The following is a 56,272-nucleotide window of genomic DNA, read 5'->3' on the forward strand; positions in this document are numbered from 1 at the left end:
ACCTTCCTGCACGACACGAACGGCCTGCTCATCGGCCCCGCCGAACCCCGCCCGAACCTGACCATCGTGGTCGTCAACGACCAAGGCGGCGGCATCTTCGGGCTCCTCGAGCCTGGCCGGGCGGCCCTGACCGAACCCTACGAACGGCTCTTCGGCACCCCGACGACAACCGATCTCGGCGCACTCGCCGGAGCCCACGGCATACTGCATGACCTCGCCACCACCTCGGAAGCGCTCGCCGCCAGCGTGAGCCAGACCCCGAACGGCCTACGCGTCATCGAGGTGCCCATCGATCGCGCCGGTCACGAGGACGCCCACGCCCACCTGCGCGCCACCGCCGCCCGCGCTAACGCCTGACCTACCGACTGGTATCGGCCGTGATCGCGACCAGTACCAGGCGGTAGCCCGGGCGTTAGGTCGCGCACGCCCGCCCGCCGCGCCGCCACGGCCCGAGCAGGCGTCAGGCCTTGACCGCGTGGTGCAGGGCCACGATGCCGCCGGACAGATTGCGCCAGCGCACCGAACTCCACCCGGCGTCGGCGATGATCTGCGCCATCTCGCGCTGCGCGGGCCAGGCCCGGATCGACTCGGCCAGATAGACATACGAGTCCGGGTTCGAGCTGACCCGACGGGCCACGGGCGGCAACGACCGCATGAGGTACTCGTTGTAGATCGTCCGGAAGGCCTTGTTCGTCGGCGCCGAAAACTCGCACAGCACGAAGCGCCCACCCGGCTTCGTCACCCGGGCAAACTCCCGCAGCGCCAGCGAAGAGTCCGACACATTCCGCAACCCAAAAGACATCGTCACCGCGTCAAAAGAGTTGTCCGCGAACGGCAATCGCAGTGCATCGGCCGCCGTGAACCCCAAGTCCGCACGCCGGCGCTTCCCGACCTTGAGCATCCCCAGCGAGAAGTCCGCCGGAATCACGCGCACCCCACGTCGGCATAGGGCTCCGAACTCGTCCCCGTCCCTGCCGCGATGTCCAGCACCGTCTCCCCAGCAACCGCCGCCACCGCCGCGACCACCTGCTTGCGCCACCGCCGGTCCTGTCCAAGGCTGAGCACGTCATTGGTCACGTCATAGCGAGCGGCGACGTCATCGAACATCGCCGCGACCTCGGTCGGGTCCTTCTCCAGGCTGGCGCGACTCATGCGCCCATCATCCCTCACGCCCCGACCGGACCCGTGTCACACCCATCGGCTGCCGTTCTCGGCGCGCGGGAGTCGTAGGCTTGCCGCCGATGTCCACCCTGCCCGCCGCCGGACCCGCGCGCCTGATCGCTCGCACGGTCGAGATCCCCGAAGCCGTCGCCGCGGACCTGCTGACCCTCATCCCCGCCGCGACCCCGGCTTCGCAGGTCTGCTCGTGGGTGCGTCATGGCGAGGGTCTCGTCGGCTGGGGCAGCGCCCTCGACTTCGCCACGCGCGGGTCCGATCGCTTCGCCCAAGCGGCCGACTGGTGGCGGGAGGTATGCAGTGCGGCCGTCGTCCGCGACGACCTCGCCCGCCCCGGCACCGGCCCGATCGCCTTCGGCTCCATGGCGTATGCCGCAGCCTCCCAAGACGATTCGCGCCTGGTCGTGCCCTCCGTTGTCGTCGGTCGTCGCTCCGGCCGGGCCTGGCTGACGACCGCCACGGTCGGCGAAGCCGTCCCCGCCACCCCCGAACTCATCCCCGCGAGCGACCCTTCCAGCCCCGGCGAGATCGCCTTCGCCGACGGCCCCAAGACTGCGGCCGAGTGGGAGATCGCGGTCGCCGAAGCCGTCACCCGCATCACCCGCGGCGACCTCGACAAGGTCGTCCTCGCCCGCGCACTCGTCGCCCAGGGGGAGCAACCCATCGAACCGCAATGGCTGCTGCGGCGGCTCGCGGCGGCATACGCCAACACGTGGGTCTTCGCCGTCGCCGGCCTGGTCGGCGCGACCCCCGAGATGCTCGTTCGCCTTGATCGCGGGCTCGCGACCTCCCGCGTGCTCGCCGGCACCATCCGGCGCACCGGCGACGACGACCACGACCTCGCCCTCGCCGCGTCGCTCGCCCGCTCCTCCAAGGACCTGGAGGAGCATGAGTATGCCGTGCGTTCCGTCGCCGATTCCCTTGCGCGACACTGTGGTTCGATGAATGTTCCGGAGACACCATTCGTCCTGCACCTGCCCAATGTCATGCACCTCGCGACCGACGTCGCGGGCGCCGTCGATGACGGCTCGACCTCCCTGGAACTCGCCGCCTCGCTGCACCCGAGTGCGGCGGTCTGCGGCACCCCTACCCCCGCCGCGGACGCCCTCATCACCGAGTTGGAGGGCATGGATCGCGGGCGCTACGCCGGCCCGGTCGGTTGGATGGATGCCGCGGGCGATGGCGAGTGGGGCATCGGCCTGCGTTCCGGTCGCCTCGACGAGGCCGATCCGCGCACGATCACGCTCTATGCCGGCTGCGGAATCGTCGCCGGTTCGGATCCCGACGACGAGGTCGCCGAATCGGACGCCAAGTTCCTCCCGATGCGCGACGCACTCACGGCGCGTATTTGACGCCGCCGCCTGGCGGCTAAGGCCCCGTGACGCGCCTCCTCCTGCCTAGCCTGAGGAACGGGCCCGGGCCGCCGGGCGCCGGATGCGAGAGGAGCGCCAGATGACGCAACCGAACCAGTTCTCCTCGGGCGAGGCCGTGGACAAGGCCAAGGAGTATGCCCGCGAGCACCCCGAACAGGCCGATGCCGCCTTCGACAAGGTCGAGCAGGTCATTAGCGAGCGCACCGGCGGCCGCTTCGATTCGATGATCGAGCAGGGCCGCGAAGCCTTGGAGGATGCGCTCGGTATGCCGGACGAGACAGTTCCCGCCCCGCCGACGACCCCCGAGCAGCCGGCACCGCCGTCGCAGCCTGCCCCGCCCGCACAGCCCACCGAGCCTGCCGAACCCGCCGAGACGGCGCCTCCGACCCAGCCAGCCCCGCCCACCGAACCCACGCCGCCGGCCGAGCCGACGCCCCCGGCCGAACCCACACCGCCGGCCGAACCCACCCGGCCTGCGGACCCGAGCGCCCCACCGGCGACACCGACGGATCCCGTGCCGCCCCAGCCCAGCGAGCCGACGATCCCCAGCGCCCCGCCCGCGGAACCGGGAAGCACGCCGACCACGCCCGTTCTCCCAGTGGATGGAGCCGCGACTTAGGCAAGCCTTACTTCCCCCGCCGTGCGCAGGCTCGCCTAGACTCGCTCAGTTCGTGAAACCGTTCACAAGCGCGCGAGGGACCATCACATGACACAGCCTGTCGATCAGGCCGATGTCGTCGTCGTCGGCGCCGGCCCGGGCGGGAGCGCCACGGCTGCCTACCTCGCCCAACACGGACTCGATGTCGTCCTGCTGGAGAAGGCCACCTTCCCCCGCGACAAGATCTGCGGTGACGGCCTGACGCCGCGCGCGGTCAAGGAACTCGTCAGCCTCGGCGTCGACACCACCGGCTGGCAGCGCACGCAGGGCCTGCGCATCAAGGGCGGCGGCCACACGCTCACGCTCGACTGGCCCACGACCCGCACTTTCCCGGGCTATGGCATGGTCCGCACCCGCGGCCAGTTCGACGAGGCGTTGGCCCGCCACGCCCAGCAGCGCGGGGCCAAACTCCTCGAAGCCACCTCGGTCACCGAGCCGATGCGCGACGAGCGCACCGGCCGGGTCGTCGGCGTCAGCGCCAAACGCCTCGACGCCAAGGGGCGGGCCACGGGGGAGACGTATGCCGTGCGCGCCCCCGTCGTCGTCGCCTCCGATGGCGTCTCCTCCCGCCTCGCGACCGCCGTTGGCCGGGAGAAGCGCGAGGACCGGGTCATGGGCGTCGCCGTGCGCGCCTATTACAAGACGCCCCGCCAAGACGACTATCTCGAGTCCCACCTCGAACTGTGGACCCGCGATGACGCCGGCAACCGGCAGCTGATGCCCGGTTATGGCTGGCTCTTCCCCCTCGAGGACGGCCGCACCAATGTCGGGCTCGGCATCCTCGACACCTCCAGCGCCTTCGGCAAGACCGACTACAAGGACGTCATGCGCCGCTGGGTCGAAGACATCGACGCCGACTGGCACCTGACCCACGATGAGTCCGCCGGCCCGATCCGCGGCGCCGCCCTCCCCATGGGCTTCAACCGCAGCCCGTTGTATGCGGACGGCCTCCTCCTCGTCGGCGATGCCGGCGGCATGGTCAATCCGTTCAACGGCGAGGGCATCGACTACGCCCTCGAGGCGGCCCGCGTGGGCAGCGAGATCATCGCCCAGGCTCTCACCCGCGGCAGCGACGCGGACCGCGAGCGGGTGCTCGCGGCATACCCCGAGCTCATGAAGTCCGCCCTCGGCGGCTATTTCACCCTGGGCCGGTGGTTTGCCCACGCGATCGGCCACCCCGAGGTCATGCGGCTGGCGACGAAGTACGGCCTGCCGCGCACCACCTTGATGAAGTTCCTGCTCAAGGTCATGGCCAACCTTCCCGAGGAGCGCGGCGGCGCAGCCTCCGACCGGATCATCAATGCGATGGCGAGGATGGCACCGGATGCATAACAGCCAGGCGACGTACGGAGTGTCGGCCTTGCGCCATAGGATTGCCCGTGGCTGGATCGTGACGCGCACCACATCGACGGAAAGGGGAGTTGAGCAGCGATGACCAACCCCTATGTCCCGCTGTTGTTCTTCTTAGCGATCGGTGGTGGCTTCGCGATCTTCTCGGTCGCGATCGCGCCCCTGACCGGGCCGAAGCGATACAACCGCGCCAAGATGGACGCCTATGAATGCGGCATCCAGCCCAGCCCCCAGGCTGAGGGCGGTGGCCGCGTGCCGATCAAGTACTTCCTGACGGCGATGCTGTTCATCATCTTCGACGTCGAGTCGGTCTTCCTCTATCCATTTGCCGTCGCGTTCGGAGGCCTTGGCCTGTTCGCGCTCGTCGAGATGGTGCTGTTCATCCTCACGGTCTTCGTCGCCTACGCCTATGTCTGGCGCCGCGGCGGCCTGGACTGGGACTGAAGGGACCCTAAGGACCAGTTATGGGTATCGAAGAGAAACTGCCTGCCGGATTCCTGCTCACGACCGTTGAGCAGGTCGCGGGCTATATGCGCAAGAGTTCGATCTGGCCGGCCACCTTCGGTCTGGCGTGTTGCGCCATCGAGATGATGGCCGTCGGCACGCCGGATTACGACATCGCCCGCTTCGGCATGGAGCGCTTCAGCGCCACCCCGCGCCAGGCGGACCTGATGATCGTCGCCGGCCGGGTCAGCCAGAAGATGGCCCCGGTCGTGCGCCAGGTCTATGACCAAATGCCCGAGCCCAAGTGGGTCATTTCGATGGGCGTCTGTGCCAGCTCCGGCGGCATGTTCAACAACTACGCCATCGTCCAGGGCGTCGACCACATCATCCCGGTTGATGTCTATCTCCCGGGCTGCCCGCCGCGCCCGCAGATGCTGCTGAACGCGATCCTGACGCTGCACGACCAGATCCAGCACTCCAAGCTGGGCGTGAACCGGGTGGCCGCCGCCCGCGCCGCCGAGGCGGCCGCGCTCGAGGCAACGCCGACCGCGCTGATGGCGCCCACGCACGACCACGGCGAGCGACGGAGCCTGCTGGCATGAGCGAGACCCCTAAGACGGAGACGCCCGCGGTCAACGAGTCCGCGATCGACCAGGCAGCCAAAACGGATGTTCAACCGCCAGTCGCCGAGAACCTGCCGGCCGAGCCCGGCACCATCCCCGAGCCGGTTCAGCGCGGCGAGCGCCGCGGCATGTTCGGCGCGCACGACACCGGCGACACCTCCGGATATGGCGGGCTGCGCAGCCCAATCCTGTTCCCCGCCGCCGCTGTTCGCCCCTATGGCGGCGACTTCGACGCAATCGCCGATGCCCTGGAGGCCGCCACCGGCCGCGGCATCGACCGGGTGGTCATCGACCGCGGCGAGATCACCTTCTTCGTCGCTCGTGAGCACCTCGCCGCGGTCGCGCGCGCCTTGCGTGACGACCCGAGCCTGCGCTTCGAGCTATGCCTGAGCGTCTCCGGCGTGCACTATCCCGCCGAGACCGGCGCCGAACTCCACGTCGTCTACCACCTGATGTCGATCACCAATGGCGGGCGTCGCATCCGCCTCGAAGTGACCGCCCCCGACGCCGACCCGCACATCCCCAGCGTCGTCCCGACCTATCCCGCCGCCGACTGGCACGAGCGTGAGACCTGGGACATGTTCGGCGTGATCTTTGACGGGCACCCGGCGCTGACCCGCATCCTGATGCCCGACGATTGGCCGGGCCACCCCCAGCGCAAGGATTACCCGCTCGGCGGGATTCCTGTGGAATACAAGGGCGGGACCGTTCCGCCGCCCGACCAGCGGAGGTCGTACAGCTGATATGAGCGAGTCAACCGTTTTCAGCGAGGCCGAGGTCGATGAGACCGACGAGCGCGTGGATGTGTATGCCGCCTCCGGCGAGGAGGAGTCCGGCCGCGTCTTCAATGCCGTCGGCGGCGACTGGGACGACATCGTCGGCGAGGTGGGGTCGCGCCCCGAAGAACGCATCGTCGTCAACATGGGCCCGCAGCACCCGTCCACCCACGGCGTGCTGCGCCTGATTCTCGAACTCGAAGGTGAGACGGTCACCGAGGCTCGCGCGGGCATCGGCTACCTCCACACCGGCATCGAGAAAAATATGGAGTTCCGCACCTGGGTTCAGGGCGTGACCTTCTGCACGCGCATGGACTACGTCATGCCGCTGTTCACCGAGACCGCCTACTGCCTGGCCGTCGAGAAGCTGCTCGGCATCACCGACCAGATCCCCGAGCGCGCCAGCGCCATCCGGGTGCTGATGATGGAGCTCAACCGCATCACCAGCCACCTGGTTTGCATGGGCACCGGCGGTATGGAGATGGGCGCGACCACGGTCATGACCGTCGGGTTCCGCGAGCGCGAGCGCATCCTGTCGGTCTTCGAGATGATCTCCGGCCTGCGGATGAACCACGCCTACATCCGCCCGGGCGGCGTCGCGCAAGACCTGCCCGCCGGCGCCATCCAGGCAATCCGCGAGATGATCCCGCTGCTGCGCCAGGGCTTTCACGAGCTCGAACTGTTGATGCTCGAGAACCCGATCCTCAAGGGCCGCATGGTCGGCGTCGGGCACCTCGATCTCACCGGCTGTATGGCGCTCGGCGTCACCGGCCCCATGCTCCGCAGCGCCGGGTACCCGCTCGACCTGCGCAAGGACCAGCCCTACTGCGGTTACGAGAAGTACGACTTTGAGGTCCTCACCCGCACCGGCGCCGACGCCTACGACCGGCTCTGGCTGCGCGTGAAGGAGATGTTCGAGTCCTTGAAGATCGTTGAGCAGGTCATCGACGAACTGCAGAACAACCCCGGCCCGGTCATGGTCGAGGACAAGAAGATCGCCTGGCCGGCGCAGCTGGCCGTCGGCCCCGACGGCATGGGCAACAGCCTGGCCCACATCAAGGAGATCATGGGCACCTCCATGGAGTCCTTGATCCACCACTTCAAGCTGGTCACCGAGGGCTTCCGCGTGCCGGCCGGACAGGCCTATGTCGCGGTCGAGTCCCCCAAGGGCGAGCTGGGCTGCCATGCCGTCTCCGACGGTGGCACCCGCCCGCATCGCGTGCACTTCCGCGAGCCGAGCTTCAACAACCTGCAGGCCGTGGCCGCGATGTGCGAGGGCGCCCAGGTCGCCGATGTCATCGTCGCCGTCGCCTCTATCGATCCTGTGATGGGAGGAGTCGACCGCTGATGGAGCATTACGGCGAACAAACGGCCTCCGGCTTCTTGCATGTCTCGGCGGAGAGCAAGGAGCCCTATGCCGATGACATCCGAGATTCGCTGCACCGCGACGCCCAGGCGATCATCGCGCGTTATCCCGTCAAGCGCTCCGCGCTGCTGCCGATGCTGCACCTCGTGCAGTCGGTCGACGGCTATATCGCCGGCCGCGGCGTGAGCTTCTGCGCCGAAGAGCTCGACCTCACCGAGGCCGAGGTCAGCGGGGTGGCGACCTTCTACACCCAGTACAAACGCCACCCCAATGGCGAGTACACCGTCGGCGTCTGCACCAACACGCTCTGCGCGATCATGGGCGGCGACCGCATCTGGGAGGCGGTCAGCGAGCACCTCGACCTTGAGCACGACGAGACCAGCCGCGATGGCAAAATCACGCTCGAGCGCGTCGAGTGCAATGCGGCCTGCGATTTCGCACCGGTCGTGATGGTCAACTGGGAGTTCTACGACAACCAGACCCCCGAGTCCACAATCGCCCTCGTCGACGACCTACGCTCCGGCGTCGCCGTCAAGCCGAGCCGCGGCCCGGACCGTCAGGTCAGCTTCAAGGAGATGTCGCGCGTGCTCGCCGGCTTCCCCGACGGCCTCGCCGACCAGGGCGTCGGCGCTGGTCCCGCGAGCATCGAGGGCCTCAAGGTCGCCCACCAGCACGGGTGGACAGCACCAGGCGACTCCGCATCGGGGGCGCCCGCTGACGCGGCCGAGCAGGCCGGTCAGGTCAAGGATGAGCGGGCCGTGGTCCGCGATGCCGCCGGCGAGTCGCTCCAGGGCGCTCGCGAGAGCACCGCCAACGACAAGGCAGGGGAGTGAGATGACGACGCTGACCCCGATTCTCTCCAAGTTCTGGGACCACCCGCAGAGCTGGACGCTGGGCACCTACGAGGACAATGACGGCTACCAAGCCCTCAAAAAGGCCCTCGGTATGGAGCAGTCCGCTCTCGTGGCGATGACCAAGGACTCCGGCCTGCGCGGCCGCGGCGGCGCCGGCTTCCCGACCGGCATGAAGTGGTCCTTCCTCCCCCCGCCGGACGGCGGTCCCCGCTACCTCGTCGTCAACGCCGATGAGTCCGAGCCGGGCACCTGCAAGGACATTCCGCTGATGATGGCGGCACCGCACTTCCTCATCGAGGGCGTCGCGATCACCTCCTACGCCATCGGCTGCAACCACGCCTTCATCTACCTGCGCGGCGAGGTCGTCCACGTCTACCGCCGCCTGCTGCGCGCGGTGGAGGAGGCGTATGCCGCGGGTCACCTCGGCAAGAACATTCACGGCTCCGGCTTCGACCTCGATGTCACCGTGCACGCGGGGGCCGGCGCCTATATCTGTGGTGAAGAGACCGCGCTCCTCGACAGCCTCGAGGGCCGTCGCGGCCAGCCGCGCTCCAAGCCGCCATTCCCGGCCGTCGCCGGCCTGTATGCCCGTCCGACCGTCGTCAACAATGTCGAGTCGATCGCCTCGGTGCCGCCGATCCTGCTGCACGGCGCCGACTGGTTCGCCGCCATGGGCACCGAAAATTCCAAGGGCTTCGGCTTCTTCTCCCTCTCCGGGCATGTCACCCGGCCGGGGCAGTATGAAGCCCCGCTCGGCATCACCTTGCGTGAACTGCTCGACATGGCCGGCGGCATGCGCGGCGGCAAGAAGCTGAAGTTTTGGACTCCGGGTGGGTCTTCCACGCCGCTGTTCACCGACGCGCACCTGGACATTCCGCTCGACTTCGACTCGGTCGCCAAGGCTGGCTCGATGCTCGGCACCCGAGCTCTGCAGATCTTCGACGAGACCACCTGTGTCGTGCGCGCCGTCGACCGGTGGATCGACTTCTACAAGCACGAGTCCTGCGGCAAGTGCACGCCCTGCCGGGAGGGCACCTGGTGGCTCAAGCAGATCTTGGGCCGTCTCGAGCATGGCGTCGGTGACGAAGAAGACCTCGACAAACTGCTCGATATCAGCGACAACATCCTCGGGCGGTCCTTCTGTGCGCTCGGTGATGGCGCGACCTCGCCCGTCACCAGCAGCATCGAGTACTTCCGCGATGAGTACATCGCACATCTGACACACGGCGGCTGTCCCTTCGACCGGGACGCATCCGCCCTCTTCGCCACAGAGAAGGCGTCCGTATGAGCGCGCAGGACCTGGTCAATCTGACCATCGACGGCATCCCGGTCTCGGTGCCCAAGGGCACCTTGATCATCCGGGCCGCCGAGCAGATCGGCATCCAGATCCCCCGCTTCTGCGACCACCCGTCGCTGGAGCCGCAGGGTTCCTGCCGCCAGTGCCTGGTCGAGGTGGCCCTGCCCGGCCCGCCCGGACCCGATGGCACCCCCGGCGCACTGCGGCAGATGCAGGGCCCGCCCGGGCGGATGAAGCCGCAGCCGTCCTGTGTCATGACGGTCTCGGAGGGCATGGACGTCAAGACCCAGTTCACCAGCCCCGGCGCCGAGAAGGCGCAGCACGGGGTCATGGAACTGCTGCTGATCAACCACCCGCTCGATTGCCCCGTCTGTGACAAGGGCGGGGAATGCCCGCTGCAAAACCAGGCGATGTCCAGCGGCCGGCCGGTCTCACGCTTCGAAGACTTCAAGCGCACCTATCCCAAGCCGATCAATATCTCCTCGCAGGTGCTGCTCGACCGCGAGCGCTGCGTCCTGTGCGCGCGGTGCACCCGCTTCTCCGACCAGATCGCCGGTGACCCGTTCATCGCGCTCGTCGAGCGCGGCGCGCTGCAGCAGGTCGGCATCTACGAAGACCAGCCCTTCGAGAGCTATTTCTCCGGCAATACCGTCCAGATCTGTCCGGTCGGAGCCCTGACCGGTGCGGCATACCGCTTCCGCTCGCGCCCCTTCGACCTGGTCTCGACGCCCGGCGCCTGCGAGCACTGCGCCAGCGGCTGCGCCATCCGCACCGACCACCGCCGGGGCACCGTGCTGCGCCGGATGGCCATCAACGACCCCGAGGTCAACGACGAGTGGAACTGCGACAAGGGCCGCTGGGCCTTCGCCTCACCCACCGTTGGTGACCGCATCTCGCTGCCCCTCGTGCGCGGCGCGAGCGGTCAGCTCGAGGTCGCCTCATGGCCTGAGGCCCTGGCCGCCGCAGCGGCTGGCCTGCAGGGTCGCAAGGCCGGTGTCCTGACCGGCGGCCGGATCAGCAGCGAGGACGCGTATGCCTATGGCAAGTTCGCGCGAACAGTCCTCGGCACCAATGCCATTGACTTCCGGGCCCGCCCGCATACCAAGGACGAGGCCCGCTTCCTCGCCGCCGCGGTGGCCGCGACTGGCCCCGAGGGTGGCAGCGTCACCTACGCGCATATCGAGAAGGCGCCGAAGGTGCTGCTCGTCGGCTTCGAGCCGGAAGAGGAAAGCCCCATCGTGTTCTTGCGCCTGCGCAAGGCGATGCGCCGCAACAAGACCCAGATCAGTTCGATCGCGCCTTATGCCACCCGCGGCCTAACCAAGCTCGCGGGCGCCCTGATCCCCGCGGCGCCGGGCACCGAGACCGAAATCCTCACCTCGGAGGTGGCTCGTGAGGCCGTCTCGGGCGAGGGCAGCCTGATCCTCGCCGGCGAACGTCTCGCGATGGTGCCGGGTGCGCTTGCCGCCGCTTTGACCCTCGCCGAGGAAACCGGCGCCGCCTTGGCGTGGATTCCCCGCCGCGCCGGTGAGCGCGGCGCCCTGGAGGCCGGCGCCCTGTCCGGCCTGCTGCCCGGTGGCCGCCCGGCCGGCAATATCGCCGCCCGCGACGAGGTCGCCAAGGCGTGGGGTGTTGCGTCGCTGCCGACCGACGTCGGCCTCGACACCGCCGGCATGATCGCGGCTGCCGCGTCCGGTGCGCTCGGCGCCCTGGTCGTCGGCGGCGTGGACGCCGCCGACCTCGGTGACGACACGGCCTATGACGCTCTGGAGAAGGCCTTCGTCGTCTCCCTCGAATACCGCCCGAGCAGCGTGACCGCGTACGCCGATGTCGTCCTGCCCGTCGCCCCGCACGCCGAGAAATCGGGCACCTTCGTGGACTGGGAGGGCCGGGTCCGGCCCTTCGAGGCCGCGCTGGAGACCAATGCACTCTCCGACTATCGCGTCCTCGACCTGCTCGCCGGCGAGCTCGGAGAGTTCCTCGGCACCCGCAGCCTGGCGCAGGTCCAGGCCGAGATGGCCGCTCTCGGCCCGTGGACCGGCCCGCGCGCGCCGCGCCCGGAAGCCGTCGCCGCCACCCTGCCCGCCCTGAACGCCGGGCAGTATGTCCTGGCCACCTGGCATCACCTGCTCGACAAGGGCAGCCTGCAGGACGGCGAGCCCTTCCTCGCGGGCACAGCGCCCAAGGCCGTGGCGCGCCTCTCGCCCGCCGGGGCTGCCGCCCTCGGTGCCGTCGACGGCGACCACGTCACCGTCACCGGGCCGGATGGCGCGATCACGCTCCCGCTAGCCATCACCGAGATGGTCGAGGGCGTGGTGTGGGTGCCGACCAACTCGGCCGGCTCCCGGGTCGCCACCCTCGGGGCCGGCGCCGGTTCCCTCGTCACCCTCACCACCGGAGGTGCCGTATGACCGTCCTGACCGCCCTCGCGGCGGCGGAGCCCTATGTGCCCCGCGACAATCCGATCGCCGACTTCAGCGACACCCCCTGGTGGCTCTCGCTGGTCAAGGCGCTGCTGATCTTCGTCTACCTCTTGCTCAGCACTCTGCTGGTCATCTGGTTCGAGCGGCGCGTCATCGGCCGTATGCAGCAGCGTCCCGGCCCCAACCGCACCGGCCCCTTCGGCCTGCTGCAGACCCTCGCCGATGGCGTCAAGCTGGCCCTCAAAGAAGACCTGACGCCCAAGAACGCCGACAAGGTCGTCTTCATCCTCGCGCCCGCCTTCTTCGGCGCGATGGCTTTTGTCTCCTTCGGGATCATCCCGCTTGGCCCCGAGGTCAGCCTGTTCGGGCATAGGACGCCCCTGCAGTTGACCGATGTCCCCGTCTCGGTGCTGCTCATGCTGGCGGTCGCCGGGGTCGGGGCGTATGGCGTGGTGCTCGCCGGCTGGTCCTCCGGCTCGACATACCCCCTGCTCGGCGGTCTGCGCTCCAGCGCCCAAATCGTCAGCTACGAGATCGCGATGGGTCTATCGCTGGTCGCGGTCTTCCTCTACAGCGGCTCGATGTCGACCTCGCAGATCGTCGCCAACCAGCGCGATATCTGGCACATCATCCCGTTGGTGGTCTCCTTCGTCATCTACGTCATCACGATGGTCGGCGAGACCAACCGACTGCCCTTCGACCTCGCCGAGGGTGAGGGTGAGTTGACCGGTGGCTTCCACACCGAATACAGCTCGCTGAAGTTCGCGATGTTCTTCCTCGCCGAGTACGTCAACATGTTCACCGTCGCGGCCCTGGCCACCACCGTCTTCCTCGGCGGCTGGCAGGCCCCGCCCGGCATCGCGGCGATCAATGACGGCATGTTCAACGAGGGCTGGTGGGGCCTGCTGTGGTTCACCATCAAGCTCTGGATGTTCATGTTCTTCTTCGTGTGGCTGCGTGGCGCCCTGCCCCGCACCCGCTACGACCAGTTCATGCACTTCGGGTGGAAATTCCTCATCCCGGTCACGATCGTGTGGGTCGTCGCCATCGCCTTCCTGCAGGCCGCCAACAACGGCTTCCTCGGCGATCGCGCCGTGAATATCTTCGGCGCCGAGCGGCGACTCGCATCGCTGATCGTCATCGGCGTGCTGGCCCTGCTGGTGCTGGCCGCGACCTGGATTTGGGAAGGCCGGCAGGTCAAGCGGGCTGAAGCTCGCGCGGTTGTCGTGCCCCCGGAGATCGACCCCTTCGCCGGTGGCTATCCCGTGCCGCCGCTCCCCGGTCAGCGCCTGCGCGAGAGCGCCGGGGAATCCCAGGCCGATTCGAGCAAGGCAGTGATCCATGGCTGAGAAGGACAAGCCCGGCTTCTTCTCCGAGATGTTCGCGCCCGTTGGCGGCTTCGGAGTCACCTTCGCGACGATGTTCAAGAAGGTTAAGACTGAGGAATACCCCGAGGTCAAGCGCCCCACCCAGCCGCGATTCCACGGCCGTCACCAGCTCAACCGGCATCCCGACGGGCTGGAGAAATGCGTCGGCTGCGAGTTGTGCGCCTGGGCATGCCCCGCGGACGCGATCTTCGTCGAGGGCGCTGACAATGACGACACGCCCGGTGGCACCGGCCGGTTCTCGCCGGGAGAGCGCTTCGGGCGTATCTACCAGATCAACTACCTGCGCTGCATCTTCTGCGGGTTGTGCATCGAGGCCTGCCCGACGCGGGCGCTGACGATGACCAACTTCTACGAGCTCGCCGATGACAGCCGCGCCGACCTGATCTTCACCAAGGAGCAACTGCTCGCTCCGCTGCAGGCCGGTATGGACGCCCCGCCGCACGCGATGGCCGACGGGATGCAGGAGCGCGACTACTACCTCGGCAAGGTCGAAGGAGGCTCGCGATGACCGGAACCGCTGAAGCTGTCACCTTCTGGATCCTCGGATCGCTGTCGGTGCTCTCCGCACTCGGGCTGCTGTTCGCGCGCAAGGCCGTGCACGCTGCCCTCGGCGTCGCCTTCACGATGGCGATCCTCGGCATCTTCTACATCGGCCAGGGCGCACCCTTCCTCGGTGTGGTGCAGATGTCTGTCTACTCCGGCGCCGTGATGATGCTCTTCCTCTTCGTCGTCATGCTCATCGGCGTCGACTCCTCCGACTCCCTCGTCGAGACCCTCAAGGGGCAGCGTTGGCTGACCCTGCTGCTCAGCCTCGGCCTCGGCGCCTTGCTGATCGGGATGATCGGGCGCATCACCGTCACCGGCACGCCCAACCTGAATGCGATCAACGCCAGCCCGGGCAATATCTCGGCGATGGCCGAGGTCATCTTCGGCAAGTACGTCTGGGTCTTCGAGATCACCTCGGCGCTGCTGATCACCGCGGCGCTCGGCGCCATGGTGCTCTCGCACCGGGAGCGGATGGGCGAGAAGCCCAACCAGCGCGAGTGGGCGCGCCGCCGCTTCCAGCGCGGCGAGTTCGTCTCCGGTCTGCCCGCGCCGGGTGTGTACGCCCGACACAATGCCGTCGACACCCCGGCCCTGCTGCCCGATGGCACCCCGACCGAGTTGTCGGTCTCCCGCACGCTGCAGGCCCGCGACCAGGTGGCCCGGCCCGGTCTGTTCAGCGCCGCCGAGCACGACCCGCACCAGGAGATCGAGGAGGGGAGCGCGCGATGAGCTTGATGAATTACATCTATCTCGCGATCATCCTGTTCACGATCGGCACCGCGACGGTGCTGACGCGACGCAACGCCCTGATGGTTTTCATGGGCATCGAGTTGATGCTCAATGCCGCGAACCTCGCCTTCGTCACCTTCGGACGCATGCACGAAACCATCGACGGAGCGGCGATCGCGCTCTTCGTCATGGTCGTGGCCGCCGCCGAAGTCGTGGTCGGCCTCGCGATCATCATGGCGATCTTCCGTGCCCGCCGCTCGGCCTCGGTCGACGACGCCAACCTGCTGAAGTACTGAGAAGGGGATAACACATCGTGTCCACCCTCCTGACCCAGATCGCGATGGAGAGCACGACGTCCTCGGACGCCGTCTCCATGGCCGGCTGGTTGCTGATCGCGTTGCCGCTGGCCGGCGCCGCGATTCTGCTGCTCGGCGGCAAGGCGACCAATAGCTTCGGACCGGCCATGGCGACCGGCTTGTCCTGGGCGAGCTTCGGCCTCGGGGTCGTCGCCTTGCTTCAGTTGGCGGCGGTCGACCCGGAGCAGCGATCCACCCACCAGGTGCTCTTCGACTGGATCCCGGCCGGGGCCTTCAACCTCCAGGCGGGCCTGCAGATCGACACCTTGTCGATCAGCTTCGTCATGCTGATCACCTTCGTGGGCAGCTTGATCCACGTTTACTCCCTCGGCTACATGAGCCACGACCCGGACAAGCGGCGCTTTTTTGCCTACTTGAACCTCTTCGTCGCCTCCATGTTGCTGCTGGTCCTCGCGGACTCCTACCTCCTGCTCTTCGTCGGCTGGGAAGGCGTGGGCCTCGCGTCATACCTGCTGATCGGCTTCTGGAACCACAACCCGGCCTATGCCACCGCCGCGAACAAGGCCTTCTGGGTCAACCGCGTCGGTGACATCGGCCTGGCCCTCGCCATCTCACTGATGTTCGCGACCTTCGGTGCCGTCGACTTCGCGAGCGTCGACGCCGGCGTCGGCGGGGCGAGCACCGCGGCGCTGACCGCCATCGGTCTGCTCCTGCTCCTCGGCGCCTGTGGCAAGTCGGCACAGTTCCCGCTGCAAAGCTGGCTCGGAGACGCCATGGCCGGCCCGACGCCGGTCTCGGCGCTCATCCACGCCGCAACGATGGTCACCGCCGGTGTCTACCTCGTCGTGCGCAGCCACGCGATCTTCGAGGGCGCCCCGAACGCGCAGCTTGCCGTCGCGGTCGTCGGCGCGATCACCTTGACCTATGGCGCCATCGTCGGCTGCGCCAAGGACGACATCAAGAAGGCGCTGGCCGCCTCGACGATGAGCCAGATCGGCTACATGATGCTCGCCGCCGGCCTCGGCCCGATCGGCTATGCCTTCGCGATCTTCCACCTGATCACCCACGGCTTCTTCAAGGCCGGGATGTTCCTCGGGGCCGGCTCGGTCATGCACGGCATGCACGACCAGGTCGACATGCGCCGCTTCGGTGACCTCGGCAAGTACATGAAGATCACGTGGATCACCTTTGGCCTCGGCTGGCTGGCGATCCTCGGTGTCCCGCCCTTCTCCGGTTTCTGGAGCAAGGACAAAATCATTGAGGCCGCCTTCGTCGGCGAAGGCTGGCGCCCGTGGGTCTTTGGCCTCGCTGCCTTGCTCGGCGCCGGCGTGACCGCCTTCTATATGTCGCGCCTGTTCTTCATGACCTTCCACGGCAAGGCCCGCTGGACCGATGACCCGCCGCAGCACCCGCACGAGTCGCCGCTGACGATGACGGTGCCGATGATGGTTTTGGCGGTCGGCTCGGCCGCCCTCGGCCTGATCCTCGGTCCGACGAATATCTTCAGCAACTGGCTGGAGCCGGTCACCGGGCATCACGAGCACCACGAGCCGGTGATCGCCGTCCCGGTCCTGATGGCGGCGACCTTGATCCTTGTCGCCCTCGGCGCCGGCCTGGCGTGGGTTCGTTATGGCCGCGACGAGGTCCCGGTCAACGCCCCGGCCGGCAATGCGCTGACCCAGGCGGCCCGCAAGGACCTCTACCAAGACGACCTCAACGAGGCGATCTTCATGTGGCCCGGAATCAAGCTCGTGCGCTCGGTCATCTGGACCGACAACGAATTGGTCGACGGCGGCGCGATGGGCCTCGGCAAGCTGACCGGTGCCGCCTCGACGCGATTGCGGCGCCTGCAGAACGGTTATGCACGCTCCTACGCCCTGACGATGCTCGCCGGTGTCGTCACTGTCCTCGGTGCACTGTGGGTGATGAACTGATGGAGAACTTCCCCTGGCTGACGGTGATGATGGTGGTGCCGCTCGTCGGCGCCGCGCTCATCGCCGCCCTCCCCGCCGCGATGGCCGAGCGGGCCAAAGAGCTGGCGCTCGCCTTCTCGCTCGCCACCCTCGCCGTCGGCGTGGGCTCGGTCGCGCAGTTCGACCGCAATGCGATCTCGCAGTTCCAACTCTCCGAGATCCACGAGTGGATCCCCAGCTTCGGCGTCTCCTACGCCCTCGGGGTCGACGGCATCTCGTTGACGCTGATCCTGCTCGCGCTCATCCTCACCCCGGTCTGCATCCTCGCCGCCTGGCATGACGTGCCCGAAGGCGGCACCCGCGAAAAGAACTACTTCGCGTGGACGCTGCTGCTGCTGACCTTCATGGTCGGCGTCTTCGCGGCCACCGATGTCTTCTTGTTCTACGTTTTCTTCGAGGCGATGCTCATCCCGGTCTACTTCCTCATCGGTGGGTATGGCGGACCGGGCCGGCAAGCGGCCGCGCTGAAGTTCCTGCTTTTCTCGCTCGCGGGCGGTCTCGTAATGCTGGCGGCCGTTATCGGCCTCTACTTCCAGGGCCCCGGCGGCAAGGAGGGCTTCCTGATCTCCAACCTCACGGGGCTGGACATCGATCCCACCTTGGCGAAGTGGCTCTGGGTCGGCTTCTTCATCGCCTTCGCGGTCAAGGCGCCGATGTGGCCGGTCCACACCTGGCTGCCGGATGCGGCCGGCGTGGCCAAGCCCGCCACGGCCACCCTGCTCGTCGGTGTCCTGGACAAGGTCGGCACCTACGGCATGCTGCGCTTCTGCCTGCAGCTCTTCCCGGAGGCCAGCAAGTGGGCGACCCCGGTGGTCATCGCGCTCGCGGTCGTGTCGATCTTCTATGGCGCCTTCGCGGCCATCGCCCAGAACGACATGATGCGCCTGATCTCCTACACCTCGATCAGCCACTTCGGCCTGATCGTGCTGGGCATCTTCGCGATGACGTCCGTCTCCGGCGCCGGCTCGACGCTCTACATGATCAACCACGGCTTCTCGACCGCGGGCCTGTTCCTCATCGCTGGCATGCTCATCGCCCGCCACGGCAGCACCAAGATTTCGGATTATGGCGGCTGGCAGCGGGTCACCCCGATCCTCGCCGGAACCTTCCTGATCAGCGGTCTCTCCAGCCTCGCGTTGCCGGGCCTGAGCTCTTTCGTCTCTGAAGTGCTCGTCATCATCGGCACCTTCTCGCGCTACCGCGGCGTGGCCTCGATCGCGGTCTTGGCGATCGTGTTGGCGGCGATCTACATCCTGTGGATGTACAAGCGCCTGATGACTGGGCCCAAGCCGGATGGCGTCGAAGCCAAGGACTTGAACTGGCGTGAGAAGTGGGTTGTCGCCCCGCTCATCGCGAGCTTCCTGATCCTCGGCGTCTACCCCAAGCCGGTTCTTGACGTCCTCAATCCCGCGGTGCAGCGGGTCCTCACCGAGGTGGGGGTGAGCGATCCCGTGCCGGTCGTTCCCGCCGCCGTTTCCACTGGGAGTGAGAAGTGATGACCACGCTCTTGCCGACCGCCTTCACGGTCGCCGAGATCAATTACTGGGCCATCCTGCCCGTGCTGATCGTCTTCGGCGGCGCCTTGATCGGCGTCCTCGTCGACGCCTTCGCGCCGCGCTCGTCGCGCCACTCCATCCAGGTTGCCCTGGCCCTGCTCACGATCGCTGCCTCCTTCGGCGCGCTGGTGTGGAAGGCCGTCGACAACAAGGGCGCGACCCTCGACGGCGCGATGATCATCGACGGTCCTGCGCTCTTCATGCAGGGCTCAGTGCTGTTGCTGTCCTTCCTATCGGTCCTGCTGATGGCCGAGAAGTTCTCCAGCGCCGGAGCGGACGCCTTCACCCCCATGGGCGCCGCCGTTCCCGGCTCGCCGCTAGAGGCGGCCGCGACCCGCGCCGGCTGGGGCACAAGCGAGGTCTTCCCGCTGGCACTGTTCTCCGTCGCCGGCATGATGATCTTCCCGGCCGCCGGCGATCTGCTGGTCATGTTCGTCGCGCTGGAAGTTCTCTCGCTGCCGCTCTATCTGCTGACTGGCCTCGCCCGTCGCCGTCGCCTGCTGTCGCAAGAAGCCGCCCTGAAGTACTTCCTCCTCGGTTCCTTCTCCAGCGCCTTCTTCCTCTTCGGGTCCGCTTTGCTGTTCGGGTATGCCGGCTCGGTGAAGTTCTCCGCCCTCAGCCAGGCCATCACCACCGCCCCGGCGGATGTCGAGGGACTGCTGCTCCCGGGTGTCTTGCTCGTGCTCGTCGGCCTGCTCTTCAAGGTCGGCGCCGTGCCCTTCCACCAGTGGACCCCGGATGTCTACCAAGGCGCGCCGTCGCCGATCACCGGCTTCATGGCCGCCTGCACCAAGCTGGCCGCTTTCGGGGCGATCCTGCGACTGGCATACACCGGCATCGATGCGGACCGCTGGGACTGGCGGATGGGTGTGGCGGCGATCGCCGCGCTGACGATGATCGTCGGCTCGGTGCTGTCCGTGACGCAGACCGACATCAAGCGCCTCCTGGCCTATAGCTCGGTCGCCCACGCCGGCTTCATCCTCGTCGGTGTTCTCGCGTTCGATGCGACCGGTGTCTCCGGCGTGATGTTCTATGTCCTGGCCTACGGCCTGGCCACGATCGCCGCCTTCGGTATCGTCGCCCTGGTCCGCGAGGGCAGCGCCGAGGCCTCGCACATCGCGCAGTGGAGTGGCTTGGGCAAGCGGCACCCCGTGGTTGCCGGCATCTTCGCGCTGCTGCTGCTGACCTTCGCCGGCATCCCGCTGACCTCTGGCTTCACCGCCAAGTTCGCGGCTTTCGCCCCGGCGATCGCCCATGGCGGGACCACCTCGGCCGTGCTTGTCGTCATCGGTGTGCTGTGCAGCCTGGTTACGGCCTTCGTCTATGTCCGAGTCATCGTGCTGATGTATTTCAGCGAGGCACAAGGCGAGGTTCGTGCCCTTAACCCGTCCATCCTGACGACCGTCGGTCTGGCCGTCGCCGTGATCTTGACGGTCGCGCTCGGCGTCTTCCCGGCACCGGTGCTCGACCTGGCCAACCAGGCCAGCCAGTTCATCCGCTGACCTATGGTCACTCCCGCACCCGCTCCTGCGCTCCCGGGGATCTCCCCGGGGCTGCAGGCTCGCCTCGATCTCGGCCTGGCCGCCGTCGAGGACCTGCTCACGGCCCGCGTTGATCATGACGATCCGTTCATCGCCGAGGCCAATGCCCACCTGCTGCGCGCCGGCGGCAAGCGCTTCCGGCCGCTGCTGACGCTGTTGGCGGCCGAACTGGGCTCGGGGATCAATGACGATGTCGTCGCGGCCGCGGCTGGTGTCGAGCTGACCCACCTCGCCTCGCTCTATCACGACGACGTTATGGACGATGCGCTCACCCGGCGCGGGGCGCCGTCGGCGAACGCGAAGTATGACAACTCGACGGCGATCCTCGTCGGCGACCTGCTCTTCGGCACGGCCTCGGACATCATCGCCGACCTCGGCCCGGAGGCCGTCAAGATCCAGAGCCAGACCTTCATCCGGCTCTGCTCGGGCCAGATCCGCGATGATCGTGCGTGCCCACCCGGTCAGGACCCGAACGCCTATTACCTCGGCGTGCTCGCCGACAAGACCGGCGTGCTCATCGCGACCGCCGCGCGCTATGGCGCGCTGCTGTCCGGCTGCTCGCGGGAGACGATCGCGACGCTCATCGAGTATGGCGAGCGGATCGGTGTCGCCTTCCAACTCGCCGACGACCTGATCGACATCAGTTCGGAGATGGATGTTCTCGGCAAGGCGCCCGGCACCGACATCCGTGAGGGCAAGCGGACGCTGCCGATCATTCACGCCCTGGCCTCCCAGGACCCGGCTGATGCCCGCCTGCAGCACCTACTGCGCCTTAGCGAGCCGAGCGAGGATCAGGTCGCCGAAGCGCTCGCCCTGCTTCGGCCGCACCCGGCCATGGACCGCGCCCGCGCCGAGACCGAGGCCGTCGCCGCCGGCGCCAAGGACATCCTCGCCGCCTTGCCGCAGGGTGAGGTCACGGCCGCCCTGGCCCACCTCGCCGACCGCGTCGTGCGCCGCGACGGCTGATCGTCTCTCAGCCAGACATGGTGTGCCGCTGCACCGTCGCGGCCCTCATCGACCGCAGCGGCGTTTAGTGCGTTTGCGGGTGGATGCGAACGGTTGCGGTGTGGCCGCCGCTGTCGAGTTTCGCATCACAGGTGTGAATCGGCACATCTAGGATCTCCGCCAGCGCCAGGTAGGCGGCGTCGTAGGTCGTGTACTGGTGACGCAACTCCCAGATGCGGCCAGCCAAGGGTGCGATGTCGTGCCGGTCGATCATTAGGGCGAAGTGATGGGCGCAAGCCGTGTCGGCCTGGGCGACTGGCAGCTTCTGGCTCAGGGTCAGACCGCGCAGGACTGAGAGGACCTCGATATCCAGCAGGTGCGGTGCTGCGAGATCGCCGGCAAGGACATCCAGAAGGCTCTCGTCAACGTCTCGGCCGATCAGCGCCTCGACCATTGCCGAGGCGTGGACGACGATCATCGCCGAGATTGCCCGAGGACATTGACGATGTCAGACGACGATGGCCCCTGGCTCCGGTCGAGTCGACGGAGGCGTTCCACGATCTCTGCATTGGTGGGCCGCTCGGCCATCCGGGTGAGTTCGGCCGCGACATAGGCGGACAACGACATCCCCGCCGCCGCTGCACGCTCTTTCAACGTTGCCGCAACCTCGGTGGGAACGTCCCGGACGTACAGCGTTGTCATGACGACATGCTAGCAGTATGCAAGCGTTTTACCGGAGTCAGAGTTGTTCGGGGGTGCGCAGGCCAGCTTCATACGAGCGGGGATCCTCGCGCGGCTCGAGGTGGATGTTGACGTCGAGGGCGGGCAGGCTGGCGCGCAGGTCGGTCTCGATCTCCTCGACCAGATCGTGGCCATGCTGCACAGTCCAGGCCCCTGGGACTAGGACGTGCACGGACGCGAAGACTTGGTGGCCGGCCTCCCGGGTGCGCAGATGGTGGTAGGTCACCTCGTCGCTGCTGTGCCGGTCGAGCACGGTGCGGATCGCGTCGGCGCGCTCGCCGTCGATGGCCTTGTCCATCAGCCCGTCCACGGAATCGCGGATTAGGTGCCAGCCGGTCCAGACGATATTGCAGCCGACCAGGAAGGCGATGATCGGGTCAAGCCGCTCCCATTTCGTCAGCGCCACCAGCAGCACCCCGACGACGACGCCGACCGAGGTCCACACATCGGTGAGCAGGTGCTTGCCGTCGGCGACCAGGGTGATCGAGTCGTGCTGCCGCCCGGCGCACAGCAGGGTGAGGGCCACCAGGCCGTTGAGCACCGACGCGACGATGGAAATCCCGAGGCCGACGCCGACATTCTCCAGCGGCTGCGGGTCGAGGAAGCGTTGGACCGAGGTCCACAGGATGAAGACGGCCGCGATGAAGATCATCACGCCTTCGACAACGGCCGAGAAGTACTCCGCCTTGGAGTGACCGAAGTGGTGGTCCTCATCCGCCGGTCGCGCGGCGACGTGCAAGGCCAGCAGGGCGACGAAGGCCGCGACGAGGTTGACGATCGACTCGGCCGCATCGGAGAGCAGACCGACCGAGCCCGTCATGACATAAGCGCCGAACTTCAAGGCGATCGTGGCGATGGCGGCGGCGATCGAGAGCCAAGCGAACTTCGTCAGATTGGCGCGAGCGGACGGCATACTCACGATTCTCCTGGAGGGTGGCTGAGAGGCCGCTGAGGCGGCCCTATTCGGCGGCGGGATCCAGCGGGGTGATGGTGGCGCGGGAGCGTCGGGACGCCCGCAGCGAATCCACCGAGAGAATTACCAAGGCGATCCAGACGATGCCGAAACCCACCCACGACGAGGACGTGACGTGCTCATTGAGCAGCAGCACGCCGACGATCAGCTGCATCACCGGCGTCATGAACTGGATCAAGCCCATCGTCACCAGGGGCACGCGTTGGGCGGCGGCCGCGAAGAGCAGCAGCGGGATCGCTGTCACGAGACCGGCCATCGCGAGCAGGGTCGTATGCCAGGCCCCGGTCCCGAAGGTTGCGTCGCCGCGCTCGGCGACGATGAGCAGGATGACGGCCGCCGCGGGCAGCAGGATCGCCGTCTCGGCGAAGAGCGAATGCCACGGGTCGAGCGCGACCCCGACCCGCTTCTTCAGCAGCCCGTAGAGCCCGAAGCTCAGTGCGAGGCTGATCGCGACAATCGGGAAGCCGCCGCCGGCGAGGGCGAGGTACAGGAAGGCCGCCGCGCCGATCCCCACAGCGATCCACTGCGCCCGCCGCAATCGCTCGCCGAGGAGGACCACGCCGAGAGCGACCGTGACCAGCGGGTTGAGGAAGTAGCCGAGCGCCGCTTCATAGGTATGCCCGGCCAGGACGGCGACGACATAGATCACCCAGTTCGCGGCGATGAGCAGGGCGGCGGCGACCAGTCCGAGGCTGAGCCGCCGGTCCGCGAGGGTCGGCCGCAGCCACGCCCAGTCCTTGCGGACGGCCAGGAGGATCAGGCACAGCAGCATCGTCCAGGCGATCCGGTGGGCCAGGATCTCCCAGGCGCCCGCGGGCTTCAGGGCGTGGAAGTAGAGCGGGAAGACGCCCCACACGCCATACGCGAGCACGCCATATGCCGTGCCTCGCCGCGCCTGGTCGGCGGCGCTCACGGATCTGCCGGGTTGGTCCGCCGCCGATGCGGCTGAGCTCACGCGACGGTCCAGGTGTCCCGGCCGGCGATCAGGGCGGCGAGTTCGGCGTCGCCGGCGGGGCCGCCCGCGGTGGTGACCGCGGCGTCGATCTGGCCGCGCACCAGATCGTCATAGGTCGGGCGCTCGACCTGCCGGAAGATGCCCATCGGGACGTGCGTCATCGAGGCGTCATCGATCCGGCTCAGGGCGAACTGCTGGCTGGGGTCGGGATCGGAGGCGTTGTGCACGACCGTCCGCTCCGGCGTCGCCTCGGCCTCTGGCACGAAGACCAGCTTGCCCTCATCGGTGCGGACCAGCACCTGGCGTGCGTCCTCGGAGCCGACGCTGACCGGCATACCGTCGGCGAGCTGTACCAGGCGGGCCTGCTGCTGGTCGCGGTCCTTGATCGCATCGAATGCGCCGTCATTGAAGATCGGGCAGTTCTGATAGATCTCGACCAGCGCGGTGCCCCGGTGCGCGGCCGCGGCGCGCAGGATGTGCGACAGGTGCGCCCGGTCGTTGTCGAGGCTGCGGGCGACGAAGGTCGCCTCGGCGCCCAACGCCAGGCTCACCGGATTGAAGGGGGTGTCCACCGAGCCGGCAGGGGTCGACTTGGTGATCTTGCCCGGCTCGCTCGTGGGGGAGTACTGCCCCTTGGTCAGGCCGTAGATCCGGTTGTTGAACAGCAGGATCGTCATATTGACATTGCGGCGCAGCGCGTGGATCAGGTGGTTGCCGCCGATGGACAGCGCATCGCCGTCACCGGTGACCACCCACACCGACAGGTCGGGCCGGGAGGTCGCCAGGCCGGTCGCGATCGCCGGCGCCCGGCCATGGATGCTGTGCATGCCATAGGTGTCGAGGTAGTACGGGAAGCGGCTCGAGCAGCCGATGCCCGAGACGAAGACGATGTTCTCCTTACGCAGCCCGAGTTCGGGCAGGAAGGACTGCACGGTGCTCAAGATGATGTAGTCGCCGCAGCCGGGGCACCAGCGCACCTCCTGGTCGGAGGTGTAGTCCTTCTTGGTCAGCTTCGCGTCGCCGGCCAGGCGGGGGATCCCGTCCAGGCCATGCGGGATCGGCATGCCGAGATCGACCGATCCGGCGTGCTCGTGCGTCGTGGTGCCCAAGGGTTTTGCCATGTCCAGCGGACCTTCATCTCGACACGTGCGGCGAATTTCCGCACACAACCGTTCGATTTTACGCGCGTTCGGTCCGACGGCCGGAAATCGCGCCGCATTCCGGACCGTCCGCGGGGGCAGGTCATAGGGTGAGGCGCATGAGCGCGTATGTCGTGGCGGCCGCCGTCCTCGGCGCCGGCGTGCTGCTTTTCGTCGCCGCGATGACGGCGCGCTGGTTGTTCGCACCGCGCGTCCGGACGATCGCGGCCCGCACGACCTATGAGTCCGGCGTCGATCCCATCGGCTCCGGCTGGGCCCAGGCGCAGGTGCGTTATCTGATCTATGCCTTCCTCTATGTCATCTTCGCGGTCGACGCGGTCTACCTCTTCCCGTGGGCGCTCGTCGCCCGGAGCGACCTCGGCCCGGCCTCGCTCGTCGAGGTCGGCGTCTTCATCGGCATCATCGTCATCGGCCTCGCGCACGCCGCCCGGCGCGGCCTGCTTCGGTGGTCCTAGATGGCCGCCGTCGATCTGCCCACCCCCCGTGTCGGGCCTGTCGGGGCGCACGCGCCGAAGCCGATGCGGGTCGTGCTCAACTGGGGACGCCGCTATTCGCTGTGGGTCTTCAACTTCGGCCTGGCCTGCTGTGCGATCGAGTTCATCGCCGCGTCGATGGGCCGTTATGACTTCATGCGCCTCGGCGTGATCCCGCTCGCGCCCGGCCCTCGGCAGGCCGACCTGATGGTGGTCTCGGGGACCGTGACCGACAAGATGGCGCCCGCCGTGCGCCGGCTGTATGACCAGATGCCCGAGCCGAAATATGTCATCTCCTTCGGCGCCTGCTCCAATTCCGGTGGGCCGTACTGGGATTCGTATTCGGTGACCAAGGGCGTCGACACGATCATCCCGGTCGACGTCTATGTCCCCGGCTGCCCGCCCCGCCCCGAAGCGCTGCTCCAGGGCATCCTGAAATTGCAGGAAAAGATCGCGGCCGAGCGCATCGGCCAGTCGGTGCCCAAGCGGTATGCCGGCCACCGCCTCGCCTCGGCCGCCGACCTGACCCGCCCGCTCGTCGAGCAACCTCTGCTGAGTCGAGCAACCTCTGCTAGCGGAGGTTAGTCAAATCAGCGCACCGTCCTAGCTGTGCGGATTTGACGAAGGTCTGCTGAGTCGTCGGGCCGGTGACAGATCGGCGACAGGGCCTCCTCGGACAGTGGTGTCACCGGGCACATCCCGCCCGGACCCACCACACGAAGGAAGTCAACCGATGTCCATTCGCTTTCTCGCCGGCGCTGCTGTCGCCGGCGTGCTGTCCGCGTCGGCCGCCGGCGCCACGATGATGCCGCCACCCGCGCCGGCGCCTGCGTCGATGTCCGATGCCGCCACCTCCGGTCCGAGCCGAGCGCACGGGGCCTACTTCCGGGACGCCTTTAACTTCGATGCGCCGGGGTGGCGCGGGGTCGTCGGCCGCTGGCGGGTCAAGGACGGCACCCTCTTTTCCCAGGGTATGTCCGGCCGCTTCTCCTCCGTCGCCCATGTCGGCACCTATGACGACTTCGACTATGAGGTCCGGATGAACCGGATCGGCAATAGCGATGGCGCTGCGCCGAACTGCCTGATCGTGCGCGGCAATGCCGGCCGGGTCCGTGACGACCTGTGGCTGCCGGGCTACTACTTCTGCTACACGAACAACGGCAAGGCGCTCGTCGTGGCCTTCGACGCGCGCGGCAACCGCCGTGAGCTGATGGACTACACGCCGGTTAAGGAGATCGGCACCGGCGGCGGCTATCGCACCGTGCGCCTCCAGACGCTCGGCTCGAGCTTCTTCTTCAGCGTCAACGGCACGGAGATCGGCGCCTTCAAGGATGACCTGGCGCGCTCGGGCCAGGTCGGGGTCGGCTTCTATGTCGAGCCGGGCAAGCGTGGCAGCCTCGCCATGGACTACGCCAATCTCGGTCCGCTCAAGCCCACGCGGCAGGCGACGGCCGGCCGCTGAGATCTCGGGTATGCCGTCCGGTCACCCGCGCGGTCACGCGACGGGGCGCTGATCCGCCGCCTGGCGGATCAGCGCCGCCGCTCGCTCGAAACCCGAGGTGGTGAGGATCATGGCGATGTCCGGCTCCGGCAGGAGCGCTCGACGGTCGCGGACGATCGCTTGCTGCCACGGCGAGAGAACCGCTCCCGCCGACTGGAGGTGATCGTCGGCGACCGTGAGCACCTCGCGGGCGCCGGCACAGCCCATGGTGGCCATCGCCGCGCCGGCGCCGGCGAGGACTTCGCCCGTGACCAACAGGTTGCCGCCACCCGCGAGGTGGGCAAGTGACTGGGCGAAGCGGCGCAGACCGAGGGCCGGCCGGTCCGAGCCGAGCGCCGCCCACCCCGCGTTGGTCGTGAACAGCGAGGCCGGCGCCAAACCGAGCTCTCGCTCCACCCGCGCCAGCGTGCGATCGAGGATCGTGAGCGCCTCCGCCGGGTGGTCTGAATCGATCAGCGCGAGAGCGACTTTCGGAACCACTTGGGTCAGGTCCACGGCGCTCGGGTTGGCCGCGATCAGTCGCCAGGCCTCCTGCCCTGCCGCCAGCGCCTCATCCGTGCGGCCGGCGGCGGCCAGCATCACGGCATACGCTCCCAGGGCTTCCGGCAGGTGGTGCTCGGCTCGCTCACGAGAGACGGCCACGGCCTCCTCGGCGCACGCGAGAGCCCGGGAGAAGTCCCCGCGCACATAGGGGCCGACCGAGCGCAGGATGTGCAAGCGGCCGAGCCAGTCGGGCTCGTCGTCGAGATCGGCGGCGAGCGCATCGAGGGTCGCGCGTTGGGCGGTGCCCTGGTCCTGCGGCAACAGCGCCACTTCGAGCAGTCGCAGAATCGCGATCTGGCGGTCCGTCAGGGCCCCGCTGGCCAACGCCCGTCGCACATAGGCGACGCCCTCTCGGCCGGTCTCGGCGAAGAACCAGTACCGGGACAAGACGATGGCGAGATCGCCGAGCGTGTGCGGGTCGCCAGTGTCGAGGGCGCTGCGCAATGCACCCAGGTAGTCGGGATACGAGGCGGCGATATCGGCGATCATGGAATCGCTGAGCGGCTGCCCGCGCCACCGGGCGGCATACCACTCCCGGTGCCGGGCCGCCGTCGCAGCGAGTTCGCCGGCGTCCTCCAAGTGCTCGCGCATGAGGGCCTGGACCGTGCGGAGAAGACGCATCCGTAGGGCGCCGTCTCGTCGGTCGACCTGGACCTGGGCTTCGCGGATGAGCGTGCGGATGCTGGAGCGGACGTCGGCGGTCCCGGCGGGGGTCTGGACATGCCCGACGACGGCGAGCGCTGCGGCCATGTCGAAGGGGCCGTCGAAGATGCCCAGGCGGCGCACCATGGTTCGGGCCTGGCCGGGCAGCCGGTCAAGGCTCCACGTCAGGGTCTCCCGCAGTGATCGCTGGCGCTGGTCGCGGTCCCGCTCGGCCGCTTCGAGGTCCAGCGGTGCCTCGACCAGGCCCAGCAGGTCGGCGACCGAGGAGGACACCGACTGGCCGGCGACGATCTCCAGGGCAAGCGGTAGGCCGTCCACCCGGCGGGTGATCTCCGCCGCCCGGTGATAGTCCTCGCCAGACAGGGTCAGGCCTGGCGAGTGGTCGGTGAGCCGGTCGACGAAGAGCCGGACCGCGGGGGCGCTCATCAGGACATCGAGCGCCGCGCCCGCAGGTGGCGCGGGCAGCGGGCCGAGGGCGAGGAGGCTCTCCCCGGTCAGGTCCAGCGGCATCCGCGAGGTGACCACGACGCGCACCCCGGGGCATCGGCTCAGCACCCGGTCGACGACCACGCTGCAGGCCGTCAGCGACCACTCGGCCTCATCGAGCAGGAGCAGGATGTCGCTCGCCCGCAGCCCGGCGGCGAGAGTGTCGAGCGGCGCCGCGGCAGCGAGCGTGATGCCGGCCGCCCGGGCGAGGGTCTCGCAGACGTCGGCAAGGGTCGCTCCGCTCACGCACGGCAATTCGGCATAGACCAGGTTCGTCTGACCGGGCAGGCTGCGGGCGTATTCCATCAGCAGGCGGCTCTTGCCCACGCCCCCGGGGCCGACGATCGTCACGAGCCGCCGTCCGGCGTCGAGCAGCTGGGCAATCTGGCGCAACTCGTCGTCCCGGCCGATGATCGATGTGGTGGGAAGGGGCGCAGATCCGCGGCGTGCGATCGGACGCCTGGTGGCCCGTTGATGGAAGTCGTTGTCCTGAGCCAGGATTCGAGCGTGCATCGCGATGACGTCCGGGTTGGGATCGATGCCGAGCTCGTCGCGCAGGGCGCGGCGCAGGTGCTCGAAGACGCCCAGGGCCTCGGCCTGCCGACCGGAGCGATAGAGACCCTCCATGAGCAACTCGTGAGCGTGCTCGCGCAGCGGCTCGCGGCCGGTCAGCTCGCTCATCAAGGTCACGGCATCCGCGACTCCGGCGGGATCGTCCCCGCAGAGCAGCCGCTCCGCGAGCTGCTCTGCGGCGCCGTCGCGAAGTTCGTGCAGCCGGGGGCGTTCCGTGGCGACCAGCGCCTCGCTGACGCCACCGAAGGCCTCCGGTCCGGACCAGAGGGCCAGGGCGGATCGCAGCAGGTCGACCAGGCGGTGCTGGTGCTCCGGCACGAGCGAGCGGGCGCTGGTGACGAGGCGGGTGAACTCGTCGGCATCCACCTGGGCGCCGGTCGCCAGTTGATAGCCGGCATCCTGTCGGGTGATGGAGTCGGCGCCGAGGCTGCGGCGTAGCCGGGCGATGACGGTGTGGACCACCGAGGTGTCCAGTCGGGTGGCCTCCTCCTCCCAGACGGTGTCGAGGATGACCTCCGGACTGACCGGCCGGCCGCGCCGGATCACCAACAGGGCAAGGACATCTCGCGCCCGCTGGCCCCGGGGGTTGGCCCTGGCGTCGCCGGCGCTCAAGGTGCCGAGCACACGGAAGTCCATCAGGCCCATGAAAGCATCCACGCGCCTCACGCGCAGGCGGTTGACCTTTCCGAGCTCTCGGTCCGCGGGGCGCTGGCCGGCGGGTGTGCGGCGACGGCGTGCGGTCCGTGCTCGCGGACCGCGGCGAGCAGGGCCGCCACATCGAACCGGAAGTCGACGCCGTCGCCGTGCACCGTGGCGCCACAGCGGCGCAGCCACGCCCTGACCGGGGTGTTCTCGCGCAGGGTGGAGCAGGTGAACTCGTCGATGCCGAGCGCCGCAGCGAGGGCGGCCAGCTCGCTGATGAGCGCGAGCCCGACGCCGCGGCCGTGCCAGCTGTCGTGCACGGCCAGGGCGATCTCGGCGCGGGCCGGCTCGCCGCGCTCCCGCGTGAACTCGCCGTGCCCGACCGCCTCGCCGCCCGCGAGCGCCACGACGACGTGCCGCTCCCCGGGCACCACCGTCGCCAGCTGGCGCAGGTAACGCTCCGGCACCGACGGCATACCGGTATGGAAGCGCAGCCACCGCGACGCCGGCGACAGGCCGGCGAACACCTGGCGCACCGGCTCGATCTCCCCGCCGGCCAGGCTCATCAGGCGCACCGGACCGGCTGGGAGGAGCGCGGTGCGGACACGAGTGCGGGGTGTGGTGGTCATGACCGTCAGCTAACGTGGCAGGTCTGTCGCGGATCTGTCACGGGCCCACTGCGCGAAAATGCTAGGCAGGCACGCGGCCGCCGCAGCGTCGCGTGACATCAACCTCGAGCCGGACCAGACGTGGCCGGTCGGCCACCTGCCCTGAAGTCGCTCAGCCCGCCAGGGCGGTGATCGCCTCGACCAGCTCGGCCGTGGTGAAGGGGACCCCGCGGACCCGGGCATACGACTGGGCATCGATGAGGTACTTCGCCCGCACCAGCATCGCGAGCTGGCCGGCGTTCATCTCGGGGACGAGCACCTTCTCGTAATCCCGCAGCACCCCACCGAGGTTGGCGGGGAAGGGGTTGAGGTGGCGCAGGTGCGCCGTGGCGACGGCGACCCCATTGGCGCGGGCGGTGCGCGCGGCGGCAGCGATCGGCCCATACGTCGAGCCCCAGCCGAGGACGAGCAGGCGCGCCTCGCCGCTCGGGTCGATCACCTCGACATCGGGCACCGTGATGCCGTCGATCTTGGCCTGGCGCAGGTGGGTCATGCGCTCGTGGTTGTCGGGGTCATAGGAGATATTGCCCGTGACATCAGCCTTCTCGATGCCGCCGATCCGGTGCTCCAATCCCGGCGTGCCGGGCACCGCCCACGGGCGGGCCAAGGTGTTCGGGTCCCGCAGATAGGGCTGGAAGACCGGCGCGCCCTTGGCATCTTCGGCATTTGGCCCGGACGCGAAATCGACACGCAGATCAGGCAATTCGGCGATCTCCGGCAACTGCCACGGCTCGGCGCCATTGGCGAGATAGCCGTCGGAGAGCAGCATGACCGGCGTGCGATAGGTCGTCGCGATCCGCACCGCCTCGACCGCTGCATCGAAGCAGTCGGTCGGCGAGCAGGGCGCGACGATCGGCACCGGGGCCTCGCCATTGCGGCCATACATCGCCTGCAGCAGGTCGGCCTGCTCGGTCTTGGTCGGCAGCCCGGTCGACGGGCCGCCGCGCTGGACGTCGACGACGATCAGCGGCAGTTCGAGCGAGACGGCGAGCCCGATGGTTTCCGATTTGAGCGCGACACCCGGACCGGACGTCGAGGTCACCCCGAGCTTGCCGCCGAAGGCCGCGCCGAGCGCGATGCCGATGCCGGCGATCTCGTCCTCGGCTTGCAGCGTCATCACGCCATAGCGTTTGAGTCCCGAGAGGGTGTGCAGGATGTCGGAGGCCGGGGTGATCGGATAGGACCCGAGCACCACCTGCAGGCCGGCCCGGTGCGCGCCGGCGACCAGGCCATAGGAGAGCGCGGTGTTGCCGGTGACATTGCGATAGGTGCCGCTCGCCATCGGCGCCGGCGCGATCTCATAGGAGGAGACGAAGTCCTCGGTCGTCTCGCCATAGTTCCAGCCGGCGTCCAGCGCCGCGAGGTTGGCGCCGAGGATGTCCGGCTTGGCACCGAATTTGCCCTGAAGGAAGGCGCGGGTGCCGTCGGTCGGCCGCGAATACATCCACGACAACAGCCCGAGCGCGAACATATTCTTCGCGCGTTCCTTCTCCTTCCGCGTCAAGGAGGGGTATGCCGCGAGCGCCTCCACCGTCATGCTCGTCAGCGCCACGGGATGCACATGCCAGGACTCCAGCGAGCCGTCCTCGAGCGGATTGGTGGCATAGCCGACCTTGCTCAGATTGCGCGTCGAGAACTCGTCCTTGTCCGCGATGATCGTCGCGCCGCGCGGCACCTCGGGCAGATTCGCTTTCAGGGCAGCGGGATTCATCGCCACCAGCACATCGGGTGCATCGCCGGGGGTGAGCACATCGTGGTCGGCGAAGTGCACCTGGAAGGACGAGACGCCCGGCAGCGTGCCCTGCGGCGCGCGGATCTCGGCCGGGAAGTTCGGCAGCGTCGACAGGTCGTTGCCCAGAGCCGCGGTCTCGGCGGTGAAGCGGTCGCCGGTCAGCTGCATACCGTCGCCGGAGTCCCCGGCGAAGCGGATGACGACGCGATCGAGTTGGGTCTTGCCAGGCATGGGGTCCATCGTAGGTCTGCCTTACCTGCGCACGGACATTGCGCTCACCGGCTGATCACGGCCGCCAGGCACCGTGATAGCCGGCGAGAGTCTCGCGCAGCGAACGCGCCTCGGGGGTCACCCCACGCAGCGCATAGAGCACATCGGTGCCATAGAGCTCGCCATATGAGTAGCCCCGCTCGGTCAGCAGCCGGGTCATCTCCCGGAAGCTTTCGGCGGTCAGGCGGGTGTCCTGCGAGACGCCCCCGATCGCCTGTGCCCCGATCCGCCCGGGATAGCGTCCGGCCGGTCCGAAGGCGGCGGGCAACCACACGCCATAGCCCGCGGCACCGATCCCGTCGTCGACGCCATTGAACTGCCCCACCATCCGCTCGCCCAGCTCGGCACGGACGGCCGACCAGGTCGCCAGCCGATGCGGGTGCCGGGCCGGATCGCCCACGGGGACGAGGGTGTCCGTGTCCCCGATGGCATCACCGGCGGCCTGTGACAGGCGCACCCGAGCGGGCCATAGCCCCGCGGCGTCGGACCAGATCTGCCGTTCGTAGGCGTCATATGCGGTCCGCAGGTCCTCGATGGTGGCCCCAGGATGGGTGAGCCGGTAGGTCGCCAGCCAGGTCTGGCGGCCCGTCGCGCCGCCCAAGAACCATGGCTCGCCGTTGACGGACCACAGCCCGGTCACGCGCCACTGCACGAGATTGGGATCGGAGCCGTAGCGCTGCGCCACCGCGCGCTGCATCGCGACGGCAGCCTGGTGCGTCGACTCGGACCAGAAGACCGGGAAGGTCTCCCCACCGATGGTGATCCTCTCGTTCGCGGGCAGGGCGTCCAGGACATGGGCCGGCATCCCCTTGCCCGCGACCCCGAGGACGATCATGCCCTTCCACGGCTTCCCGGCCGCGGCCGCCGCGCTGCGGGCGGTGTCGAAGAAGCTGAAGTCGAAGCTCGTGCCGTCCTGGGTCAGGTCCCCCCACCGCGCGAAGACCGACAGCCCGTCGATCAGCGGCGAGGCCAGGGCCTCGTCCATGCTGGCGCGGGTCGTCCCCTTGCCGAACCACGCGATATTGCCGGCGAGCCCCCGTGCGGCCGGCGCCGGCCGGGTGGTCACCGTGAGTTGCGCGGGAGCCGAGACATTGCCCGCCGCGTCGACCGCGCTGACGCGCACCGGGTATGTCGTGTCCGGGCTGAGTCCTTCGACCGCGCCGCTCGGGGTCGGCACCGCGAGCGTATCGTCACCGACCGTGACCTCGTAGTGGTCGACCTCGACGTCATCGGCGGCCGGCGCCCAGCGCACGGTCAGGGCCGTGCTGCCGGCAACCACGCCGAGGTCGGCCGGGGTTTCGGGGGCCTGAACGTCCGGGCCGGGCGTGGCTGACTTCGTCGTGAAGTCGACGGTGGTCGGCGGGGCCTCGTTGCCTGCCGGGTCGCGCACCACCACCTTGACGGTGTAGGCCGTCGCGGGCGCCAACCCCCGGGCGACCACCGTGCCGGCCGAGCCCGCCTGCAGGGTCTGGCCACCGACCATGACCCAATAGCGCAGGACGGCACGATCGTCACTCGCGCCGCCGACGACCACCGCGGCGCTGGTGGTGCCCGGCACGACCGACACGGTCGCGGCGCTCGGTGCGGTCACGTCGGGGGACTGGGGTGTGCGGAAGTTCACGGTCCCCGGTGCCGAGAGATTGCCGGCGGCGTCGACGGCCACGACGGACACGGCATACGTGCGCGCCTCCTCGAGGCCGGAGAGGGACGCGGCAGGCGCGGTGACCTCCAGGGTGCGGCCGTCGACGGTCACCCGATATCCGGTGACGCCGACGGCATCGATCGACGCGACCCACGCCAGCTCGGCGCCGCCCGTGGTGACACCCGTGGCGACCAGCCCGGTCGGTGGGCTCGGAGCCGTGACATCGGCTGGTGTCCCGGGCGTGCGGACCTCGGCGGTGACCGGCGCAGAGAGGTTCCCCGCCGCGTCGCGCGCCACCACGGCGATGGTGTATGTCGTGTCCGGGCTCAGCCCGGTGAGCGTCGTGTCCGTGCCCGAGACGGTGGTCGTCGGCAGGCCGCTCGGCGTCACGAGGTATGCCGTGACCCCCACATTGTCGCTCGCCGCGCCCCACGTGAGCTGGGCGCTGGTCGCGGTGGTCGCCCCGACGACGACAGGTCCAGGCGGCGTCGGGGCGATGGTGTCGACCGCCCCGGCAGGAAGGGTCGTCACGGTGACGCTGACGGGCCGGGATCGGTTGCCCGCGCCGTCGACGGCCCGGACCGTCGCGGTGTAGCGGGTGGCGGGTTTGAGGTTGCCGACGCTGATCTTGGTCGCGGTCGGCCTGCGGGTCTGCCCGCCCACGGTGACGAGGTAATAGCGAACGCCGACATTGTCTTTCGAGGCCGTCCAGGTCAGCGCGACGGTGGAGACGCCGGGTGCCGACCGCAGGTTGGTCGGGGTGGTCGGCGGCCGGGTGTCGCCCGCCATGGCCGGCGACGCCAGGCCGATCAGGACCGCCACCGCGGCCAGCAGCGCCCAGGCCGCCCGCCGCGCCGGGCCGTTCCCTGACGGATGCTTCGATGCAGGATGTCCAACCACGCGCTGTCGGGGCCTCCTCCGCGGCCCCGGCGGACCGTCTCCGCAAGAGACTAAACCTGGGGGAGCCCCCGGCGACAGCCCTCGTTTCGGATGACACGGCGGCGGATCTGTCCGAGATCAGGCCCAGCGCGTGTGTGCCGGTGTGGGATCGGGCGCGGCCGGGCACCCGTGACTAGGGTGGGCGGGTGACCGACGAGCGGCGCGAGGTGCCCGTGGCCGAGTGGGCCGCGGCGGCCCAGGCTGCCCGCGACGAAGGCTTCGACTTCTTCGACTGGCTCAGCGCCGTCGATCGCACGGCCGATGAGCCGCCGGCCTTCGAGGTCACGCTCCACCTGTATGCCGTGGCCCCCCGCGCCCTGCGCGGCCTGCTGCTCACCACCCGCGTCCCCGAGGGCGGCGAACTGCCCAGTCTCACCGGCATCTTCGCCGGCGCCGCTTGGCACGAACGTGAGACGCACGAGATGTTCGGCCTCGCGATCAGCGGCTTCGACGACGGCACCGGCCTCGGCCTGCGCCCGCTGCTGCTGCCCGACGGCTTCGAGGGCCACCCGCTGCGCAAGGACTTCTATCTCGCGGCCCGGGTGGCCAAGGACTGGCCGGGCGCGAAGGAGCCGGGCCAACCGCATACGGGCGGGCCCGGCCGCCGAAAGATGCAGCCGCCCGGTGTCCCGCCGCCGGAGTGGGGGCCGCGATGAGCGCCCTCGAACTCATCCTGCGCGCCGCGTCCTCGCTGGCGATGCTGCTCGTGCTGCCCCTGCTCGTCGGGCAGACCGAGCACAAGGTGATGGCGCACATGCAGGGCCGGCTGGGCCCGATGTATGCCGGGGCCTACCACGGCTGGGCGCAGCTGGTCGCCGATGGGGTCAAGTTCGTCCAGAAGGAGGATCTGGTCCCCGCGGCCGCCGACAAGCAGGTCTTCCGGCTCGCCCCAATGCTCGCGATGGTGCCCTATCTGCTCGCGCTGGCGGCGATCCCACTGCACCCGGGTTATGCCGCGGTGGAGGCGCCCGCGAGCCTGGTCTTCGTCATGGCGGCCACCAGCATCGGGGTCCTCGGCACCTTGATGGCCGGCTGGGCCAGCGCGAACAAGTACGCCCTCATCGGTGCCCTGCGCAGTGCCGCCCAATTGCTGGCCTATGAACTGCCCATGATCCTCGCCGTCGCCTCCGTCGCGCTCGCCGCGGGCACCCTCTCGCTCGGCGGCATCGTCGAGGCGTGGAGCCCGTGGTGGCTGTTGTGGCAATTGCCGGGCGCCTTCGTCTTCCTCACCGCAGCCGTCGCGGAACTGCAGCGCCCGCCCTTCGATATGCCGATCGCCGACAGCGAGATCGTCTTCGGGCCCTACACCGAATACACCGGCCTGCGCTTCGCGCTCTTCCTGCTCAGTGAGTATGCCGGGATCGTGCTCTTCTCCCTGCTCTTCGCGGTGCTCTTCCTCGGCGGCTGGCGCGGCCCGCTGGACGACTGGCTGGGCTGGGCGTGGACCTTCGGCAAGGGCTTCCTCATCGCCTTGATCCTGATCTGGCTGCGGGTCTCCTGGCCGCGGCTGCGCGAGGACCAATTGCAGCGGCTGGCCTGGCTGTGGCTGATCCCGATCGCGCTGCTGCAGTTGGCGATCACCGCTGTCGGAGTGGTTCTCTAAGGTGGCGGGATGAGCGAGCGCAAGGGCATCGTGCCGGGCCTGGTCAAGGGTCTGGCCACGACGGCGCGCACCCTGACACGGCATACCCAGGTCGAGGAATACCCCCACCACCGCCCCGAGCTGCCTGCCCGCACGCGCGGGGTCATCGCCCTGCTCGCCGAGAACTGCACCTCGTGCATGCTCTGCGCACGCGAGTGCCCCGACTGGTGCATCTATATCGACGCGCACAAGGAGACGGTCCCGGCGACGACGCCCGGTGGCCGCGACCGGCAGCGCAATGTGCTGGACCGCTTCGCGATCGACTATTCGCTGTGCATGTACTGCGGCATCTGCGTCGAGGTGTGCCCCTTCGATGCGCTCTTCTGGTCCCCGCAGTTCGAGTATGCCGAGCTGGACATCCGCGACCTGCTGCACGAGAAGGACCGGCTGGAGTCCTGGGTCGAGAGCGTGCCCGTGCCGCCGGCGCCCGATCCCGGCGCCGCCGAGGTGCCGGAGGTCGCGTCTCAGCGGGCTCCCGCGCGCGGTCCGCGTGTCGTCGGTGGCGGGGCTGCCGGGGCTGCCCGTCCCGCGACGCCCGGCCTGGTTGCAAGGGACGCGCGACCCGAGCGGGCGCCCCGCCCCGCGCCACCGCCCGCGGGGGACGAGGGGTCGTGACCAGCCTCGATATCGCCTTCCTCGCCACCGGCGCGGTGACGATCGCGGCGGCCCTGCTGGCGGTCACCACGCGCCAACTCGTCCATTCCGCCCTCTGGCTGGTGCTCAGCCTCGGTGGTCTGGCCGGCTGTTATCTCGTCCTGGGTGCCGAGCTCGTCGCGCTCGTGCAGGTGCTGGTGTATGTCGGGGCGGTTGTCGTCCTCGTCATCTTCGCGCTCATGCTCACCCGTGCCCCCATCGGCCCGAGCGCCGAGCATTCGACCTCCCGGCTGCACCGCGCCCTCGCGGCCGTCCTCGGCGCGGGCGTCTCGGCACTGCTCCTCGCGGTGCTGCTGCCGCTGGCCGGCCGTGAGGCGGTCGCGCGGACGCCGGTGGATTCCTCGGCGCTGGCGGGCGATCTCTTCGGCACCTGGGTCTGGCCCTTCGAGGCCATCTCGCTGCTGCTGCTCATCGCGCTGATCGGCGCCTTCAGCGTCTCCCGGCTCGCGGGCGGCCAGACCGGAGGCCCCTCGTGATCCACCTGGCCCTGCCGTATGCCGTCGCCGCCGCCCTCATCGGGATCGGCACCTATGGTGTGCTCGCCCGCCGGAACGCCGTGCTCGTGCTCATCGGCATCGAGCTGATGCTGGCCGGGGCTGGGCTGCTGCTGATCACCGCGGGCGCCGTCGGCGGGGACCGGTGGCATGGCGGCAATATCCTCACGCTCTTCGTCATCACGATCGCCGCGGCCGAGGTCGTCCTGGCGCTCGCCGTCATCGTGGCCGTCTTCCGCCGGCGCGACAGCATCGACATCTCCGTCACCAGCGCGGCGCCGGCGCACCCCGAGGGGCACGTATGACCGCCCCCCACCTCCTCGCGCTCGCCCTCCTCGTCCTCGCAGCCGGCGCTCCTGCGGTCCTGGCTGCTGGTTTGGCGAGCCGGCGGGTCGCCTCCGGCCTGGCCCAGGTCGTGGCCCTGGCCGCGGCGGGGCTGGGGGTGGCAGCGCTCTGGGGAGCGCACGGCGCATACGCCCTGCCGGTGCTGCGCACCTCCGACCCGCGCCTATCCGACGAACTCACCCTCTTCCCGGCGCGGATCGCGACCGGCCCGGTCGTCGTGACGATCGCGGCCACCGTGCTGCTCGTCGTGCTCGCCGTGCAGGTCTTCGCGGGCTGGTATCTCCACGACGACGACCGCCAACCGGCCTTCGCCGCCACCGTCAGCCTCTTCGCCGCGGCGATGCTGCTGCTCGTGGTCTCCCGCGACCTGATCCTCACCCTCATCGGGTGGGAGGTCATGGGCTGGTGCTCCTATCTGCTCATCGGGCACTGGAGCCGCAAGGGGTCGGCCCGGCGGGCGGCATACAAGGCCTTCCTCGTCACCCGGCTCGCCGACGCCGCCTTCGTCATCGGCATCGTCGCCCTCATCGCGCTGGCCGGCTCCAGCGATCTCGAGCAGGTCTTGGGTGCATCGAGCGATCTCTCGCGCGTCACCTCCAGCGTGGCCGGGGCGTGCCCGGACACCGGGTCATGCCTGGGCCCGAACACCGCGCTCATCAATCTCGCGATGACGGCGCTCGTCATCGGTGTCCTCGGCAAGTCCGCCCAGATTCCCTTCCAGGACTGGCTGATCGACGCGATGGAGGGCCCGACACCGGCCTCTGCCCTCATCCACGCGGCAACCATGGTCGCCGCCGGCACCTGGGTCTTGACCGCGCTGCACCCGGTGCTCTTCGAGGCCCCGGTGGCCTTGTGGGTCCTGGCCGTGGCGACCGCCGCGACGATGATCTATGCCGCCTTCACCGCCTTCTTCCAGACCGACGTCAAGCGGATCCTCGCGTGGTCGACGATCAGCCAGGTGGCCGTCATGCTCAGCCCCCTCGCGGTGGCCGCCACCGTCGATGACGGCTCGGCAGCAGCGGCCGGGCACCTGTTCTCGCACGCCATCTTCAAGGCGCTGCTCTTCCTCACGGTCGGCTGGCTGGCCGTGCTCGCCGGGTCCACCGCCGCCCGCGATCTCGACGGCATCGGCGCCGACTCGACCTTCGCCAAGGCCGTCTGGGGTCTCGGCCTGATCTCCCTCGCCGGCGTGCCGCTCACCGTCGGCGGCATCTCCAAAGAGCATGTCATCGATGTCGCCGCGTGGATCGGAGGTGACGGACCGGGCCTGCGGCAGGGCATCGTCACCGTCGCCCTGCTGGTGACGGTGGCGATGACGGCGGCCTATGCCACCCGCGCGTACGAGATCGTCGCGGGCCGGCGGGCGGGCTCGGCGGCGCGACCGTCGGCGCCGCAGGCGCCTGGTCACCGCGATGCCGGACCCCTGGTCAAGCTCACCCTGGCCGCGCTGGCGGCGGCCACCTTGGCGGGCGGGCTGGTCTTCCTTCTCGGTCCGCTCGATCCTGGCCACGTCAGCGTCGGCCTGCTTGCGCTCAGCGTCCTGCTGATCGGCACCGGCGTCGTCGTCGGGTGGTATCTGCGGCCCGACGACAGTCGGCCACCGGCCCGGCTGATGACGCTGGCGAGCAACGGATTCGGCGCCGCATACCTCAAGGTGGTCGCGGTGCCGGTGCTGGCGCTCGCACGGCTGGCCGCCTTCGTCGACCGCGAGGTCGTCGAGACCTATGTCCGTGCCCCCGGCTGGGTCGCCTCCCTCACCGGTCGCGGCGCCGACTGGAGCCACGCCAAGGAGCGCGTCTCGACCGACCTCGTGTGGGTCGTGCTCGGACTGCTCGCGGTCGCGGGGGTGGCGCTGTGGGGCTGATCATCGCGATGGTGCTGCCGGCCGTTGTCGGCTCGTTGCTCATCATCGGCTCGCGCCGGATCAACGCCGGGGCAGCCGGTTTTCTCGCGCTCGCGGCGGCCGCCGGCGCGCTGGTCGCCGCGATTGCCGCGGCGGCCTCCGGCGCGCGCATCGAGCGTTCGTGGGTGACGGATTGGGGAATCGGCGCGAACTTCGCGACCGACCAGATCAGTTCGCCGCTGGCACTGCTGACCGCGAGCATCACCGTCCTCGTCGTGCTGCACGGTCTGCGGCACCGGCCGGCCGGTGGGTCGGCGGGGCTCTACTACGGCCTGCTGCTCCTCGTCGAACTCGGCGCCCTGGCGACTTTCTGGACGCGGGACCTGATCGTCTTCTTCATCGCCTTCGAGATCGTGCTGATCCCGATGTGGGTGCTGATCCACCGGTTCGGCGACGACCACGACCCGGTCCTGCGTCGCGAGGCGGCGATCCGGTTCGTGCTCTACACCGCCCTCGGCTCGAGCATCATGCTCACCGGGATCCTGGCTCTGGTCGGGCAGGCCGGCACCTCCGACATGCGCCAGGTCCTCGCGGCCGGCCTGACCTCGGACACCCAGTTGTCTATTGCGTTGTTGCTGGTCATCGGGCTGGTGGTCAAGGTGCCGGTCTTCCCGTTCCACTCCTGGCTGCCGCCGGCGCACACGATCGCGCCCACGGCCGGTTCGGTCTTGCTCGCGGCGGTGCTGCTGAAGATGGGCACCTATGGTCTGATCCGCCTGCCGTTGGCGCTCACCCCGGACGGCTTTGCGCGCCTGGGGCCGCTGCTCGCCACACTCGGCGTGGTCGGCATCCTCTGGGGCGGGCTGATCTGCCTGGTCGAGCGGGACCTGAAACGGCTCATCGCTTATTCGTCGGTGGCCCACATGGGCTTCGTCGCCCTCGCGCTCGGCACCGGATCCGGCCTCGGGTTGCAGGCCGCGCTAATCGCCAATGTCGCCCACGGGGTCATCTCGGCCCTGCTCTTCTTCGTCGTGGGCGCACTGAAAGACCGGTGGGGCAGCGTCGACCTCGGCGTCGTGCGACCGGCCCTGCGCGAATCCTGGCCCGGCCTAGGCCTGGCGCTGATGGTCGGTCTCGCCGGCAGTCTCGGCCTGCCCGGACTGGCCGGTTTCTGGGGGGAGTTCCTCGCGATCGCGTCCGCGTGGAATCCGCAAGGCAGCGGCGCTGCGGCACCCATCGTGTGGCTGCAGGACGCCGAGCGGGTCGGCTGGTTCGCCTACAGCCCCCTGGACGGGCTATTCCAGATTGATGGCATCCAGATCGCGCTGACTGCCGGGCCCCCGAATGCCATGGTGATGCGCGGCCTGGCCGTCGCGGCAGCGCTCGGGGCGGTGCTCGCGGCGGCATACAGCCTGCGCGTCGCCAAGCTGATCTGGATGGGCGACGCGGCGTCGCGGGACCGGGCCGGTGACGTCACGCCGGTGGAGGCGCTCGTCATGGCGGTGCTCGCGATCGCGATCATCGTGCTTGGCCTGATGCCCTATCTGATCTTCTCCGGCCCCACGCCCTTCGGGGGTGTCCTTCGATGACGACCAGCCTGATCTCGATCGACTGGCGGGTGCTGGCTCCCGTGCTCGCGCCGGCCCTCGGTGCGCTGCTGGTCCTGATCGTCGATGCCCTGGCGCCTCGGGCCCGCGGACTGCACCTGCCGATCGGTCTCGCCGCGCTTGGGGCCGGCCTCGGCGGGCTGCCATATGCCGTCACCACCGCCACCGCGACCCGCACTCTGTGTCTGCCCGGCCCAGATGGCCGCTGCTTCTATGAGACCGGCCCGACCGGTCTGACACTGCAGCTCATCGCGCTCGCCGGCAGCCTGCTCGTGCTGCTCATGCTCGGCCCCGGCACCCGGCACCTGGACCGTATACAGCGCGGTGGCCCCGCCGTCACCGTCGCCCTCGTCCTCGCCGCGACGACCGGCGCCGCGATGGTCGTCGCCGCCCGCGACTTGCCCACCTGGCTGGTCGCCATCGAGTTGGCGACCTTGCCGGCCGTCGCGCTGGTCGCGCTCAGCCGCGGCCGCGGGGCCGAGGGCGGTGCGTTGTCGCTGCTTATGGTGTCGCTGACCTCCTTCGCCCTGCTCTGCGTCGGCATCGGGCTGTGGGTGCTGGCGACGGGCGATGTCAGCTTCTCCACCGACACCCTGCGGGTGGCATTCGACTATCCGGAGCGGCATCGCGTGCTTCTCCTGGCGATCCTGTTCCTCCTGGCCGGCCTCGGCTTCAAGCTGTCCGCGGTGCCTTTCCACACCTGGACCCCGCAGGCGTTTGTCGTCGCGGACGAACCGATCGCGGCCTATCTCGCGACCGTCTCGAAGGCCGCGGCCGTGGGGGCGGCGATCGTCATCCTCGGCCCACTCGTGTCGGTGACGGCGGCGGGTAGCGATGACGGCGACTCCATCCGCCTCGTCATCGGGGTGCTCGCCGCCGCGTCGATGACGCTCGGCAATCTGCTCGCCTTGCGCATGGACGATCCGGTCCGCCTCCTCGCGTGGTCGACGATCGGGCAAGCCGGCTGGGTGCTCGCGCCGCTCGCCATGCTCACCCCGACCGCGGTCAGCGCGTCGGTCGCCTACCTGCTCGTGTATGTCGTCGGCTCGCTCGCCGTCTTCGCCGTGACCGCCGCCGTCCACCCGCGCGCCGAGGGAGCCGGGGAACGCTCGCTCACGGCATACCTCGGGCTCGCGCGGCGCAGCCCGCTGCTCGCGATCGTGCTCGGGCTCGGCCTGCTCACCCTCGCCGGCCTCCCGCCGGCCGTGCTCGGCGTCGTCGCCAAGATCGTCGCCATCGCGCCAGTCGTGGCGACCGGCCAGTGGTGGCTCGTCGCGGTCCTCGTCGCCAATATCGTCCTCGGCATCGCGGTTTACCTGCGGTGGCTGCTGTATGCCGTGCGCCCCGCCCCCTCGATCACGCCCGGGGACACCGCCGAGTCCGCGCCTGCCCCACGGCTCGACCCCGGCCTGCGCATCGCCCTGCTGCTGCTCGCCGCCGCCCTCGTGCTCCTCTCGCTCGTCCCCGGCCTCGCCCTCGGCCTGGCGCGCTGACTGCGACGGCGCCCCTCCTCGCGGTACGGTCGGGACCGGGAACGAAACGACCTTAAGGCGGCGTTGGACGAGACATGCACAACCACTTCAACGGTCTGAAGACCGCTGGACTCTTCGGCCTCATCTGGGTGCTGCTGCTCGGGATGGGTTCGCTCATCAGCAGCGGCCGCTACATCTGGCTGTTCGCGCTCATCGGTCTGGCGACGACCTTCTATTCGTACTGGAACTCCGACAAGCTCGCGATCCGCGCGATGCGCGCCTACCCCGTCAGTGAAGCTCAGGCACCGGCCTATTACCGGATCGTTCGCGAACTCTCGAGCGCCGCGGGCAAGCCGATGCCCGCGCTCTATGTCTCGCCGACCGCCGCCCCCAACGCCTTCGCGACCGGCCGCAACCCCAATCACGCGGCCGTCTGCGTCACCGAGGGCATCGTCCAACTGCTCGACGAGCGCGAGTTGCGCGGCGTCCTCGGCCACGAGCTGATGCACGTCTACAACCGCGACATCTTGACCGGCTCGGTCGCCGCGGCGATCGCCGGCGTCATCACCTCTGTCGCCCAGATGGCGATGTTCTTCGGGGGCGGCTCGGATGAGGATCGCCCCAACCCGCTCGCGATGCTCGGGATGGCGCTGCTCGCCCCCTTCGCCGCGATGATCATCCAGATGGCGATCTCCCGGACCCGGGAGTATGACGCGGACGAGGACGGCGCCAAGCTCACCGGCGACCCGCTGGCCCTCGCCTCCGCGCTGAGCAAGCTGGAGACCGGCACGCGCCGGGCGCCACTGGCGCCCACGCCGCAGGTCGTCAACGCTTCGCACATGATGATCGCCAACCCCTTCCGCGCCCAGGACGTCTCGCGCTTCTTCGCCACTCACCCGCCGATGGGCGAGCGGATCGCTCGCCTCGAGGCGATGGCCTCGGGTATGCAGCGGCGCGCCTGAGCCTGAACGCCTTCAGCCCGATGCCCGCCGGATCGTCGCCCGCTTCCACCCCTGCGGGCGGCCCCGGCCAGGCAGGATGGGCCCGATGCCCAGTCTGACCCGCACCGAAGCAGCCGACCGCGCCGCCGCCATCCGGGTGACCCGGATGGTCGTGGATCTTGACTTGGACCACGGGGAGCAGCACTTCGGCTCGCGCACCGAGATCCACTTCGAGGCGCTCGCGCAGGCGAGCTTCGTCGCCCTGCGCGCCGTCTCGGTCGAGCGGATCGAGCTGAACGGACGCTCGCTCAACCCGGACTCCATTGCCGATGGCCGGCTGCCGCTGGAGGATCTGGCCGAGCGCAATGTGCTGCTCGTCGAGGCGACGATGGCCTACAGCCGCGACGGCTCCGGCCTGCACCGCAGCGTCGATCCGGCGGATGAGCAGGTCTATGTCTATGGCCACCTCTTCCTCGACGCCGCGCCGACCGTCTTCGCGTGTTTCGACCAGCCGGACCTCAAGGCGCCCTATGAGGTGACCGTGCGCGCTCCGCATACCTGGCGCGTGGTGGGCAATGGTGCCGCGACGCGCGGGGCCGACGGCCGCTGGGTGCTCGCACCCACGCCGCCGCTCGCGACCTATTTCGTGACGATCTGCGCCGGCCCCTGGGTCAGCGTGGAGCGCGAGCACGATGGCATCCGTCTCGGGATGCATGCGCGCGCTTCCCTGGCGGATGCCCTTGAGCGGCAAGCAGATTCGCTCCTGGGAGACACGGCCGCCTTCCTCGACTACTACCACCATCTCTTCGGGATCCGTTATCCCTTCGGGGACTATCACATGGTCTTCTGCCCGGAGTTCAACGCGGGGGCGATGGAGAATCCGGGCTGTGTCACGATCCGCGACACCTATCTCTATCGCGGTGCGGCGACCCGCGATGAGGTGCTGACCCGCACCAACACCATCGCCCACGAGATGGCCCATATGTGGTTCGGCGATCTCGTGACGATGACCTGGTGGGACGACCTGTGGCTCAACGAGTCCTTCGCCGAATATCTCGCGCACCGGGCAATGGTCGCGGCGACGTCTTTTGCCGACGCCTGGGTCGACTCGACGATGGCGCGCCGGCTCTGGGGACACTCGGCGGAGCGCTCGCCCTCAACCCATCCGGTCGCTGGCGTGCCGGCGCTCGATGCGCAGGCGGCGTTGAACAATTTCGACGGCATCTCCTATGCCAAGGGCAGCGCCGTGCTGCGTCAGCTCATCGTGCACATCGGCGATGACGCCTTCCTGGCCGGCGTGCGGAAACACTTGCAGCGCAACAGCTTCGGCAATGCTGACCTCGCTGACTTCCTGCGGGCGATGGAGGAGTCGTCCGGTGTGGATCTCGCGCAGTGGAGCGCCGTCTGGCTGGAGACCGCCGGCATTGACGCGCTCCATGTGCACCAGGACACCGGCCGGGTGACCCGGATGCTGCCGCCGGGGGCGGAGAAGGTGAGCCGTCCGCATACCTTTGATGTCGCGGGTTTCACCGGCGCGCAGGAGGTTTTCCGAGTCACCGGCACGATCGACCGGCCGACCCGCAAGTGGCCCGAATTGGTTGATGCGCCTCGCGCCGAGATCGTCGTCCCGAATGCCGCCGACCTCACCTGGGCCGTGAGCGGCCTCGACCCGGAAACGCTCGCCAATCTGCCGGCCGGGCTTGCGACGGTCCCCGACGGGCAGGCGCGCGCGGTGCTTTGGCTGGCCCTCATCGACGGTATGCACGAGGCGCGCATCGACCCTCGGCACCTGCTCGCGACCTTCGACACGGCGTGGGAGCGCGAGACCAGTGACTCGGTGCTCAACCGCGTTGGCGCGCATATGGTTTCGCGACTCATCCCGATCTTCCTGCCGCCTGCCGAGCAGCCGGACGCCGAAGGGCGGGTGGCCGCCGCGGCCCGCCGGCTGTATGACGGGGCCACCGCCCCCGGACATCGGCTGATCGGCGCGCGGCTCCTGGTGCAGACCTGCGCGGACGAGGCGCTGCTGCGCACCTGGCTCGAGGGCGATGACCTGCCCGCGGAACTGGCCACGGACTCCGACTTCCGCTGGTTCGTCGTGCGCGCCCTCGCCCGCCGCGGCTGGCTGGGGGAGGAGGAGATCGAGACCTATCGGCAGCGCGACGAATCCCTCGCCGGTCAGCAGGCCGCTCTCGCAGCCCTGGCGCTGCGTCCGACGGCCGAGGCGAAGGCCTGGGCCTGGGCCGCGCTCACGCAAGATCGTGCACGCAGCAACTACGAGCTGAACGCCCTCGCCGGAGCCTTCTGGACCAGCGGCGCCCCCGAGGTGCTTGCGCCGTATGTCGAGCGCTACTTCACCGACATCCCGCCCTTGGCCGACCGGGTCGGCGAGGACGCCCTCGGGACGGTGGCCGCGCTGGCATACCCCCTGCCCATGGTGAGCGAGCAGACCCTCGCGGCCAGCCGCGCCGCCCTCGCCCGCCGCGACCTGACTCCCGCCGTCCGCCGCGCGATCATCGATGCCCAGGCCAAACTCTGCGAGGCCCTCGCCTCCCGCGCCACCTTCGGCTGACGACCCGCCTGATGACGTCAGTGCCAGCGCGGCAGGTCAGGGGTCTTGTGGGCAGTTCTCAATGACTTTTAGCCATTTGTCGTGGTCAAGGTCCGAGTTCATTCCGGAGATCCTGGCCCAGGGCGGCCGGGCCGCAGGTGCTGACCACGCCGTCCTCTTCCGCGGCTACGACCTCGGGCCCGGGATGCGCGACTGAGGCTTACGAGGGGAGCCGGCATACGGCATGCTCTGACCCATGAGCGAGGCCACCGAGTCGGTGTGGGACTACCCGAGACCGCCAGCGGTCCGGCGCGTGAGCCGCGAGGTGCGCGTGGTGCTCGGGGGCCAGGTCGTCGTCGAGACCGACGACGTCGTCGAGGTGCTCGAGACCAGCCACCCGCCGACGCTCTATCTGCCGCGATCCGCCTTTGCGACAGGCGTTCTGGTGCCGGTCACCGGCTCGTCCTGGTGTGAGTTCAAGGGGAAGGCGTCGTATGCCGATGTCGTCGCGGGAGCGGTCACCGCCCCTCGGGCGGCGTGGTGGTATGCCGCACCGGCCGCGGGCTACGAGGCGCTCCGCGATCGGGTCTCGCTCTATCCGGGGCGGATGGACGAGTGCACGGTCGACGGCGAGCGGGTGACCGCGCAGCCGGGCGACTTCTACGGAGGGTGGATCACATCCCGCGTGACCGGCCCCTTCAAGGGTGCACCGGGGACCCTCGGATGGTGATGCCCACGGGGCGGAGGACCGCCGAACGCGAGCCCGGCGCCTGGCCGCGACGCATTGCGCGCCTCCTCCTGGGCGCCTTCCTGGTCTTCGCCGGTGTCGCGCACCTGACGTTGGCGCGCCAGGAGTTCCGGGCCCAGGTGCCGCCATGGATGCCCCTCGACACCGACCTCGTCGTCGTCGTGTCGGGCGTGGTCGAGATCGCGCTCGGGCTGGCCCTCTGGCTCTGGCGCGGACCGCTCATCGGATGGGTCGTCGCCGGCTTCTTCGTCGCGGTGTTCCCCGGCAACCTGTGGCAGTGGCTCGAAGGCCGGGATGCCTTCGGCCTGGACACCGATCGGGCGCGCTTCATCCGGCTCTTCTTCCAGCCGGTGCTCATCGCGTGGGCGCTCTGGTGCACCGGCGCCTGGCGGAGCTGGCGTGCCACGCGCGAGCATCGACCGTAGCGACGCTGGACCCGACGACCAGAGGAGGGGTGCGCCATGCGCCTGCGCTATGCGATCAACGTGACCATCGACGGGTGCGTCCACCACGAGGCCGGACTGCCACCGGACGAGGAGTCGATGGCCTTCTGGACCGACGAGGTGGCCTCGGCGAGGGCGCTGCTCTACGGCCGGCGGACCTATGAGCTGATGGAGTCCGCGTGGCGCCGGCCGGCCACCGGCGAGTGGCCCGAGTGGATGGGCGAGAGGGAGATTCGCTTCGCCGAGGTCATCGACGCCACGCCGAAGCACGTCGTGTCGAGCACCCTCACGGCTCCGGACTGGCGGGCCGAGCTGGTGACCGGCGACCTGCGTCAGTCGGTGGCCGGCCTCAAGGCGGCCGGTGCTGGACACCTGCTGCTCGGTGGCGTGAGGCTGCCTCTGGCACTGGCCGACTGGGGACTGATCGACGACTACGTCTTCGTCGTGCATCCCGTCCTCGCCGGCCACGGGCCCACCCTGCTGTCCGGGCTGCGCGACCGAGTCAGCCTCGACCCGGTGGACCAGCGCCAGTTCCGCTCAGGAGCGATGGCCCTCCACTACGTGCCCGCTGCCGGGTAAGGACGAGCACACGGCATACCGATGGAGGGCTCGTCCTGGCGCGACAGACGAGCCCGGGCACAATCGGGGCATGCGCATTGCAGTCACCGGAGGCTCCGGGCCTGGCGCCGGACGCGGCGACCTTCCGCAACAACATGACCGTGACGTTCAACGTCCTCCACGCCGCGATCCGGCAGGGCATCACGCGCATCGTCATTGCCTCCAGCGAGACGGTGCTGGGGTTGCCCTTCGACACCCCGCCGCCGTACGGTTCATCATCGCCTCGCCCGACACCGTGATGACTCGGCCGAATGCCGAGCTGCTCGCGGAGGTCTTCCCCGACGTCGAGGTGCGCGGCGAGATCGGCGAGCACACGACGCTGCTGTCCATCGACAAGGCGCGGCAGCTGCTGGGCTACGACCCGCAGCACTCCTGGCGCGACGAGGTCCAGTAGGGCCGGGCGGCGCTGACCCGCACTCAGTGCTGCCACGCACCGAGCGGTACATGAGCACTCAGATCCGCCCTGACTGATGCGCCCAGAGCGCGATCTCGACGCGATTGCGGACGCCCAGCTTGGCCATGATCGAGGCGATGTGGCTCTTGACCGTGGTCAGCCCGATGAAGAGGTCCGCCGCGATCTCGGCGTTGGTGCGGCCTCGGGCGAGGAGGACCAGGAGCTCCTCCTCGCGCTCGGTCAGGGGATCGAGAGGTTGGGCGACGGGCCGAGGTGAGTGCTCGACAAGGGTCGCCAGGAGTCGGCGCGTCACGTTCGGTGCGATGAGGGCGTCACCTTTGGCGGCCGCGTGCACAGCTTGGACGAGCAGGTCGGGGCCGGCGTCCTTGAGCAGGAAGCCTCGAGCGCCCGCGCGCAGGGCGCCCAGGACGTACTCGTCGAGATCGAAGGTGGTGATCACGACCACCGCCATCGGATCGGCCACGCCGGGGCCGGCCAGTCGCCGGGTGACCTCGACGCCGTCGAGGCCGGGCATCCGGATGTCGACGAGCAGGACATCGGGCCGCAGCCGGGTGGCCACCTCCACCGCCTGTATGCCGTCCGCGGCCTCCCCGATGACCTCGATTCCCGCTTGGGCCCCGAGGATCATCACCAGTCCGGTGCGCACAAGGTCCTGGTCGTCGGCCACGACGACGGTGATGGTCATGGCGAAACCTCCACAGGGAGAACGGCTTCGACGACCCAGCCGCCGATGAGTGCTGGACCTGCGGTGAAGGTCCCGCCGAGAAGGTGGGCGCGCTCGGCCATGCCTGTCAGGCCGAAGCCTGGCTTGACCGAGGCGCCTGGTTGAGCCTGCCCGTCATCGGTGACGCGCAGGCGGACCTGGTCTGCCGTTCGCGTCACCGCGATCGTCACCAGGGTCGGGACGCGCGCGTGGCGAAGGCAATTGGTCAGCGCCTCCTGCGCCATCCGATAGAGGGCCGTGTCCACCGGGCCGGGCAGGTCAGAGACGTCACCGGTCAGTGAGACCTCAACCGGGGGAGGAGGACCGGAACGCGACAGCGTGACGAGGTCGCGAACTCCAGGAAGCGGCGCATAGGCCTCGTCGTCGTCCTCTCGGAGCACTCTGACCATGGCCCGCATCTCCGCGAGCGTGCGCTTGGCCTCGTCCTCGATCATCGCCAGCAGCGGCGCCACCTGGTCGGGTTGGGATCCAGCCACCACAGTGCCGGCTTGGGCCTGCACTGCGATCGCCGAGACGTGATGGGCGACGGTGTCGTGCAGCTCGCGGGCGAGTGCGAGTCGCTCCTGGGTCCTGATCTCTTCGCGTTGTCGCTGCCAGAGGTCTGCGCGGGAGCGGACGACGGCGGCGGCCGTCGCGATGAGCAGGAGCAACAGGGTGCCACCGATGAGGTCCGCCGGGCCGGCGTCCGCGGCATACATCCCGAGCGCCACGACGGCCGCGACCCACGGCATACCGATGACGATCTCGCGCCCCGATCCCCAGCGGGCCAAGGAGTAGAGGAGGACCAAGATGAACATCATCGCCGACGAGCCGAGTTCGGCTGTGCCAGTGACCAGTTGGATCGCGGCAAGGACACCGGCTGCACCGAATCCGACGAGGGAGGTGGCGAGCGGGTGGCTGCGACGCCACAGCAGTGCGGGGACGACGGCCATGGCCAACAGGGTGACCCACGGCTGACCCGGGGCGGCCGGGCGCACGAGCACCTCGAGCACCGCGGCGGCCTCGAAGGCTCCGACGAGCAACCAATCCGAGCGGCCCGTTGGCGGGGCACCGACGGGCCGCGGCTCACGCCAGACCTGGCGCCAGCGGGATCTCACCGCTTCAGGCTAGGGACTGCGGAAGTCACTCGCCAGCGCCAGGAGGTGCGCACGATCCAGAGCAGGATCACGAGTTCGAGCGCAAAGCCGAGACCGTAGTAGAGGAGCCACTCGCCGCCGCTGAGGTTGAAGGCCATCCACGGGATCAGCAGGGTGGCCACGATCACGTTGGTCCACCGGTTGGCTCGCGGAGCGAGGGTCGTCGAGAGCAGGATCATCATGATCGGCACCGCGGAGGCCGCGAGCGCGCCGGCGAAGAAGGTCTGCGTGATCTCGAACGTGTGCACCGTGCCCTCGAGGATTCCTGCGACGGCGCCCGGCTTGTAGAGCCCGAGGACGTCGACGTAGATGTAGAGGCACATGAAGCTGGTCCAGGCGGCCGCGAGCTGAAGCTGTCGGGGCACCGTGACGGTACTCCCGGGGCCAGCGGTGGTGCCGGGCGCGTGGACGGTGGTGGTCTGCGAGGTCATCGGGGAGTCCTTCGAGGGGTGGATGGGGCTGGTCCACCACGATGCCCCCGGCGCCGCGACCGATTCATCCGCCCAGAGGCCGGTCCTCGACGGCCAAAAGGAGGAGCGCGATTGACGGGCGTTCGATGCGGTGGGATCCGGCCCATCAGGCCTTCGGGTCGAAGGCGGCCGTGAGAGCGGCGAGCATGCTGCCACGCAGGCTGCGGACGCCCGCCGCTCCCTCGGTGCCGGGCAGTGCGTCGGCGCCGTGGAACAGGCTCGGCTCGACATGGACCTCGACGCTCACGCCCGCCGCCCGCAACCGGTCGGCATACGCAAGGTCCTCCTCGTAGAAGAGGTCGAGGTCGCCGACCCCGATCCACGCCGGGGGCAGCCCGGTGAGGTCCGCGCGGCGGGCGGCCACGGCATACGGGCGGTCCTCGCGCTCTCCCGCGGGGTGACCGAGGTATGCCGTCCAGGCGAGTCGGTTCGCCTCGGGCGTCCAGATCAGGTGGCCACGGTCGCCCGGGCCATGGTCGAGGGTGCGGTCGTCGAGCATGGGATAGAGCAGCAGCTGGAAGTCGACGGGCACGTCGTGGTCGAGCGCCCACTGGGCGAGCTCTGCAGCAAGTCCCCCACCGGCACTGGCGCCACCGACGGCGATCCTCGTCGGCACTCCGGCGGCGGTGCAGTGCTCGCGCAGCCAGGTGAGGGCGGCCGCGCAGTCGTTGAGAGCGGCGGGGAAGGGATGCTCCGGAGCCAGCCGGTATGCCGTGCTGAGGATGGTGACCGAGGCGGCATCGGCGAGCTGCTGGGCGAGGGCGTGATCCTGCATGGGTGCGCCCATGACGCGGCCACCGCCGTGGATCCAGAGCAGCGCACCCCGCGGGACGCCTGAGGTGGGCTCGTAGCGGAAGGCGCTGAGAGAGCCGGTGGCGGTCGGGATGGCGACGGGGATCGCGTCGGTCGTGGCGGGAGCGCGCAGCAGGGGCATGGCTTTGCGCAGGACGGTGAGCATGGCCGGGCGGGGGTTGAGGGACAGGTAGGCCGCGGGCACGCGCAGGTCGGGCGCGGCTCGACGGACTTGCCGGTGCTGGCGCGCGAGGGCGACCATCTGGGTGCCGGCGAGGCCGACCGCCCCGAGGGCGAGGGCGCGGCGGAAGCTCGCGGTCATGTGAGCTCCTTGGAGGGTGACGAGCCGATGCTCAGGGGAAGGTCGGGAGCAGCGCCAGGCGCGCCAGATGGCGGGCGGCGGCACTCGGCATACGGACGAAGGAGATGCCCGGAGCGCCGTCGGCGCCGTCGCCACGGTCGGCGAGGGTGAGGACGGTGAGGACGTCACGGGCCTCGCCCGGGTGGTCGCGCCGGATGGGACCCAACTCGATGCGCCAGCCGAGGCGGGTGAGGAGGGAGGCGACCTCATCGAGGAACGCCTCACGCGCTCCGTAGCCCCAGCCGGGCTCACCGCGGGGCTCGGGTTCGACCTCAGCGGCGAGGAGCAGCAGGGTGAGGACGCGCTCGTCGGCGGCCGCGTCGCCGCGCACGTGGAGCAGTCCGGCGGCCATGGCCGCCGCGAGGGCACGGATGTCCCCCGCCGCGGCCTGGCCCTTCTTCGTCAGCAGGAGGCGGCCGTTGCGGGTGCGCAGCAGGCCCGCCTCGTCGGCAGCGCGTCGGACCACGGTGATCTCGGGAGTGTGCTGCTCGCGGTTGCCCTGACCGAAGCCCCAGTCCAGACCCCCCTCGGTCCACAGCCGTCGGCACGCTTGGGGCTCCATCCAGCCGGCTTTGGTCAGCCGGATGCCGTCGGGTTGGGCCTGGTCGAGCAGGACGACCCACGGACGGAGCAGCGCAGCGAGATCGGCCTCGCTGGGCGGATCCACCTCCACCATCGCGGCGGCCATGAGGGCGGCGAGGTCGACGACCAGATCCGGCGGGGCCTTGTCGACGACAGCGACGTAGGCCGGGTGCATGCCAGCGAACGGGTCGTCGCCGTCGGTCCCGAGGCTGGCGAGCGGGGTCGCCGGGTCGGCGCCGACGAGAGCGAGGGCGAGGTTGATGTCGTCGACCTCGACGGCCTCCGGGTCGACATCGGGAGCCAGCCAGTCGGCATACATCCGGTGTTCGCCGGTGAGCGCTTGAGGGTCCGGGTTGGCGCGAAGGAGGGCGGCGAGCTCGTTCCAGGTGCGGATGCCGCCGACGTCCTCCGGAGGGCAGGCGCGAACCGCCCTGTGGCACAACGCATCTGGGTCTTCATCGGTGGCGGGCCGCATCGTCTCGACGGTGATGGTGTGCGCCCAGTCGTCGCCGAAGTCGTAGGTGTAGAAGAGGCGGTCGCCCGTGGCGCGCAGCACCTGGTCGAGGCGCACGTCGGCTTCCGGGGTCCCCTCCTCGCCCTCCTCGAGGTCGAAGGCCGTGACGAAGTGCTTGCCGGTCCACCGCTGCTTGCGAGGGCCCGGCTCGAAGTGGTGGAGGTGACTGTCGTTCCACCCCATCGCAGCTTGCAGGTAGTCGTGGGTCTGCTCCAGGGTCAGGTCGCCACGAAGCGAGAGCCGTCGCCAGATGGGCGGCTTGGCCTCATCAAGCGCCACCTTGTTGAGGACCCACGAGAGCGCTGCCGGGCCGAAGCTGAGGTCCGTGGCGATGCTGGGCAATGCGACGTTCACGACCGTCGCGTCGAGGACCAGCATGAGCTGGGCGGCGAGCACGATCGCGATGCCGGCGGCCGCGCGTCCTGAGCGGGGCGGGAGCTCGCTCGGCTAAGGGCATCCTCTCCCGCCAGCCGAAGCGGGCCAGTCAGGATGTCCGTCAAACGGGGTCAACACCAGACGGGTGCAGGCGCAATCACTGCGCGTCAGGGTATGACGACCACTCGCCCCGTCGTGCGCCCCTCACCCACGGCGGTGACGGCTGCAGGAGCTTGGTCGAGCGGGACGCGGGCACTGATCAGCGGCCGGATCACGCCATCGGCGACCAGACCGTTGAGGGCCACGGCGGCCTCCGCGACCGCGGCGGGGGAATGGGCGTTGTAGAGACCCCAGTGCAGCCCGACGATCGAATAGTTCTTGATCAGCGCATGGTTGAGCGCTGGCGCCGGCACCGTGCCACCGGCGAAACCGACGACAACGATCCGTCCCTCGAAGGCAATCGTGCGGGCGCTCACGTCATAGGCCGACCCGCCGACGGGGTCATAGACGACATTGACGCCGCGGCCGTTGGTTGCGGCCTTGATCGCCGGGATGAGGTCATCCGTGGTCCGGTCCAGCACCACATCGCAGCCGAGTTGCGTTGCGACAGCGACCTTCTCGGCGCCACCGACCACGCCGATCACGGTGGCCCCGGCCGCCTTGCCGAGTTGGACGGCCGCGCTCCCGACCCCACCGGCGGCGGCATGCACGAGCAAGGTCTCACCGCGCTGCAGGTTCGCCCGGCGGTGCAGTCCGAACCACCCCGTCTGATAGGCGATATGCAGTGCCGCCGCCTCCGCATCGTCCAGCGCCTCGGGTGCCAGCTGGGCGAGCCCGGAGTTCATCAAGGCTTCCTGCGCGAAGGCGCCAGCGGGCAACTCGGCGGTTCCGACGAGACGGTCACCGATGGCGAACCGCGTCACCTCCGCACCAACCTCGAGCACCTCGCCGCACAACTCCACACCGGGCGTATAGGGATAGGGCGGCTGCACCTGGTACTGCCCACGAGCCATCATCACGTCCGGATAGTTGACGGCCCCTCCGAGCACCCGCACCCGCACCTGGCCGCGCCCCGGCGTGGGCGATTCGACCTCCGTCAGTCGATAGACGTCAGCGGCCTCGCCGGCCTCGTGGATCTGCCAAGCCTTCATGCGGTGGGGCTCTCCTTCAGGTGTTCGAAACGGGACTGGAGGCGCTGCATACCCGCCAACCAGGAGTCGGTGTCGGTGGCGCGAGCGCGGTAATAGTCGCCGACCTCGGGGTGCGGCAGGATCAGGAAACGGTGGTCGTGCAGGGCCGTCCACACCAGGTCGGCCACCTCGTCAGGAGTGCGCGCGCCGTGGGCTTCGAGCAATTGGGCAAGGTGCCCGGCCTGCTCGAGCATCGCAGTCCGCACGCCCTCGGGGCAGATCGCCTGAACGGTGATTCCCTTGCCGCCGTAGGTGATTGCCAGCCACTCCGCGAACGCGACCGCAGCATGCTTGGTGACGGAGTATGGCGCGGCGTCCAGCATCGACAGCAGCCCGGCCGCGCTCGCTGTGACGACGAAACGCCCATGCCCCCGCTCGGCCCACCCGGGCATCAGCAAGCGGGCCGCGCGCACGTGGGCCTGGACGTTGATCGCGTAGGTCGTGGCCCACTGCTCATCCGACGTCGCGAGCCCCTCGCCGCCGACGATGCCGGCGTTGGCGAAGTAGGCATCGATCCCGCCGAAGCGCTCGGTCGCCGCATCGATCCCGGCGGCCACGCCCTCCACGGTGGCGATGTCCGCGGCGACCGACTCGACGCCGAGCCGCTGCGCCGTCTGCTCGAGACGGGCCGCGTCGACATCGGTGATCAGGACCTGGGCGCCCTCCTGGGCGAGCCGGCCGGCGATGGCCGCCCCGATCCCACCGGCCGCTCCGGTCACGACGACACGCAGCGACGAGGGCGGGGGAGCGGACGGCATACGAGCAAATCTATGCGACGTCCTCCCCCCGCCCGCCGCCGCTGTCACTCTGGTCACACCTTTCTCTCCGGATGCCGAAACCGTGCGCTTCACCCGGCTTCAGAGCGGGGGTCAAGCGCAGCCTTCTCCGAAGCAAGCACCCGCCAACCGCCCACCGCCCCGTCGCTGCCCCCAGGATGGAGGTATGACGAAACTCGCCCGCCAGATCGCCTCCGACGCCGCGCCGGGCTGGCGCCTCGCCCTGCAGCGGCTCCACCTGCACGTGCCGACGGGCAACTTCGCGACCGGCCTCGACCTGGTC

The 56,272-nt window shown here is 69.3% G+C and carries 53 protein-coding genes and 3 pseudogenes (2 of these 56 only partly in view); 39 read left to right on the plus strand and 17 right to left on the minus strand.

Features of this window, described 5'->3' with window-relative positions:
• Positions 1–357, plus strand: partial view of a 2-succinyl-5-enolpyruvyl-6-hydroxy-3-cyclohexene-1-carboxylic-acid synthase gene (gene menD / locus ABD225_RS01630; RefSeq protein ID WP_344080276.1) — the 3' end only. Its footprint begins 1,440 nt before the window's first position; 357 of the gene's 1,797 nt are visible here — the last part of the coding sequence; the start codon falls outside the window, past its left edge; the stop codon is at positions 355–357.
• A gap of 103 nt (positions 358–460) precedes the next feature.
• Here menD and ABD225_RS01635 read toward each other — a convergent pair.
• Positions 461–1,152: pseudogene (locus ABD225_RS01635) on the minus strand (demethylmenaquinone methyltransferase).
• Between the two features lie 89 nt (positions 1,153–1,241).
• Between ABD225_RS01635 and ABD225_RS01640 the strand changes: the two are divergent.
• From ABD225_RS01640 to ABD225_RS01725, 18 genes and pseudogenes are all read left to right on the plus strand, one after another.
• Positions 1,242–2,528 (plus strand): isochorismate synthase, encoded by a 1,287-nt coding sequence (locus tag ABD225_RS01640; RefSeq protein WP_344080279.1) that lies wholly within the window; start codon positions 1,242–1,244, stop codon positions 2,526–2,528.
• Positions 2,529–2,628: 100 nt separating this feature from the next.
• Positions 2,629–3,168 (plus strand): antitoxin, encoded by a 540-nt coding sequence (locus ABD225_RS01645; protein WP_344080282.1) that lies wholly within the window; start codon positions 2,629–2,631, stop codon positions 3,166–3,168.
• Between the two features lie 87 nt (positions 3,169–3,255).
• Positions 3,256–4,539, plus strand: coding sequence for an NAD(P)/FAD-dependent oxidoreductase (locus tag ABD225_RS01650; protein WP_344080284.1), 1,284 nt, complete (start codon positions 3,256–3,258; stop codon positions 4,537–4,539).
• A gap of 99 nt (positions 4,540–4,638) precedes the next feature.
• Entirely contained in the window at positions 4,639–5,001 is a 363-nt protein-coding gene (locus tag ABD225_RS01655) for an NADH-quinone oxidoreductase subunit A (protein WP_344080287.1), read from the plus strand.
• A 20-nt stretch (positions 5,002–5,021) separates the two neighbouring features.
• The gene (locus ABD225_RS01660; protein ID WP_344080290.1) at positions 5,022–5,603 is read left to right on the plus strand and encodes a NuoB/complex I 20 kDa subunit family protein; all 582 of its coding nucleotides are present in this window, start codon (positions 5,022–5,024) and stop codon (positions 5,601–5,603) included.
• Complete coding sequence (locus ABD225_RS01665; RefSeq protein ID WP_344080292.1) at positions 5,600–6,367, plus strand: NADH-quinone oxidoreductase subunit C; 768 nt, start codon at positions 5,600–5,602, stop codon at positions 6,365–6,367. The genes ABD225_RS01660 and ABD225_RS01665 overlap by 4 nt, the downstream gene beginning before the upstream one ends.
• Position 6,368: 1 nt before the next feature.
• Positions 6,369–7,748 (plus strand): NADH-quinone oxidoreductase subunit D, encoded by a 1,380-nt coding sequence (locus ABD225_RS01670; protein ID WP_344080295.1) that lies wholly within the window; start codon positions 6,369–6,371, stop codon positions 7,746–7,748.
• Complete coding sequence (gene nuoE / locus ABD225_RS01675) at positions 7,748–8,599, plus strand: NADH-quinone oxidoreductase subunit NuoE (RefSeq protein WP_344080297.1); 852 nt, start codon at positions 7,748–7,750, stop codon at positions 8,597–8,599. Before ABD225_RS01670 ends, nuoE begins: the two co-directional genes overlap by 1 nt.
• Position 8,600: 1 nt before the next feature.
• Entirely contained in the window at positions 8,601–9,908 is a 1,308-nt protein-coding gene (nuoF, locus tag ABD225_RS01680; RefSeq protein WP_344080299.1) for an NADH-quinone oxidoreductase subunit NuoF, read from the plus strand.
• Complete coding sequence (locus ABD225_RS01685) at positions 9,905–12,328, plus strand: NADH-quinone oxidoreductase subunit G (RefSeq protein ID WP_344080301.1); 2,424 nt, start codon at positions 9,905–9,907, stop codon at positions 12,326–12,328. Before nuoF ends, ABD225_RS01685 begins: the two co-directional genes overlap by 4 nt.
• Positions 12,325–13,689, plus strand: a complete 1,365-nt coding sequence (gene nuoH / locus ABD225_RS01690; RefSeq protein ID WP_344080304.1) for an NADH-quinone oxidoreductase subunit NuoH — start codon at positions 12,325–12,327, stop codon at positions 13,687–13,689. The genes ABD225_RS01685 and nuoH overlap by 4 nt, the downstream gene beginning before the upstream one ends.
• Positions 13,682–14,218: pseudogene (gene nuoI, locus ABD225_RS01695) on the plus strand (NADH-quinone oxidoreductase subunit NuoI); the annotation flags it as partial. The gene nuoH and the pseudogene nuoI, both read left to right, overlap by 8 nt.
• A 14-nt stretch (positions 14,219–14,232) precedes the next feature.
• The gene (locus ABD225_RS01700) at positions 14,233–15,003 is read left to right on the plus strand and encodes an NADH-quinone oxidoreductase subunit J (RefSeq protein WP_344080307.1); all 771 of its coding nucleotides are present in this window, start codon (positions 14,233–14,235) and stop codon (positions 15,001–15,003) included.
• The gene (nuoK, locus tag ABD225_RS01705) at positions 15,000–15,299 is read left to right on the plus strand and encodes an NADH-quinone oxidoreductase subunit NuoK (RefSeq protein WP_344080310.1); all 300 of its coding nucleotides are present in this window, start codon (positions 15,000–15,002) and stop codon (positions 15,297–15,299) included. Before ABD225_RS01700 ends, nuoK (ABD225_RS01705) begins: the two co-directional genes overlap by 4 nt.
• A gap of 44 nt (positions 15,300–15,343) precedes the next feature.
• Positions 15,344–17,254 (plus strand): NADH-quinone oxidoreductase subunit L, encoded by a 1,911-nt coding sequence (nuoL, locus tag ABD225_RS01710; protein ID WP_344080691.1) that lies wholly within the window; start codon positions 15,344–15,346, stop codon positions 17,252–17,254.
• Complete coding sequence (locus tag ABD225_RS01715) at positions 17,254–18,789, plus strand: NADH-quinone oxidoreductase subunit M (protein ID WP_344080694.1); 1,536 nt, start codon at positions 17,254–17,256, stop codon at positions 18,787–18,789. Before nuoL ends, ABD225_RS01715 begins: the two co-directional genes overlap by 1 nt.
• Positions 18,789–20,351 carry an NADH-quinone oxidoreductase subunit NuoN gene (gene nuoN / locus ABD225_RS01720; RefSeq protein ID WP_344080313.1) on the plus strand — a complete coding sequence of 521 codons (1,563 nt, stop codon included), beginning with the start codon at positions 18,789–18,791 and terminating at the stop codon, positions 20,349–20,351. The genes ABD225_RS01715 and nuoN overlap by 1 nt, the downstream gene beginning before the upstream one ends.
• 3 nt (positions 20,352–20,354) lie before the next feature.
• Positions 20,355–21,356: a polyprenyl synthetase family protein gene (locus tag ABD225_RS01725; protein ID WP_344080316.1), complete on the plus strand. Its 1,002-nt coding sequence runs from the start codon at positions 20,355–20,357 to the stop codon at positions 21,354–21,356.
• Positions 21,357–21,420: 64 nt separating this feature from the next.
• Here ABD225_RS01725 and ABD225_RS01730 read toward each other — a convergent pair whose 3' ends face one another.
• Genes ABD225_RS01730 through ABD225_RS01750 form a run of 5 tightly spaced genes read right to left on the minus strand, consistent with a single transcriptional unit; the run spans position 21,421 to position 25,125 of the window.
• On the minus strand, positions 21,421–21,789 hold the full coding sequence (locus tag ABD225_RS01730; RefSeq protein WP_344080319.1) for a type II toxin-antitoxin system VapC family toxin: 369 nt from the start codon (positions 21,787–21,789) through the stop codon (positions 21,421–21,423).
• Between the two features lie 20 nt (positions 21,790–21,809).
• Positions 21,810–22,037: a FitA-like ribbon-helix-helix domain-containing protein gene (locus ABD225_RS01735; RefSeq protein ID WP_344080322.1), complete on the minus strand. Its 228-nt coding sequence runs from the start codon at positions 22,035–22,037 to the stop codon at positions 21,810–21,812.
• A 37-nt stretch (positions 22,038–22,074) separates the two neighbouring features.
• Positions 22,075–22,989 (minus strand): cation diffusion facilitator family transporter, encoded by a 915-nt coding sequence (locus ABD225_RS01740; RefSeq protein ID WP_344080325.1) that lies wholly within the window; start codon positions 22,987–22,989, stop codon positions 22,075–22,077.
• 46 nt (positions 22,990–23,035) lie between these two features.
• The gene (gene rarD / locus ABD225_RS01745) at positions 23,036–23,962 is read right to left on the minus strand and encodes an EamA family transporter RarD (RefSeq protein WP_344080328.1); all 927 of its coding nucleotides are present in this window, start codon (positions 23,960–23,962) and stop codon (positions 23,036–23,038) included.
• A 38-nt stretch (positions 23,963–24,000) separates the two neighbouring features.
• A complete protein-coding gene (locus tag ABD225_RS01750; RefSeq protein ID WP_344080331.1) occupies positions 24,001–25,125 on the minus strand; it encodes a 2-oxoacid:ferredoxin oxidoreductase subunit beta in 1,125 nt (374 codons plus the stop codon).
• A 137-nt stretch (positions 25,126–25,262) separates the two neighbouring features.
• On the opposite strand from ABD225_RS01750, the gene ABD225_RS01755 reads away from it, so the two are divergent.
• The 3 genes from ABD225_RS01755 (at position 25,263) to ABD225_RS01765 (ending at position 27,099) form a co-directional block, all read left to right on the plus strand.
• Positions 25,263–25,619, plus strand: coding sequence for an NADH-quinone oxidoreductase subunit A (locus ABD225_RS01755; RefSeq protein WP_344080334.1), 357 nt, complete (start codon positions 25,263–25,265; stop codon positions 25,617–25,619).
• Positions 25,620–26,222 (plus strand): NADH-quinone oxidoreductase subunit B, encoded by a 603-nt coding sequence (locus tag ABD225_RS01760; RefSeq protein ID WP_425564303.1) that lies wholly within the window; start codon positions 25,620–25,622, stop codon positions 26,220–26,222. It abuts the gene before it with no gap.
• Between the two features lie 148 nt (positions 26,223–26,370).
• Positions 26,371–27,099: a hypothetical protein gene (locus ABD225_RS01765; protein WP_344080337.1), complete on the plus strand. Its 729-nt coding sequence runs from the start codon at positions 26,371–26,373 to the stop codon at positions 27,097–27,099.
• 33 nt (positions 27,100–27,132) lie between these two features.
• On the opposite strand, the gene ABD225_RS01770 is transcribed toward ABD225_RS01765, so the two are convergent.
• From ABD225_RS01770 to ABD225_RS01785, 4 genes are all read right to left on the minus strand, one after another.
• Positions 27,133–30,048: an AfsR/SARP family transcriptional regulator gene (locus ABD225_RS01770; protein WP_344080340.1), complete on the minus strand. Its 2,916-nt coding sequence runs from the start codon at positions 30,046–30,048 to the stop codon at positions 27,133–27,135.
• A 17-nt stretch (positions 30,049–30,065) separates the two neighbouring features.
• Entirely contained in the window at positions 30,066–30,674 is a 609-nt protein-coding gene (locus ABD225_RS01775) for a GNAT family N-acetyltransferase (RefSeq protein ID WP_344080343.1), read from the minus strand.
• Positions 30,675–30,825: 151 nt separating this feature from the next.
• Positions 30,826–32,676: a 2-oxoacid:acceptor oxidoreductase subunit alpha gene (locus tag ABD225_RS01780; protein WP_344080346.1), complete on the minus strand. Its 1,851-nt coding sequence runs from the start codon at positions 32,674–32,676 to the stop codon at positions 30,826–30,828.
• A gap of 55 nt (positions 32,677–32,731) precedes the next feature.
• Positions 32,732–35,257, minus strand: a complete 2,526-nt coding sequence (locus tag ABD225_RS01785; RefSeq protein ID WP_344080349.1) for a fibronectin type III domain-containing protein — start codon at positions 35,255–35,257, stop codon at positions 32,732–32,734.
• Positions 35,258–35,442: 185 nt separating this feature from the next.
• Here ABD225_RS01785 and ABD225_RS01790 point away from each other — a divergent pair, with 185 nt between their 5' ends.
• The 15 genes and pseudogenes from ABD225_RS01790 to ABD225_RS01860 all read left to right on the plus strand — a co-directional run.
• The gene (locus ABD225_RS01790) at positions 35,443–35,952 is read left to right on the plus strand and encodes an NADH-quinone oxidoreductase subunit C (RefSeq protein ID WP_344080352.1); all 510 of its coding nucleotides are present in this window, start codon (positions 35,443–35,445) and stop codon (positions 35,950–35,952) included.
• On the plus strand, positions 35,949–36,899 hold the full coding sequence (locus ABD225_RS01795) for a complex I subunit 1/NuoH family protein (protein ID WP_344080355.1): 951 nt from the start codon (positions 35,949–35,951) through the stop codon (positions 36,897–36,899). The genes ABD225_RS01790 and ABD225_RS01795 overlap by 4 nt, the downstream gene beginning before the upstream one ends.
• Before the next feature lie 9 nt (positions 36,900–36,908).
• The gene (locus tag ABD225_RS01800) at positions 36,909–37,553 is read left to right on the plus strand and encodes a 4Fe-4S binding protein (RefSeq protein WP_344080357.1); all 645 of its coding nucleotides are present in this window, start codon (positions 36,909–36,911) and stop codon (positions 37,551–37,553) included.
• The gene (locus tag ABD225_RS01805) at positions 37,550–38,068 is read left to right on the plus strand and encodes an NADH-quinone oxidoreductase subunit J family protein (protein WP_344080360.1); all 519 of its coding nucleotides are present in this window, start codon (positions 37,550–37,552) and stop codon (positions 38,066–38,068) included. Before ABD225_RS01800 ends, ABD225_RS01805 begins: the two co-directional genes overlap by 4 nt.
• On the plus strand, positions 38,065–38,391 hold the full coding sequence (nuoK, locus tag ABD225_RS01810) for an NADH-quinone oxidoreductase subunit NuoK (protein ID WP_344080363.1): 327 nt from the start codon (positions 38,065–38,067) through the stop codon (positions 38,389–38,391). The genes ABD225_RS01805 and nuoK (ABD225_RS01810) overlap by 4 nt, the downstream gene beginning before the upstream one ends.
• Complete coding sequence (locus tag ABD225_RS01815) at positions 38,388–40,295, plus strand: NADH-quinone oxidoreductase subunit 5 family protein (RefSeq protein ID WP_344080366.1); 1,908 nt, start codon at positions 38,388–38,390, stop codon at positions 40,293–40,295. The genes nuoK (ABD225_RS01810) and ABD225_RS01815 overlap by 4 nt, the downstream gene beginning before the upstream one ends.
• Positions 40,286–41,863 (plus strand): complex I subunit 4 family protein, encoded by a 1,578-nt coding sequence (locus tag ABD225_RS01820; protein WP_344080369.1) that lies wholly within the window; start codon positions 40,286–40,288, stop codon positions 41,861–41,863. The genes ABD225_RS01815 and ABD225_RS01820 overlap by 10 nt, the downstream gene beginning before the upstream one ends.
• Positions 41,860–43,374 (plus strand): NADH-quinone oxidoreductase subunit N, encoded by a 1,515-nt coding sequence (locus ABD225_RS01825; protein ID WP_344080372.1) that lies wholly within the window; start codon positions 41,860–41,862, stop codon positions 43,372–43,374. The genes ABD225_RS01820 and ABD225_RS01825 overlap by 4 nt, the downstream gene beginning before the upstream one ends.
• A 74-nt stretch (positions 43,375–43,448) precedes the next feature.
• Entirely contained in the window at positions 43,449–44,315 is an 867-nt protein-coding gene (htpX, locus tag ABD225_RS01830) for a zinc metalloprotease HtpX (protein WP_344080375.1), read from the plus strand.
• 85 nt (positions 44,316–44,400) lie between these two features.
• Positions 44,401–46,866, plus strand: coding sequence for an aminopeptidase N (gene pepN / locus ABD225_RS01835; protein ID WP_344080378.1), 2,466 nt, complete (start codon positions 44,401–44,403; stop codon positions 46,864–46,866).
• Between the two features lie 61 nt (positions 46,867–46,927).
• Complete coding sequence (locus ABD225_RS01840) at positions 46,928–47,062, plus strand: hypothetical protein (protein WP_344080381.1); 135 nt, start codon at positions 46,928–46,930, stop codon at positions 47,060–47,062.
• Between the two features lie 39 nt (positions 47,063–47,101).
• A complete protein-coding gene (locus ABD225_RS01845; RefSeq protein WP_344080384.1) occupies positions 47,102–47,575 on the plus strand; it encodes a DUF427 domain-containing protein in 474 nt (157 codons plus the stop codon).
• Positions 47,575–48,018, plus strand: coding sequence for a DoxX family protein (locus ABD225_RS01850; protein WP_344080387.1), 444 nt, complete (start codon positions 47,575–47,577; stop codon positions 48,016–48,018). Before ABD225_RS01845 ends, ABD225_RS01850 begins: the two co-directional genes overlap by 1 nt.
• A 36-nt stretch (positions 48,019–48,054) precedes the next feature.
• Positions 48,055–48,615: a dihydrofolate reductase family protein gene (locus ABD225_RS01855; RefSeq protein ID WP_344080390.1), complete on the plus strand. Its 561-nt coding sequence runs from the start codon at positions 48,055–48,057 to the stop codon at positions 48,613–48,615.
• A 92-nt stretch (positions 48,616–48,707) separates the two neighbouring features.
• Positions 48,708–49,048, plus strand: a pseudogene (locus ABD225_RS01860) (NAD(P)-dependent oxidoreductase); the annotation flags it as partial.
• 58 nt (positions 49,049–49,106) lie between these two features.
• Here ABD225_RS01860 and ABD225_RS01865 read toward each other — a convergent pair.
• Genes ABD225_RS01865 through ABD225_RS01875 form a run of 3 tightly spaced genes read right to left on the minus strand, consistent with a single transcriptional unit; the run spans position 49,107 to position 51,294 of the window.
• Positions 49,107–49,754, minus strand: a complete 648-nt coding sequence (locus tag ABD225_RS01865; RefSeq protein WP_344080392.1) for a response regulator — start codon at positions 49,752–49,754, stop codon at positions 49,107–49,109.
• The gene (locus tag ABD225_RS01870) at positions 49,751–50,890 is read right to left on the minus strand and encodes a sensor histidine kinase (RefSeq protein ID WP_344080395.1); all 1,140 of its coding nucleotides are present in this window, start codon (positions 50,888–50,890) and stop codon (positions 49,751–49,753) included. Before ABD225_RS01870 ends, ABD225_RS01865 begins: the two co-directional genes overlap by 4 nt.
• Positions 50,887–51,294 carry a DUF6326 family protein gene (locus tag ABD225_RS01875; RefSeq protein WP_344080398.1) on the minus strand — a complete coding sequence of 136 codons (408 nt, stop codon included), beginning with the start codon at positions 51,292–51,294 and terminating at the stop codon, positions 50,887–50,889. The genes ABD225_RS01870 and ABD225_RS01875 overlap by 4 nt, the downstream gene beginning before the upstream one ends.
• Before the next feature lies 1 nt (position 51,295).
• Between ABD225_RS01875 and ABD225_RS01880 the strand changes: the two genes are divergently transcribed.
• Positions 51,296–51,475, plus strand: coding sequence for a hypothetical protein (locus tag ABD225_RS01880; RefSeq protein ID WP_344080401.1), 180 nt, complete (start codon positions 51,296–51,298; stop codon positions 51,473–51,475).
• 30 nt (positions 51,476–51,505) lie between these two features.
• Here the strand turns inward: ABD225_RS01880 and ABD225_RS01885 are convergent, their stop codons facing one another.
• The 4 genes from ABD225_RS01885 to ABD225_RS01900 form a co-directional block, all read right to left on the minus strand.
• Complete coding sequence (locus ABD225_RS01885; protein WP_344080404.1) at positions 51,506–52,513, minus strand: alpha/beta hydrolase; 1,008 nt, start codon at positions 52,511–52,513, stop codon at positions 51,506–51,508.
• Between the two features lie 31 nt (positions 52,514–52,544).
• Complete coding sequence (locus ABD225_RS01890; protein WP_344080407.1) at positions 52,545–54,044, minus strand: plasmid pRiA4b ORF-3 family protein; 1,500 nt, start codon at positions 54,042–54,044, stop codon at positions 52,545–52,547.
• A 146-nt stretch (positions 54,045–54,190) separates the two neighbouring features.
• Positions 54,191–55,174: an NADPH:quinone oxidoreductase family protein gene (locus tag ABD225_RS01895; protein ID WP_344080410.1), complete on the minus strand. Its 984-nt coding sequence runs from the start codon at positions 55,172–55,174 to the stop codon at positions 54,191–54,193.
• Positions 55,171–55,971, minus strand: coding sequence for an SDR family NAD(P)-dependent oxidoreductase (locus ABD225_RS01900; protein WP_344080413.1), 801 nt, complete (start codon positions 55,969–55,971; stop codon positions 55,171–55,173). Before ABD225_RS01900 ends, ABD225_RS01895 begins: the two co-directional genes overlap by 4 nt.
• A gap of 184 nt (positions 55,972–56,155) precedes the next feature.
• Here ABD225_RS01900 and ABD225_RS01905 point away from each other — a divergent pair, with 184 nt between their 5' ends.
• Positions 56,156–56,272 carry the 5' portion of a 4a-hydroxytetrahydrobiopterin dehydratase gene (locus ABD225_RS01905; protein WP_344080416.1) on the plus strand. It continues 525 nt past the right edge of the window, so the window shows 117 of its 642 coding nt (coding positions 1–117); the start codon lies at positions 56,156–56,158; its stop codon lies beyond the right edge, outside the window.

The organism is Nostocoides veronense (genome assembly GCF_039531185.1).
GTDB lineage: Bacteria > Actinomycetota > Actinomycetes > Actinomycetales > Dermatophilaceae > Nostocoides_A > Nostocoides_A veronense.

Coding starts and splice junctions, on each gene's coding strand:
- ABD225_RS01640 (WP_344080279.1), top strand. CDS start 1,242: ATGTCCACCCTGCCCGCCGCCGGACCCGCGCGCCTGATCGCTCGCACG.
- ABD225_RS01645 (WP_344080282.1), top strand. CDS start 2,629: ATGACGCAACCGAACCAGTTCTCCTCGGGCGAGGCCGTGGACAAGGCC.
- ABD225_RS01650 (WP_344080284.1), top strand. CDS start 3,256: ATGACACAGCCTGTCGATCAGGCCGATGTCGTCGTCGTCGGCGCCGGC.
- ABD225_RS01655 (WP_344080287.1), top strand. CDS start 4,639: ATGACCAACCCCTATGTCCCGCTGTTGTTCTTCTTAGCGATCGGTGGT.
- ABD225_RS01660 (WP_344080290.1), top strand. CDS start 5,022: ATGGGTATCGAAGAGAAACTGCCTGCCGGATTCCTGCTCACGACCGTT.
- ABD225_RS01665 (WP_344080292.1), top strand. CDS start 5,600: ATGAGCGAGACCCCTAAGACGGAGACGCCCGCGGTCAACGAGTCCGCG.
- ABD225_RS01670 (WP_344080295.1), top strand. CDS start 6,369: ATGAGCGAGTCAACCGTTTTCAGCGAGGCCGAGGTCGATGAGACCGAC.
- nuoE (WP_344080297.1), top strand. CDS start 7,748: ATGGAGCATTACGGCGAACAAACGGCCTCCGGCTTCTTGCATGTCTCG.
- nuoF (WP_344080299.1), top strand. CDS start 8,601: ATGACGACGCTGACCCCGATTCTCTCCAAGTTCTGGGACCACCCGCAG.
- ABD225_RS01685 (WP_344080301.1), top strand. CDS start 9,905: ATGAGCGCGCAGGACCTGGTCAATCTGACCATCGACGGCATCCCGGTC.
- nuoH (WP_344080304.1), top strand. CDS start 12,325: ATGACCGTCCTGACCGCCCTCGCGGCGGCGGAGCCCTATGTGCCCCGC.
- ABD225_RS01700 (WP_344080307.1), top strand. CDS start 14,233: ATGACCGGAACCGCTGAAGCTGTCACCTTCTGGATCCTCGGATCGCTG.
- nuoK (WP_344080310.1), top strand. CDS start 15,000: ATGAGCTTGATGAATTACATCTATCTCGCGATCATCCTGTTCACGATC.
- nuoL (WP_344080691.1), top strand. CDS start 15,344: ATGGAGAGCACGACGTCCTCGGACGCCGTCTCCATGGCCGGCTGGTTG.
- ABD225_RS01715 (WP_344080694.1), top strand. CDS start 17,254: ATGGAGAACTTCCCCTGGCTGACGGTGATGATGGTGGTGCCGCTCGTC.
- nuoN (WP_344080313.1), top strand. CDS start 18,789: ATGACCACGCTCTTGCCGACCGCCTTCACGGTCGCCGAGATCAATTAC.
- ABD225_RS01725 (WP_344080316.1), top strand. CDS start 20,355: ATGGTCACTCCCGCACCCGCTCCTGCGCTCCCGGGGATCTCCCCGGGG.
- ABD225_RS01730 (WP_344080319.1), bottom strand. CDS start 21,789: ATGGTCGAGGCGCTGATCGGCCGAGACGTTGACGAGAGCCTTCTGGAT.
- ABD225_RS01735 (WP_344080322.1), bottom strand. CDS start 22,037: ATGACAACGCTGTACGTCCGGGACGTTCCCACCGAGGTTGCGGCAACG.
- ABD225_RS01740 (WP_344080325.1), bottom strand. CDS start 22,989: ATGCCGTCCGCTCGCGCCAATCTGACGAAGTTCGCTTGGCTCTCGATC.
- ABD225_RS01750 (WP_344080331.1), bottom strand. CDS start 25,125: ATGGCAAAACCCTTGGGCACCACGACGCACGAGCACGCCGGATCGGTC.
- ABD225_RS01755 (WP_344080334.1), top strand. CDS start 25,263: ATGAGCGCGTATGTCGTGGCGGCCGCCGTCCTCGGCGCCGGCGTGCTG.
- ABD225_RS01760 (WP_425564303.1), top strand. CDS start 25,620: ATGGCCGCCGTCGATCTGCCCACCCCCCGTGTCGGGCCTGTCGGGGCG.
- ABD225_RS01765 (WP_344080337.1), top strand. CDS start 26,371: ATGTCCATTCGCTTTCTCGCCGGCGCTGCTGTCGCCGGCGTGCTGTCC.
- ABD225_RS01770 (WP_344080340.1), bottom strand. CDS start 30,048: ATGGGCCTGATGGACTTCCGTGTGCTCGGCACCTTGAGCGCCGGCGAC.
- ABD225_RS01775 (WP_344080343.1), bottom strand. CDS start 30,674: ATGACCACCACACCCCGCACTCGTGTCCGCACCGCGCTCCTCCCAGCC.
- ABD225_RS01780 (WP_344080346.1), bottom strand. CDS start 32,676: ATGCCTGGCAAGACCCAACTCGATCGCGTCGTCATCCGCTTCGCCGGG.
- ABD225_RS01795 (WP_344080355.1), top strand. CDS start 35,949: ATGAGCGCCCTCGAACTCATCCTGCGCGCCGCGTCCTCGCTGGCGATG.
- ABD225_RS01800 (WP_344080357.1), top strand. CDS start 36,909: ATGAGCGAGCGCAAGGGCATCGTGCCGGGCCTGGTCAAGGGTCTGGCC.
- ABD225_RS01815 (WP_344080366.1), top strand. CDS start 38,388: ATGACCGCCCCCCACCTCCTCGCGCTCGCCCTCCTCGTCCTCGCAGCC.
- ABD225_RS01825 (WP_344080372.1), top strand. CDS start 41,860: ATGACGACCAGCCTGATCTCGATCGACTGGCGGGTGCTGGCTCCCGTG.
- htpX (WP_344080375.1), top strand. CDS start 43,449: ATGCACAACCACTTCAACGGTCTGAAGACCGCTGGACTCTTCGGCCTC.
- pepN (WP_344080378.1), top strand. CDS start 44,401: ATGCCCAGTCTGACCCGCACCGAAGCAGCCGACCGCGCCGCCGCCATC.
- ABD225_RS01840 (WP_344080381.1), top strand. CDS start 46,928: ATGACTTTTAGCCATTTGTCGTGGTCAAGGTCCGAGTTCATTCCGGAG.
- ABD225_RS01845 (WP_344080384.1), top strand. CDS start 47,102: ATGAGCGAGGCCACCGAGTCGGTGTGGGACTACCCGAGACCGCCAGCG.
- ABD225_RS01850 (WP_344080387.1), top strand. CDS start 47,575: ATGCCCACGGGGCGGAGGACCGCCGAACGCGAGCCCGGCGCCTGGCCG.
- ABD225_RS01855 (WP_344080390.1), top strand. CDS start 48,055: ATGCGCCTGCGCTATGCGATCAACGTGACCATCGACGGGTGCGTCCAC.
- ABD225_RS01865 (WP_344080392.1), bottom strand. CDS start 49,754: ATGACCATCACCGTCGTCGTGGCCGACGACCAGGACCTTGTGCGCACC.
- ABD225_RS01885 (WP_344080404.1), bottom strand. CDS start 52,513: ATGACCGCGAGCTTCCGCCGCGCCCTCGCCCTCGGGGCGGTCGGCCTC.
- ABD225_RS01895 (WP_344080410.1), bottom strand. CDS start 55,174: ATGAAGGCTTGGCAGATCCACGAGGCCGGCGAGGCCGCTGACGTCTAT.
- ABD225_RS01900 (WP_344080413.1), bottom strand. CDS start 55,971: ATGCCGTCCGCTCCCCCGCCCTCGTCGCTGCGTGTCGTCGTGACCGGA.